The sequence below is a fragment of the Kineococcus halophytocola genome (assembly GCF_041276425.1).
Taxonomy (GTDB): domain Bacteria; phylum Actinomycetota; class Actinomycetes; order Actinomycetales; family Kineococcaceae; genus Kineococcus; species Kineococcus halophytocola.
Map to the genome: position 1 here is coordinate 1 of NZ_JBGFTU010000003.1, position 56255 is coordinate 56255.

Annotated in this window: 56 protein-coding genes (1 of these 56 running past the window's edge); 19 read left to right on the plus strand and 37 right to left on the minus strand. The window is 75.4% G+C overall.

Annotation, left to right across the window (positions count from 1 at the left end; genetic code table 11):
• Positions 1 to 23: 23 nt before the first annotated feature.
• Positions 24 to 1256: a tyrosine-type recombinase/integrase gene (locus tag AB2L27_RS02940; protein WP_370439979.1), complete on the minus strand. Its 1233-nt coding sequence runs from the start codon at positions 1254 to 1256 to the stop codon at positions 24 to 26.
• Between the two features lie 433 nt (positions 1257 to 1689).
• Here AB2L27_RS02940 and AB2L27_RS02945 point away from each other — a divergent pair, with 433 nt between their 5' ends.
• Both AB2L27_RS02945 and AB2L27_RS02950 read left to right on the plus strand, forming a co-directional pair.
• Entirely contained in the window at positions 1690 to 2196 is a 507-nt protein-coding gene (locus tag AB2L27_RS02945) for a DUF1648 domain-containing protein (protein WP_370439980.1), read from the plus strand.
• 147 nt (positions 2197 to 2343) lie between these two features.
• Entirely contained in the window at positions 2344 to 3165 is an 822-nt protein-coding gene (locus AB2L27_RS02950) for a DUF4328 domain-containing protein (RefSeq protein WP_370439981.1), read from the plus strand.
• 235 nt (positions 3166 to 3400) lie between these two features.
• Here AB2L27_RS02950 and AB2L27_RS02955 read toward each other — a convergent pair whose 3' ends face one another.
• Positions 3401 to 4030 (minus strand): hypothetical protein, encoded by a 630-nt coding sequence (locus AB2L27_RS02955; RefSeq protein ID WP_370439982.1) that lies wholly within the window; start codon positions 4028 to 4030, stop codon positions 3401 to 3403.
• Positions 4031 to 4128: 98 nt separating this feature from the next.
• Here AB2L27_RS02955 and AB2L27_RS02960 point away from each other — a divergent pair, with 98 nt between their 5' ends.
• Both AB2L27_RS02960 and AB2L27_RS02965 read left to right on the plus strand, forming a co-directional pair.
• A complete protein-coding gene (locus AB2L27_RS02960) occupies positions 4129 to 4599 on the plus strand; it encodes an ArsR/SmtB family transcription factor (protein WP_370439983.1) in 471 nt (156 codons plus the stop codon).
• Positions 4596 to 6572 (plus strand): heavy metal translocating P-type ATPase, encoded by a 1977-nt coding sequence (locus tag AB2L27_RS02965; protein ID WP_370439984.1) that lies wholly within the window; start codon positions 4596 to 4598, stop codon positions 6570 to 6572. Before AB2L27_RS02960 ends, AB2L27_RS02965 begins: the two co-directional genes overlap by 4 nt.
• On the opposite strand, the gene AB2L27_RS02970 is transcribed toward AB2L27_RS02965, so the two are convergent.
• Both AB2L27_RS02970 and AB2L27_RS02975 read right to left on the minus strand, forming a co-directional pair.
• Positions 6470 to 7012 (minus strand): TetR/AcrR family transcriptional regulator, encoded by a 543-nt coding sequence (locus tag AB2L27_RS02970; protein ID WP_370439985.1) that lies wholly within the window; start codon positions 7010 to 7012, stop codon positions 6470 to 6472. The two genes, AB2L27_RS02965 and AB2L27_RS02970, sit on opposite strands and share 103 nt — an antisense overlap.
• A 108-nt stretch (positions 7013 to 7120) precedes the next feature.
• Positions 7121 to 7243, minus strand: coding sequence for a hypothetical protein (locus AB2L27_RS02975; RefSeq protein WP_370439986.1), 123 nt, complete (start codon positions 7241 to 7243; stop codon positions 7121 to 7123).
• Here AB2L27_RS02975 and AB2L27_RS02980 point away from each other — a divergent pair.
• Positions 7242 to 8480 (plus strand): ABC transporter substrate-binding protein, encoded by a 1239-nt coding sequence (locus AB2L27_RS02980; RefSeq protein ID WP_370439987.1) that lies wholly within the window; start codon positions 7242 to 7244, stop codon positions 8478 to 8480. The two genes, AB2L27_RS02975 and AB2L27_RS02980, sit on opposite strands and share 2 nt — an antisense overlap.
• A 294-nt stretch (positions 8481 to 8774) precedes the next feature.
• Here AB2L27_RS02980 and AB2L27_RS02985 read toward each other — a convergent pair whose 3' ends face one another.
• A complete protein-coding gene (locus AB2L27_RS02985; RefSeq protein WP_370439988.1) occupies positions 8775 to 9338 on the minus strand; it encodes a dihydrofolate reductase family protein in 564 nt (187 codons plus the stop codon).
• Between the two features lie 138 nt (positions 9339 to 9476).
• On the opposite strand from AB2L27_RS02985, the gene AB2L27_RS02990 reads away from it, so the two are divergent.
• Positions 9477 to 9902: a hypothetical protein gene (locus AB2L27_RS02990; protein WP_370439989.1), complete on the plus strand. Its 426-nt coding sequence runs from the start codon at positions 9477 to 9479 to the stop codon at positions 9900 to 9902.
• 9 nt (positions 9903 to 9911) lie between these two features.
• The gene (locus AB2L27_RS02995; RefSeq protein WP_370439990.1) at positions 9912 to 10385 is read left to right on the plus strand and encodes a hypothetical protein; all 474 of its coding nucleotides are present in this window, start codon (positions 9912 to 9914) and stop codon (positions 10383 to 10385) included.
• 30 nt (positions 10386 to 10415) lie between these two features.
• Here the strand turns inward: AB2L27_RS02995 and AB2L27_RS03000 are convergent, their stop codons facing one another.
• Complete coding sequence (locus tag AB2L27_RS03000) at positions 10416 to 10967, minus strand: NAD(P)H-dependent oxidoreductase (RefSeq protein ID WP_370439991.1); 552 nt, start codon at positions 10965 to 10967, stop codon at positions 10416 to 10418.
• Between the two features lie 120 nt (positions 10968 to 11087).
• Between AB2L27_RS03000 and AB2L27_RS03005 the strand changes: the two genes are divergently transcribed.
• Positions 11088 to 11699 (plus strand): TetR/AcrR family transcriptional regulator, encoded by a 612-nt coding sequence (locus AB2L27_RS03005; RefSeq protein ID WP_370440184.1) that lies wholly within the window; start codon positions 11088 to 11090, stop codon positions 11697 to 11699.
• Positions 11700 to 11724: 25 nt separating this feature from the next.
• On the opposite strand, the gene AB2L27_RS03010 is transcribed toward AB2L27_RS03005, so the two are convergent.
• From AB2L27_RS03010 to acnA, 6 genes are all read right to left on the minus strand, one after another.
• Positions 11725 to 12261, minus strand: coding sequence for a GNAT family N-acetyltransferase (locus AB2L27_RS03010; RefSeq protein ID WP_370439992.1), 537 nt, complete (start codon positions 12259 to 12261; stop codon positions 11725 to 11727).
• Positions 12258 to 12641 carry an ATP-binding protein gene (locus AB2L27_RS03015; protein ID WP_370439993.1) on the minus strand — a complete coding sequence of 128 codons (384 nt, stop codon included), beginning with the start codon at positions 12639 to 12641 and terminating at the stop codon, positions 12258 to 12260. Before AB2L27_RS03015 ends, AB2L27_RS03010 begins: the two co-directional genes overlap by 4 nt.
• Positions 12642 to 12695: 54 nt before the next feature.
• Complete coding sequence (locus AB2L27_RS03020) at positions 12696 to 13553, minus strand: HDOD domain-containing protein (protein WP_370439994.1); 858 nt, start codon at positions 13551 to 13553, stop codon at positions 12696 to 12698.
• Complete coding sequence (locus AB2L27_RS03025) at positions 13550 to 15760, minus strand: putative bifunctional diguanylate cyclase/phosphodiesterase (protein WP_370439995.1); 2211 nt, start codon at positions 15758 to 15760, stop codon at positions 13550 to 13552. Before AB2L27_RS03025 ends, AB2L27_RS03020 begins: the two co-directional genes overlap by 4 nt.
• A 181-nt stretch (positions 15761 to 15941) precedes the next feature.
• A complete protein-coding gene (locus AB2L27_RS03030; protein ID WP_370439996.1) occupies positions 15942 to 17432 on the minus strand; it encodes a hypothetical protein in 1491 nt (496 codons plus the stop codon).
• A 90-nt stretch (positions 17433 to 17522) separates the two neighbouring features.
• Positions 17523 to 20312, minus strand: a complete 2790-nt coding sequence (gene acnA, locus AB2L27_RS03035) for an aconitate hydratase AcnA (RefSeq protein WP_370439997.1) — start codon at positions 20310 to 20312, stop codon at positions 17523 to 17525.
• A 316-nt stretch (positions 20313 to 20628) separates the two neighbouring features.
• On the opposite strand from acnA, the gene AB2L27_RS03040 reads away from it, so the two are divergent.
• Positions 20629 to 20811 (plus strand): hypothetical protein, encoded by a 183-nt coding sequence (locus tag AB2L27_RS03040; RefSeq protein ID WP_370439998.1) that lies wholly within the window; start codon positions 20629 to 20631, stop codon positions 20809 to 20811.
• Between the two features lie 16 nt (positions 20812 to 20827).
• Here the strand turns inward: AB2L27_RS03040 and AB2L27_RS03045 are convergent, their stop codons facing one another.
• On the minus strand, positions 20828 to 22219 hold the full coding sequence (locus AB2L27_RS03045) for a class I SAM-dependent RNA methyltransferase (RefSeq protein ID WP_370439999.1): 1392 nt from the start codon (positions 22217 to 22219) through the stop codon (positions 20828 to 20830).
• Positions 22216 to 24279 carry an APC family permease gene (locus AB2L27_RS03050; protein ID WP_370440000.1) on the minus strand — a complete coding sequence of 688 codons (2064 nt, stop codon included), beginning with the start codon at positions 24277 to 24279 and terminating at the stop codon, positions 22216 to 22218. Before AB2L27_RS03050 ends, AB2L27_RS03045 begins: the two co-directional genes overlap by 4 nt.
• A gap of 39 nt (positions 24280 to 24318) precedes the next feature.
• On the opposite strand from AB2L27_RS03050, the gene AB2L27_RS03055 reads away from it, so the two are divergent.
• Both AB2L27_RS03055 and AB2L27_RS03060 read left to right on the plus strand, forming a co-directional pair.
• A complete protein-coding gene (locus tag AB2L27_RS03055) occupies positions 24319 to 24984 on the plus strand; it encodes a potassium channel family protein (protein WP_370440001.1) in 666 nt (221 codons plus the stop codon).
• Positions 24984 to 25643 carry a potassium channel family protein gene (locus AB2L27_RS03060; RefSeq protein WP_370440002.1) on the plus strand — a complete coding sequence of 220 codons (660 nt, stop codon included), beginning with the start codon at positions 24984 to 24986 and terminating at the stop codon, positions 25641 to 25643. The genes AB2L27_RS03055 and AB2L27_RS03060 overlap by 1 nt, the downstream gene beginning before the upstream one ends.
• 52 nt (positions 25644 to 25695) lie before the next feature.
• On the opposite strand, the gene AB2L27_RS03065 is transcribed toward AB2L27_RS03060, so the two are convergent.
• Entirely contained in the window at positions 25696 to 26520 is an 825-nt protein-coding gene (locus AB2L27_RS03065) for an alpha/beta fold hydrolase (protein WP_370440003.1), read from the minus strand.
• 95 nt (positions 26521 to 26615) lie between these two features.
• Entirely contained in the window at positions 26616 to 27158 is a 543-nt protein-coding gene (locus tag AB2L27_RS03070) for a phenolic acid decarboxylase (protein ID WP_370440004.1), read from the minus strand.
• Positions 27159 to 27215: 57 nt separating this feature from the next.
• Between AB2L27_RS03070 and AB2L27_RS03075 the strand changes: the two genes are divergently transcribed.
• Both AB2L27_RS03075 and trmB read left to right on the plus strand, forming a co-directional pair.
• Complete coding sequence (locus AB2L27_RS03075) at positions 27216 to 27665, plus strand: MarR family winged helix-turn-helix transcriptional regulator (protein WP_370440005.1); 450 nt, start codon at positions 27216 to 27218, stop codon at positions 27663 to 27665.
• Positions 27666 to 27696: 31 nt separating this feature from the next.
• The gene (trmB, locus tag AB2L27_RS03080; protein WP_370440006.1) at positions 27697 to 28383 is read left to right on the plus strand and encodes a tRNA (guanosine(46)-N7)-methyltransferase TrmB; all 687 of its coding nucleotides are present in this window, start codon (positions 27697 to 27699) and stop codon (positions 28381 to 28383) included.
• A gap of 6 nt (positions 28384 to 28389) precedes the next feature.
• Here trmB and AB2L27_RS03085 read toward each other — a convergent pair whose 3' ends face one another.
• From AB2L27_RS03085 to dut, 5 genes are all read right to left on the minus strand, one after another.
• Positions 28390 to 28542 carry a hypothetical protein gene (locus AB2L27_RS03085; RefSeq protein WP_370440007.1) on the minus strand — a complete coding sequence of 51 codons (153 nt, stop codon included), beginning with the start codon at positions 28540 to 28542 and terminating at the stop codon, positions 28390 to 28392.
• A gap of 33 nt (positions 28543 to 28575) precedes the next feature.
• The gene (locus AB2L27_RS03090) at positions 28576 to 29241 is read right to left on the minus strand and encodes a DUF3159 domain-containing protein (RefSeq protein ID WP_370440008.1); all 666 of its coding nucleotides are present in this window, start codon (positions 29239 to 29241) and stop codon (positions 28576 to 28578) included.
• On the minus strand, positions 29241 to 29669 hold the full coding sequence (locus tag AB2L27_RS03095; RefSeq protein ID WP_370440009.1) for an OB-fold nucleic acid binding domain-containing protein: 429 nt from the start codon (positions 29667 to 29669) through the stop codon (positions 29241 to 29243). The genes AB2L27_RS03090 and AB2L27_RS03095 overlap by 1 nt, the downstream gene beginning before the upstream one ends.
• Positions 29670 to 29762: 93 nt before the next feature.
• Positions 29763 to 30602, minus strand: coding sequence for a DUF3710 domain-containing protein (locus AB2L27_RS03100; RefSeq protein ID WP_370440010.1), 840 nt, complete (start codon positions 30600 to 30602; stop codon positions 29763 to 29765).
• Positions 30599 to 31084 carry a dUTP diphosphatase gene (dut, locus tag AB2L27_RS03105; RefSeq protein ID WP_370440185.1) on the minus strand — a complete coding sequence of 162 codons (486 nt, stop codon included), beginning with the start codon at positions 31082 to 31084 and terminating at the stop codon, positions 30599 to 30601. Before dut ends, AB2L27_RS03100 begins: the two co-directional genes overlap by 4 nt.
• Positions 31085 to 31201: 117 nt before the next feature.
• On the opposite strand from dut, the gene AB2L27_RS03110 reads away from it, so the two are divergent.
• Positions 31202 to 31705 carry a DUF3093 domain-containing protein gene (locus AB2L27_RS03110; protein WP_370440011.1) on the plus strand — a complete coding sequence of 168 codons (504 nt, stop codon included), beginning with the start codon at positions 31202 to 31204 and terminating at the stop codon, positions 31703 to 31705.
• Here AB2L27_RS03110 and AB2L27_RS03115 read toward each other — a convergent pair.
• Entirely contained in the window at positions 31680 to 31979 is a 300-nt protein-coding gene (locus tag AB2L27_RS03115; RefSeq protein WP_106206830.1) for a DUF4193 domain-containing protein, read from the minus strand. The genes AB2L27_RS03110 and AB2L27_RS03115 overlap by 26 nt on opposite strands.
• 511 nt (positions 31980 to 32490) lie before the next feature.
• Between AB2L27_RS03115 and AB2L27_RS03120 the strand changes: the two genes are divergently transcribed.
• Positions 32491 to 32811, plus strand: coding sequence for a hypothetical protein (locus AB2L27_RS03120; protein ID WP_370440012.1), 321 nt, complete (start codon positions 32491 to 32493; stop codon positions 32809 to 32811).
• Positions 32812 to 32836: 25 nt separating this feature from the next.
• On the opposite strand, the gene AB2L27_RS03125 is transcribed toward AB2L27_RS03120, so the two are convergent.
• Both AB2L27_RS03125 and AB2L27_RS03130 read right to left on the minus strand, forming a co-directional pair.
• Positions 32837 to 33718: an inositol monophosphatase family protein gene (locus AB2L27_RS03125; RefSeq protein WP_370440186.1), complete on the minus strand. Its 882-nt coding sequence runs from the start codon at positions 33716 to 33718 to the stop codon at positions 32837 to 32839.
• 13 nt (positions 33719 to 33731) lie between these two features.
• Positions 33732 to 34850: a ferrochelatase gene (locus AB2L27_RS03130; RefSeq protein WP_370440013.1), complete on the minus strand. Its 1119-nt coding sequence runs from the start codon at positions 34848 to 34850 to the stop codon at positions 33732 to 33734.
• 141 nt (positions 34851 to 34991) lie between these two features.
• On the opposite strand from AB2L27_RS03130, the gene sepH reads away from it, so the two are divergent.
• The gene (gene sepH / locus AB2L27_RS03135) at positions 34992 to 36266 is read left to right on the plus strand and encodes a septation protein SepH (RefSeq protein ID WP_370440014.1); all 1275 of its coding nucleotides are present in this window, start codon (positions 34992 to 34994) and stop codon (positions 36264 to 36266) included.
• Positions 36267 to 36274: 8 nt separating this feature from the next.
• Here sepH and AB2L27_RS03140 read toward each other — a convergent pair whose 3' ends face one another.
• From AB2L27_RS03140 to AB2L27_RS03155, 4 genes are read right to left on the minus strand one after another with little or no spacing between them, the layout of a single operon-like run.
• Entirely contained in the window at positions 36275 to 37210 is a 936-nt protein-coding gene (locus AB2L27_RS03140; protein ID WP_370440015.1) for an alpha/beta hydrolase fold domain-containing protein, read from the minus strand.
• A 20-nt stretch (positions 37211 to 37230) separates the two neighbouring features.
• Positions 37231 to 38379 (minus strand): alkaline phosphatase family protein, encoded by a 1149-nt coding sequence (locus tag AB2L27_RS03145; RefSeq protein ID WP_370440016.1) that lies wholly within the window; start codon positions 38377 to 38379, stop codon positions 37231 to 37233.
• Positions 38380 to 38385: 6 nt separating this feature from the next.
• Positions 38386 to 38982 carry a DUF5998 family protein gene (locus AB2L27_RS03150; RefSeq protein ID WP_370440017.1) on the minus strand — a complete coding sequence of 199 codons (597 nt, stop codon included), beginning with the start codon at positions 38980 to 38982 and terminating at the stop codon, positions 38386 to 38388.
• Between the two features lie 34 nt (positions 38983 to 39016).
• Positions 39017 to 41758, minus strand: a complete 2742-nt coding sequence (locus AB2L27_RS03155; protein WP_370440018.1) for a bifunctional acetate--CoA ligase family protein/GNAT family N-acetyltransferase — start codon at positions 41756 to 41758, stop codon at positions 39017 to 39019.
• Between the two features lie 26 nt (positions 41759 to 41784).
• On the opposite strand from AB2L27_RS03155, the gene AB2L27_RS03160 reads away from it, so the two are divergent.
• Genes AB2L27_RS03160 through AB2L27_RS03170 form a run of 3 tightly spaced genes read left to right on the plus strand, consistent with a single transcriptional unit; the run spans position 41785 to position 46316 of the window.
• Positions 41785 to 42402 carry a nitroreductase family protein gene (locus tag AB2L27_RS03160; RefSeq protein ID WP_370440019.1) on the plus strand — a complete coding sequence of 206 codons (618 nt, stop codon included), beginning with the start codon at positions 41785 to 41787 and terminating at the stop codon, positions 42400 to 42402.
• A gap of 27 nt (positions 42403 to 42429) precedes the next feature.
• Entirely contained in the window at positions 42430 to 44913 is a 2484-nt protein-coding gene (locus tag AB2L27_RS03165; protein ID WP_370440020.1) for a DNA gyrase/topoisomerase IV subunit A, read from the plus strand.
• Between the two features lie 53 nt (positions 44914 to 44966).
• Positions 44967 to 46316, plus strand: coding sequence for a M20 family metallopeptidase (locus AB2L27_RS03170; RefSeq protein WP_370440021.1), 1350 nt, complete (start codon positions 44967 to 44969; stop codon positions 46314 to 46316).
• A 28-nt stretch (positions 46317 to 46344) separates the two neighbouring features.
• On the opposite strand, the gene AB2L27_RS03175 is transcribed toward AB2L27_RS03170, so the two are convergent.
• The 9 genes from AB2L27_RS03175 to AB2L27_RS03215 all read right to left on the minus strand — a co-directional run.
• Positions 46345 to 47697 carry an ATP-binding protein gene (locus AB2L27_RS03175; protein ID WP_370440022.1) on the minus strand — a complete coding sequence of 451 codons (1353 nt, stop codon included), beginning with the start codon at positions 47695 to 47697 and terminating at the stop codon, positions 46345 to 46347.
• Between the two features lie 68 nt (positions 47698 to 47765).
• Entirely contained in the window at positions 47766 to 49319 is a 1554-nt protein-coding gene (locus AB2L27_RS03180) for a carboxylesterase/lipase family protein (RefSeq protein ID WP_370440023.1), read from the minus strand.
• An 89-nt stretch (positions 49320 to 49408) separates the two neighbouring features.
• Positions 49409 to 51085 carry a putative PEP-binding protein gene (locus AB2L27_RS03185; protein WP_370440024.1) on the minus strand — a complete coding sequence of 559 codons (1677 nt, stop codon included), beginning with the start codon at positions 51083 to 51085 and terminating at the stop codon, positions 49409 to 49411.
• The gene (locus tag AB2L27_RS03190; protein WP_370440025.1) at positions 51078 to 51344 is read right to left on the minus strand and encodes an HPr family phosphocarrier protein; all 267 of its coding nucleotides are present in this window, start codon (positions 51342 to 51344) and stop codon (positions 51078 to 51080) included. The genes AB2L27_RS03185 and AB2L27_RS03190 overlap by 8 nt, the downstream gene beginning before the upstream one ends.
• Positions 51345 to 51355: 11 nt before the next feature.
• A complete protein-coding gene (locus AB2L27_RS03195) occupies positions 51356 to 52861 on the minus strand; it encodes a PTS fructose transporter subunit IIC (protein WP_370440026.1) in 1506 nt (501 codons plus the stop codon).
• Positions 52858 to 53316, minus strand: a complete 459-nt coding sequence (locus AB2L27_RS03200) for a PTS sugar transporter subunit IIA (protein ID WP_370440027.1) — start codon at positions 53314 to 53316, stop codon at positions 52858 to 52860. Before AB2L27_RS03200 ends, AB2L27_RS03195 begins: the two co-directional genes overlap by 4 nt.
• Positions 53313 to 54272, minus strand: coding sequence for a 1-phosphofructokinase family hexose kinase (locus AB2L27_RS03205; RefSeq protein ID WP_370440028.1), 960 nt, complete (start codon positions 54270 to 54272; stop codon positions 53313 to 53315). Before AB2L27_RS03205 ends, AB2L27_RS03200 begins: the two co-directional genes overlap by 4 nt.
• Complete coding sequence (locus AB2L27_RS03210; protein WP_370440029.1) at positions 54269 to 55042, minus strand: DeoR/GlpR family DNA-binding transcription regulator; 774 nt, start codon at positions 55040 to 55042, stop codon at positions 54269 to 54271. The genes AB2L27_RS03205 and AB2L27_RS03210 overlap by 4 nt, the downstream gene beginning before the upstream one ends.
• Before the next feature lie 209 nt (positions 55043 to 55251).
• Positions 55252 to 56255 carry the 3' portion of a DNA gyrase/topoisomerase IV subunit B gene (locus AB2L27_RS03215; protein ID WP_370440030.1) on the minus strand. The gene runs 1105 nt beyond the window's last position, so only the last 1004 of its 2109 coding nucleotides appear in the window; its start codon lies off the right edge, out of view — the gene reads right to left on this strand; the stop codon is at positions 55252 to 55254.

Genomic DNA, 56255 nt, shown 5'->3' on the forward strand with positions numbered 1-56255 from the left:
GCTGAGGAACCGGTCGGGTTGCTTCATCGCCGACCCCGCAGTCCCAGAACCGGCGCGACGACCGGTGCGACGGCCGGTGCGACGGCCGGTGCGACGGCCGGTGCGACGGCCGGTGCGACGGCCGGTGCGACGGCCGGTGTAGTGACTGGTGAGGTGGGTGCAGCAGCGCGGTGATCGGCGCGGTGGCCGGCGGCGGGATGGTCGGTCAAGGTCTGAGCGTCGATCGCTTCGGCGGCGCGGCGGTACTGCCCGGCCAGCCACTCATCGCCCAGGTGCAAGTAGATGCGGGTGGATTCGATGGAGGCGTGCCCGGCCTGGGCCTGGATCGCCTCCAGCGCCATGCCCGCCTCCCGCAGCCGGGTCAGGCAGGTGTGGCGCAGCTGGTGGCAGGTGAGGTGCCCCAGCCCAGCGCGTCGGCGGGCTCCGGCCAGGACCTCATCCAGGCCAGAAGCCGACAGTGGCTGCCCGCGTCGGGGACCTTTCAGGACGCAGAAGACGTGCCCGTGTCCGAGCTGGTCGGCCTCGGCGGGACGCTCGAGGGTGAGGTAGTCACCCAGGGCGGTGAAGAACCGTTTCGAGATGGGGACCTGGCGCTGGTGCCCGCCCTTGCCTTCGGCGATGAACACCCGCCGCGCCCCGACGTGCAGGTCCTCCAGGCGCAGGCGCAGGACCTCGCAACGGCGCAAGCCCCCCAGCAGCATCGCGGCGACCATGGCCCGGTCGCGGTGGGTGCGCAGCGCAGCGGTCAAGGCGTCGGCTTCGGCAGGGTTGAGGATGACCGGCAAGGTCCGCGGGGAGCGGATCAACGGGGTTCTGGATCCGCCGTTCTTGCGGGGTCGGTCGTGTTCGCGGCGGGTCGGCAGGCCCAGGGGGACGGGGTTGGCGGTGATGTCACCGCGGGCCAGCAGGAAGGTGTAGAAGCCGTTGATGCTGGACAGGCGGCGGCGCACGGTCCGGGCACTGACCGCTCTTGCTGCGGCATCGGTGACGGCGACCACGGGACCGGCCACGTCTGCTGATCCTGTCCGCTGGGTGGTGATGAACCCGAGCACGTCAGCGGCGGTGACTTCCGCCGGCACCTTCGCGATCACGGTGAAGAAGACCTTCAGGTCGTAGCCGGCGGCCAGGACGGTGTTGGGCCGGCAGCGGGCGGTGAGGAAGTCCAGGTAGGCGTCCAGCCACGGCTCCCCCAGGCGCACCGAGGGCAGGCCGGAGGGCGTCAACCCCTGGGTCAGTCGAAGATCCAGAACGGTCATGGGGTGCCTCCACGCTGAGGACGTCGAGCCCATCTGGGCTCAGATCGGAGGTTAGCCCCCGATCACCCGCATATCATCGCGTTGTGCGCGCAGTCGTGGGCGTCGACGCCTGCTCTACCCCACGACTGTCACCGATGTCTTGACACATCGAGTGTCACCGATGTCCGGATACATCACAGGTGCGGGCGGGTGCGTCCCGTCCTGGACGCGGTGGGGCGTCCGGCGGTCCTGGTGGTGACGCCTCCCCGCCCGGACCCGCGACGTAGCGGGCGTGGACCTCGCGGGCGTGGACCTCGCGGGCGTGGCGAACGGCGCGAGGCCGGTCCCACGGCCGTTCCCCTCCTCGTCCCCACCCCCAGGTCGACGTCACGGGCACCGCGCCGACGGCCGGACGGTCGAGCACCGCCGCAGCACACGTCGCTAGCGTCGCCCCGTGCGCCGCTCCACTCCCGCCGTGCTGGTCTTCGTCATCACCACCGCGCTGGCCCTGCTCGCCGTCGCGGTCTCCGTGGTGCTGCTGCCCGCACGGGTCCCCACCCACTTCGGTGCCGACGGCGCAGCCGACGACTGGGGCACCCGCACCGGCGCCGTCGCCTTCCAGGCGGTGATCACCGCAGGCACGGGCGCGCTGTTCGCCGCACTGGCCCGGTGGGTGCCGACGCTGCCCTGGGAGTGGATCAACCTTCCCGGCAAGCAGCGCTGGGCCGATCGGGGACTGCAGGGGGAAGTCCGTCGCCGCCTGCGCACCGACCTGCTGTGGATGGGCAGCCCGATGGCCCTGCTCAACCTCGCGCTCACCTCCTCCGTCGTCGATGCCGCCCGCAGCGGGACCGACAGCCTGCCGTGGTGGTTCTTCCTCGCCTTCGGGGGCTGGCTGGTGGCGATGACGGCCTACGTGGTCTTCACGTGCACGGTGCGCTACCGCCTGCCGGAGAGGTGACGCGACCACCCCGGCCCACCACGGGGTCACCCGGCCCTGCGCGCGGCCGGGGCGCACTTGCCTCTCGACGTCCCACCCGGCCGGTCCCCCCGGCTCCCCTCCCCGCCACGTTCGCCTAGCGTGGTGGTCCCCGATCGAGGAGCAACGGTGACGGATCCATCGCAGGACGACCGCTGGGACGCTGCCGGCGGTGGGCAGCAGCCCCATGCCGGGGACGCACGGCCCCCCTCGGGGCCGCCGTCCTTCGACAAGGGACCGAGCGGGCCCGCCCCGTTCCCACCCTCCCCCCACCCCGATCCGCACCCGTCGCAGAGCCGGTACCCCCCGCAGGGCCAGTACCCGCCCCAGGGCCGGTACCCGCCGTACCCCGACCGGTACTCCTCCGCCGGGCTGCGCCCCGTCGGCGCTCTGAGCACCGCCGCCGTCGTGCTCGCGGCCGTGGTCACCGGAGGTGAGCTGCTCAGCGGGCTGACGGGGTTCGGCTACTCCCCCGACGCGCTGTGGACGGCCTACGACACCGTCACCGTGGTGACGGGCCTGGCCTGGTTGGCGTCGTTCATCGTCACCGGCATCTGGCTGACCCGCGTGCGGCGGAACGCCGAGCTGCTGGCCCCGGCGTTCCACCACCAGCGGGCCTGGGGCTGGGCGTGGGCGGGCTGGGTCGTGCCCGTCGTCTCGCTGTGGTTCCCCTTCCAGGTGGTGCGCGATGCCGTGACGGCCTCGGCGAGCACCGCCAACCCGGCCGCTCCGCACTCGCCACGTCCTGCGTTCGGGCTGTGGTGGGGTACGTGGCTGGCGGGCATGGTCCTCACCAACGCCGCCGGGCAGCAGCCCATCGTGAACGCGGCGGCTGGTGGGGTGACTATTGGGGGGTTGCACCTGCTCGGTGCGGTCTGCCTGGTGGTGTCGCTCACGGCGTGGATCAGGATCGTCCGGACGGCGCGGTCCCTCCAGCAGGCCGCCGGCTGATCCTCACCGCGCCGCGGTCGCCCCGGACGACCGGTGCGCAGCGGTGACGGACGTCGCGCGGCACCCCCGCGGACCGGGCGTGCTGCTGGAGATGCGCACCGCCGCCGAGGCGGCGGTGCTGGCTGGTGGAGGTGCGCGCTGACGTGCCCGCGGTCGTGGTGCACCTGTCCGACGGCACCGGCGAGGACCTGAGCACCGTGGATCGAGGACGTCCCCGACGAGACGCCCGCCGTCCTCATCCCCCGGCTGGCCCGCCGTCCCGGGAGAGGCGGCCCCGGGAGAGCAGGTCCGAGGCCACCTGCGTGAAGTACACGCCGTACGCACCGGTGGTCAGCGCCGCACCGCAGGCCACCAGACCCCACACGGTGTCGCGGTCGGTGCCGGTGAGCAGCAGCGCCAGCAGCCCCGCCAGCCCGACCGCGCTCAACGCGGTGGCGAGCCAGGTGTCGACGCGCCGGCGGAAGATCCGCGCCATCGGGTAGAAGTGCAGCCCGACGACGAGCGCGATGGCTGGCAGCACGAGGTCGGGGCGCCCGACGGCACCCAGCACGTTGGCCGCGGCCACGACGAGCACGGCCTCGGCGGTGAACACCCACCCGAACGCCGTCCCGCTGCGCCTGCGCCACCGCTCCTCCTCCGGGGTCGCCACGGTGCTCGCGCGGCCGCGGGTGCGGGCCAGGCGCACCGCGGTGAGCACGAACCACGCACTGACCAGCACCCCCACCGCGGTGATGACCGCACCCGGGCCACCCGGCCAGGTTCCCAGCGTGTTGGCGCTCCACGCGGTGGTGAAGACGGCCATGAGCACCAGTCCGACGACCACGCCGTTCAGCAGACCCCGGGGCACGGGGCGTTCCTCGAGCACCCGTGGAGGCTAGCCGCCGGGACCGCGCCGGAACGGCGGAACGGGACGTCGGCGTGACGGACTTGACCGGAGCGCCACCGGGGCCTAAGTATCTGCGCATGAACGCAGGTTTGGGGAAGTGCTCCCTGGGAGTGGCCAGCCAGTACGTGGACCTGGCCGCCGAGGTGTTCTCGCTGCTGTCGGACCCGACGCGCATCCGCATCGTCCTGGCCCTGCGCGCCGGGGAGACGTCGGTGAACGAGCTGGCCGACCTGGTCGGCAAGTCGCCGACGGCGGTCTCCCAGCACCTCGCCAAGCTGCGCTGGGGCCGCGTGGTCACGACCCGGCAGGACGGCAACCGCGTCTTCTACCGGCTGGCGGACGAACACGCACGCACCCTGGTGGCCGAGGCCGTCTCTCACGCCGAGCACGCCCTGGAACCGCGCACCGCCCACCAGCGCGCCGGCGTGGCCCCCGGCGCCGGCGCCCGGGTGAACGGGCAGGAACCCCCCGGGCCGGGATCCGACCAAGGACCCGACCCGCGCGGGACCGGCCCCGGCACGGGCCCCGCCACCGGAGCGCACCGGTGAGCACCCCGCCCGCGAGCACCCTGACCCCCCGCCCGGACCTGGACCGGGCCGGGCGCGGACCCGGACGGGTGCTGCCGCGTCCCCCCTCGCTGTGGCGCACGGGCGTGCGACTGGCCGAGGTCCGCTGGGCCGGCCTCGCGCTGGCCCTGTTCCTGGTCGGCGGGGCCCTGCAGCTGTCCGGCGCGCCGACCTGGGCGTCCTGGACCGCCTACCTCGCCTGCTACGTCGCCGGCGGCTGGGAGCCGGGGTGGGCCGGGCTGCAGGCCCTGCGGGAGAGGACGTTCGACGTCGACCTGCTCATGGTCCTGGCCGCGATCGCGGCGGCGGGCATCGGGCAGGTCCTCGACGGCGCCCTCCTCATCGTCATCTTCGCCACCTCAGGCGCCGTCGAAGCGGTCATCACGCAGCGCACCGCGGACTCGGTCAGCTCCCTGCTGGACCTGGCCCCCGAACGCGCCACCCGCCTGCACCCGGCCGACGGGTCGGAGCAGGAGGTCGACGTCGCCGACCTCGCCGTCGGCGACCTCGTCCTGGTGCGCCCGGGTGAGCGCATCGGCGCCGACGGCGCCGTCGTCGAGGGGACCTCCGAGGTCGACCAGCAGGCCGTCACCGGCGAGTCGGTCCCCGTGCCGCGCGGGCCGGGCGAGGCGGTGCTCTCCGGCACCGTCAACGGCACCGGTGCGCTGCGGGTGCGGGTCGAACGGGAGGCCACCGAGTCCGTCATCGCCCGCGTCGTGGCGATGGTCGAGCAGGCCAGCGCCACCAAGGCCCGCACGCAGCTGTTCATCGAACGCGTCGAGCAGCGCTACTCCCTCGGCGTCGTCGTCGCGACGCTGCTCGTCCTCGCCGTCCCGATGGCCCTGCTGGGGACGGCCTTCGAGGACGCGCTGCTGCGGGCGATCACCTTCATGATCGTCGCCTCGCCGTGCGCGGTGGTGCTGGCCACCATGCCCCCGCTGCTGTCGGCGATGGCCAACGCCGGGCGCCACGGGGTGCTGGTGAAGTCGGCCACCGTCATGGAGGCGGTGGGGCGCACCAGCCTCGTCGCCTTCGACAAGACCGGCACCCTCACCGAGGGCTCCCCGGAGGTCACCCGGGTCGTCACCGCGGGACGGTTGAGCCGGGAGCAGGTGCTGCGCGCCGCCGCAGCCGCCGAGCAGGCCAGCGAGCACCCCCTGGGCCGGGCGGTCGTGCGGGCCACCCGCGAGCGCGGCCTCGACGTCCCCCTCGCCCAGCACTTCCGGTCCCTCCCGGGCCGGGGGGTCCTCGCCGCGGTCGACGGGCACGCCGTGCGCGTCGAGCGCGCCGCGCGCCGCCCCCGCGGCGACGACGAGACGGCGGGGGGCGAAACGGCGGGGAGCGAGGTCGGGACCGTGGTGGCCGTGCACCTCGACGACGCCCTCGTGGGCACGATCACCCTGGTGGACCGGCTGCGCCCGGCCTCCCCGGCGGCGGTCGCCGCGGCCGCGGCCCTCACCGACGCCCCCGTGCACCTGCTCACCGGCGACGACGAGGCCGCAGCGCACCACGTCGCGGCCCGGACCGGGATCACCGCCGTCCACGCCCGGCTGCTGCCGCAGGACAAGACCCGCGTGGTCACCGAGCTGCAGGACGCCGGTGAACGGGTCCTGCTCGTCGGCGACGGGGTGAACGACGCCCCCGCCCTGGCGACGGCCGCGACGGGGATCGCCATGGGCCGTCACGGCTCGGACCTGGCCCTGGACACCGCCGACGCGGTCGTCGTCCGCGACGAGATCGACGCCGTCCCCCGGCTGGTGGCCCTGTCCCGGCGCGCCCGGCGGACCGTGGTCGCCAACCTCGCCATCGCCGCCACCTTCATCGTGGTGCTGGTCGCGTGGGACCTGACCGGTCACCTGCCGCTGCCCCTGGCCGTGGCCGGGCACGAGGGGTCCACCGTCGTCGTCGCCCTCAACGGCCTGCGGCTCCTGCGGGCGAGTGCCTGGGAGCGGTGACCCGGCACCCGTGACCTGGTGCGACTCGACGCCGCGCTGAAGCGGCGCTCCAGGACGGCCTGGACCAGCGCCGCCCTGTTCGGGACGTAGTGGATCGGAGCGCCGTCGGTGACCCCGGCCGCCCGGGCGATGCCGTCCGGGGAGGACCTGGTGAAACCGGCGGTCGCGAACTCGTGCCGGGCGGCGTCCAGCAACGCCTCCCTGCTGGTGCGGTCCTCGCTGGTCAGCCCGCTCCCGGGGCCCGCGCCGTCGTCGCTCACCGGTCCCGCCCGTGGTCCACGTGCCCACCCGTCGGGGGAACCCGCCCGGGCCCGGAGAGCACGGAGGGTTCGGGCCAGTTCGGCGGAGGACGTCACGCCGGAGAACACACCGGCCGGGCGGGTGGACGTGTTCCGTCCCGCCCCACCCCACCCTGCCCCGCCCCCTCGCGAACAGAACATGCTGCGCGGCACGTTCCGTCGCGGACACGGGAGTCCGACACGGGAGTCCGACACGGCCGCCGCACCTCCGTCCGCCGTCCGGACAGGAGACGAGACGTGCACCGACTCTCACGCCGCGGGTTCGTGGCCGGGGCCACCGGCCTGGTGGTCTCGGGCACCGGCGGAGAACACCCCGCCGCCGACCACGGCGACGTCGTGGGAGTGCGACGAGACCGCCACGGTCCTGCGCATGTCCCTGCGCGAGGACATCACGTTCACCGACGGCACCCCCGTCGACGGCGAGGGCGTGCGGGTCGACGTCGAGCACCTGCGCTCCGGTTCGGGGCAGGACCAGTTCATGGTCGCCGCCGCGCAGAGCGTCGACGTCGTCGACCCCGTGACGGTCGAGTTCCGCCTCGCCGAACCGGTGCCGGCGTTCATCACCTACCTCGGTCTCGTCGGCGGGGCGATGGCCTCACCGACCGCGATCGCGGCGGGAACCCTGGAGCAGGACCCGGTGGGTTCGGGGCCCTACGTCCCGTCCCCGGCCTGCAACCGGCCCGGCGGGACGTGCGTCCACACCCGCAACCCCGGCTGCTTCGCGCCCGAGGAGTTCCCCGACGACACGGTTCGGGTCCTGACGACGACGGACGTCACCCCCCCGGCTGAACGCGTTGAGGAGCCGGCAGATCAACGCCGCCTTCATCCGCCAGCAGAACGCCGACGAGATGGTCGCCAGCGGCCTGGACGTGCTGCAGCGGGCCGTCGACCGGCAGGGTTTCGTCATCGCCGGCCGGGACGGACGCTCCTCCCGGCCCTCGGTGACGTCCGGGTCCGCCAGGCCCTCAACACGGCTGTGGACACCGAGGGCCTGCTGCGCGCCGTGCTCGTCGGGGGCGGGGAGCTGACCAACCAGGTCTTCAACTCCGACAGCCCGGCGTTCGCCCCCGGGCTCGAGGGCACCTACCGGTACGACCCCGAGCGGGCCCGCCGGCTGCTGGCGGAGGCCGGGTGCACCGACGGGTTCGACCTCACCCTGCCCGACGTCCCCCACGACTCCCAGATCAACCCCACCATCGCCCAGCAGCTCGGCGACGTCGGCGTCCGCGTGCAGTGGGAACCGGTGGCGCAGGACCAGACCGTCCCGCCGCACCTCTCCGGCCGGTTCCCCGTGTTCTGGTTCACCCCGGCCTCGGCGTCGGCTGGCAGGACGACGAGCTCGACGCGCTCGTCGAGGCGGCCCGGTACGCACCCGCGCAGGACGCCGACGCGGCCTTCGCGCGGGTGGGGCGCTGGCTGGTCGAGAACGCCTGGCTCGCCCCCTGGTACAACCCCGGGAACCAGTTCGCGGTCGACGCGAACACCCGCTGCGACATGCAGGCCCAGAACGCCGTCCCGTTCCTGCGCAGCGTCCGACCGGCCGAGCCGTCGTGACCGGCCCCGATCCCGCGGCCCCCGTTCCCACCCGAAGGAAGAGGTGACCCCGTGACGTCTTTCCTGTTCCGCCGCAACGGCTCAGGAGCACTGCTGGTCGCCGTCTCCTCGCTCCTGGCCTTCCTGCTGGTCCAGACCGACGCGACCACCGTGGCCGCACGATCTCTGGGCGAGAACGCGACCACGGACCCGCCCACGACCTCGCGCACGGCCCCGAGCCGGACGGGCGGCGGTCGTCGCTGTGCGCGGGCCCCGTCCGCCCCGAGGGGCCCGTCGTGCACCTGCAGGCGTGGCGCCTGGGCTTCGAACCCAGCGAGGAGGTCACGGTCGTCCTCGACGCCGACCGGGGTCAGGCGCTGCGCACCGCGTAGTGCAGACCCACGACGCCCTGGGCGAACCGGCGCTGCCCGGTCAGCTCCAGGTCGACCCGGACCCCGGGAGGGAACACCGGCAGGCCTCCCCCGACGACGACGGGGCAGACCAGGAGCACGCAGGCGTCGACGAGGCCGTGCCGGAACGCCTCGGCGGCCAGCCGCGCGCCGCCGACGCTCAGGTCCGCCCCGGCGGCGTCCTTCCAGCGCCGGACCTCGGCGGGGTCGAACCCGCGCCGCAGGGTGGTCCGCGCCGTCGTGACCTCCTCGAGGGTGGTGGAGAACACGACCTTGTCGGTGTCGCGCCAGGTGCGGGCGTACTGCCGCACGACGTCGGGCTCGTCCACCAGCCAGTCGTCGTCCTCCCAGACGCGCATGGTCTCGTACATCCGCCGCCCGTACAGGGCCGTGCCCACGCCCCGCTCGTGCTCGTTCCAGAACGCGTGGACCTCCTCGTCCGGCACGGACCAGTCGAAGGCGCCGTCCGCGTCCTCCAGGTACCCGTCGAGGGAGGTGTTCGCCGCGTAGACCAGCTCGCCCATCTGCTCCTCCACCGTCCGGGGACCCCGACTCTGCACCTCCGGGGGACGGCGCGGCAAGGAGCACGCCCACCCGGCCCCGGGGTGACGTCGCCCGGGCGGCGCATCCAGCGGTGGGCGGAACGTCCCGACCACTCCTGCATGTCCACCTCCGCCGCCCCCGGGGCCCGCGTCGTGGGGTTCACGCGCGAAGCGGGCTGGTGCCAGGCCCCCGGCTGCGCGCACCCCGTCCCCGAGGGTGCGGCGCTGCTGGCGCTGCCCGACGGGCGGTTCACGCACTACGGGCGCAGCTGCGTGCGCCGCGTCCTGGGACTGGCCCTGACCGTGGAGGACCTGCTGGCCGTCGAGGCGCGCCGGCACGCCGCGTTCGTCGTGGCCCTGGCGCACGTGCACGCCGCCTTCGTCGCCGAGGACCCCGGCCTGTGCGCCGAGCTCCTGGCCGGCACCGGGGCGCTGCGACCGGCGACCGTGGCCGAGCGGGTCGTGCTGGAGTCGGCCCGGGCCCGGCTGGAACTCGTCCTGGCCGCCGCGGCGTCCGGCCCGGACGCCGCGGTGGCCGGCGCGTAGGCTGCGGACGTGGTCGTGCCGGTCAGCCATCCCCTGCAGCGGTACAGCGTCAGCGGGTACCAGGAGACCGACCTGCCCACCGGTGCGGTCGCCTGGTCGGCGAACCTCCTGCGTCACGGCCAGGGTTTCGGCCTCGTCACCGACCACGGCGACGGCCGGCCCTGCGAGTGGGCGTTCACCGACGAGGGGTACGGCCGGGAGTTCCTCGCCGCGGCGGCGGGGTTGCACCCCGGGGCCGGGGACCCCGGCGGGGTCCTGGTCGACCAGCTCCTGACGATCCGGCAGCTGAACGCCCTGGACCAGGTCGCCTACTGCCTCGAGGGGGACGCGTTCGAGGAACGTGGCGAGCACCGCCTGGCCGACCCCGGGCGCACGTTCCTGCAGGTGCGGCGCGACCTGGCCGAGCAGCACCCCGGGCAGAACCCCCGCATCTGGGACAAGAACGCCTCGGCGATGGTGCCGGTGACGTCCCCGCCCGGGTGAGGGCCCGTGCTCCCGGGGTGCGCCCGCGGGTCAGGCCGCGCGGGTGGCGGCGACCAGGCCCTCGAGGACGGCGGTGAGCTTCTCCACGACCTCGGCGTCGTCCTTGGGGTGGAGCTCGGCGAAGCGGACGACCGAGCCGGGGATGGCGAAGGTGACGTCGGACAGGACGTTCGCGCCGGCGATGCCGAGGGCCTTGCGGGCGTCGTCCTGGGCCCAGACCCCGCCGTACTGGCCGAAGGCGGAGCCGACGACCACGAGCGGGGTGCCGTTCAGCGAGCCGGCGCCGTAGGGGCGCGAGGCCCAGTCGATGGCGTTCTTCAGCACGGCCGGGACGGTGCCGTTGTGCTCGGGGGTGACCACGAGCACCGCGTCGGCCGCGGTGAGCGCCGCGCGGAGGTCGGTGACGGCCTGCGGGACCGAGCCCTCGACGTCGACGTCCTCGTTGTAGAAGGGCAGGTCGGCCAGGCCCTCGTGGATGGTCAGCGTGACCCCCTCGGGGGCCAGGGCGACGGCGGTCTCGGCGATCTGCCGGTTCGTGGAGGCGGCGCGCAGGCTGCCGACCAGCACCAGGACGTCGGTCACGGGGGTTCTCCTCGTCGGGCGGGGCACGCACCCGGTCGGGTGCTGGAAACGGACTGTAGTCCGTATCTGCTCCCGGCTTCAAGCACCCCGCGCGTCACCTAGGCTGCGCGGGTGGTGCGGATGCTGGCCCGGCTGGGCGACGACGGGGCCCTGCCCGGCCGCGCCGACGCCTCCCGCAACCGCGAGCTGCTGCTGTGCACGGCCCGGGACCTGCTGCGCGAGGTCGGGCCCGAGGAGCTGAGCATGGACGCCCTGGCCGAGGCCGCCGGCCTGGGCAAGGGCACGGTCTTCCGCCGCTTCGGTTCGCGCGCAGGGCTCTTCGCCGCCCTGCTGGACGAGGACGAACGCGCGTTCCAGGCCGCCTGCCTGGCCGGCCCCCCACCCCTGGGGCCCGGCGCCGACCCCCTGGAACGGCTCGTCGCCTTCGGCCGCGAGCGCCTGCGCTTCGCCGACCACCGCGCCGCGCTGCTGCGCGAGGCCCGGGCCCGGCCCTCCACCGCCGGGTCCCCCGGGGACTTCAGCCGGCTGCACCTGCGCGTCCTGCTGGAGGCCGCCGGGGCGCGGGGGGACACCGAGGTCCTCGCCTACCAGTTGCAGGCGGCCCTGGAGGCGCCGCTGCGCCACCACGTCGAGGCGGGACCGGCCGGTCCGGCCGCCGCTCACGCCCCGCCGCTGGAACGGCTCACCGCCGGGTGGGCCGACCTCGTCCGCCGGGTCGTCCCCGGCCGCTGACCGGACTGGCGGGGACCGGCGCGGGCTAGTGGGGTGCGGTGCGCTGGTAGAGGACGTGGTCCTGCCAGCGCCCGGCGATCTTCAGGTACCGGCGCGCCACCCCGATGCGCTCGAACCCGTTGCGCTGCAGCACCGCCTGCGAGGCGGAGTTCGACAGCAGGGTCCCGGCCTGCAGCCGGTGCAGGCCCAGCCCGCCCGGGGCCGGGGCGAAGGCGAGGTCCAGGAGGGCGGCGACGGCGTGGGTGGCGACCCCGCGGCCGTTGACAGCCTCGGCGACGAAGTACCCGACGTCGGCGGACTGGAACGGGCCCCGGACGACGCCCGAGACCGTCAGCCGCCCCACGAGTTCGCCGTCGTGCTCGATGACGTACGGCACCGCCCGGCCGGCCTCGTGCTCGGCCAGCGCCGCGGCCAGCACGTCCTCCTGGCCCGGAGTGGTGAAGTACGTCTCGTCCCGTTCGGGTTCGTAGGGGGCCAGGAACGGCCAGTTCTCCCGCAGCAGCGCCGCGACCGCGGCCGCGTCGCCGGTCCGGGCCAGGCGCAGCGTCGTCCCGGCGCTCACGAGATCACGAACCAGACGGTCTTGCCGTTCTCGTCGTGCTCCACGCCCCAGCGGTCGGAGACGATGTCGACCAGGGCCACCCCCCGGCCGCCCTCGGCCTCCGGGGCCGCGTCCCGGCGCACGGGCGGGTGCGGGTTGCCGTCGGAGACGGCCACGTGCAGCGCCGGCCCGTCGCCCTCGCAGGACACGCGCACCCGCACCGGCGGGCCGCCGTGGCGCACGGCGTTCGTCACCAGCTCCGAGACCAGCAGCTGGGCCTCGTCCAGGACACGGGCGTGGTGGGCGGCGCAGAACGCCTCGGACAGGAACGCCCGCGCCCGCCGCGCCGAGTGCTCCTCGTCGGGCAGCACGATCTCCGCCGCCGGGGTCGCCTCGCACACGGTTCCATCCAACACCATCGCCCCCCACCCCGCTCCGGGCGCACGGGTGGGGCCTCAGGACGTCAGCAGCTGCACCAGTTCCGCGGCCGTGCGCGCCACCCCGGCCCGCAAGGCGTCCAGCTCGGCGTCGCGCACGTGCCCGGCCGAGAGCTGCTCGGCCACCCGGGGCGTGCGCCCGGGGTCGGTGGTGCGCTCGGACAGTTCCAGGCCCAGCCGCACGCACGTGGCCAGCGGGGTCGCCCAGCCGGGGCGGTCCACCTGCGACAGCGCGTGCGCCAGGTCCTCCGGGAACGCCCAGGCCGCCAGCGCCTCGGCCGAGACCCGGGTGTGGGTGGCGCCGTAGCGGCGCTCCTCGGCCGCCAGCAGGTCCTCGCGGTCGGCGGCCCCGGCCATCATCGACGGGTACTCCACCGGGTCGCAGCGCACCAGCAGCGCCTGCCCCAGCCGGGCCAGCAGACCCACCGAGAACGCCTCCGGGGCCCCGCACCCCAGGCGGGGGGCGAACTCGGCGGCGGCCACCGCCGTCAGCACGCTGCGGTCCCAGAACCCGGCCAGGGCCTCGGGGACGTCGTCCAGACCGGCCAGGGCCGAGACCGCCAGGCTGCGGACGGTGGAGAACCCCACGACGGTCACGGCGAAGGCGGGCTGGGAGACCTTGCCCGAGAGCCCGAAGTAGGCGGAGTTGGCCAGCCGCAGCACCTTGGCCAGCAGCGCCGGGTCGTAGCCCAGGGTCCGGCCCAGCGACCGCGCGTCGGAGCGGTGGTCGTCGGCCTCGGCCACGACGCGGGCCGCCACCGGCCGGTGCGCGGGCAGGTCGTCGAGGGCGGCGGAGATCCGGCCGAGCACCTCCACGGCCCCGGGCGGGGTCGTGGACGTGGCGGGCACGGTGGACGTGGCGGGCGTGGTGCTCACGCGGGCACCCCCTTCAGGGCCGTGGCGGCGGCGCCGGGCACCAGCCGCCCGCCGTCGCGCAGCACGTCGGTCAGGGCCTGGCGCGTCAGCGGCCGGGAGTACAGGAACCCCTGGACCGCCTCGCACCCCAGACCGGTGATGACCTCGTCCTGCTCGAACGTCTCCACGCCCTCGGCGACGACCCCCAGGCCCAGCGTGCGGGCCAGGGAGACGACGGCGGCGGCCACCGCCCGGGCCGGGCCGGTCGTGGCGCGCAGGTCCCGCACGAAGGACCGGTCGACCTTGAGGTGGTCCACCGGCAGGTCCTTGAGGTAGGCCAGGGAGGAGTAGCCCGTCCCGAAGTCGTCGATCGCCACGCTCACCCCGTCGGCCCGCAACTCCTCCAGCACCTGCCGGCACGCGCGCAGGTCGCTGGCCAGGGCGGTCTCGGTGACCTCCAGGCACAGGTCGCTCAGCGCCAGACCCGCCTCGGCCACGGTGCGGCGCACCCCGGCGGCGAAACCCTCGGCGGCCAGGCTGACGGCCGAGACGTTGACCGCGACGTGCTCGGGGCTCACGGCGACCTCCCCGGCGGCCTGCGCGGCCCGCCAGCCGGCCAGGTCGCGGCAGGCGACCCGCAGGACGTGGGCGTCCAGGGCCGGCACGAGGTTGGCGCGCTCGGCCAGTTCGATGAAGACGTCCGGGCGCACCGGCCCCAGCTCCGGGTGCGTCCACCGGCACAGGGCCTCGACGCTGCGCAGGTGCGCGGGCCGGCCCGGGCGCACGACGGGCTGGTAGTGCACGTCCACCCCACCGCGGGCCAGGGCCTCGCGCAGGTCGGCCACCAGGCGCAGGGCCCGGCGCGCCCGCGTGCGGACCTCCTCGTCGAGCAGCGTCCACCGGCCGCCCCCGGCGGCCTTGGCCTCGTGGACGGCGATGCCGGCGTCGCGCACGACCTCCTCGGCGCTGCAGGTCAGGCCCTGCAGCAGCACGACGCCGATGCTGGCCACGAGCCGCAGCCGCAGGCCGTTGACCTCCACGGGGACGAGCACGGCCTCCAGGACGCGCTCGGCGGTGGCCCGCACCGCGTCCAGGTCGGCGAGGTCGGCGCAGACGAGGACGAACTCGTCCCCGCCGGGGCGGGCCACCAGGTCCCCTGTGCGCACCGTGCGCGCCAGGCGCCGGGCCACCTCCACGAGCACCGCGTCCCCGGCCTCCGGGCCCAGGCCGTCGTTGACGGTCTTGAAGTCGTCCAGGTCCACCATGAGGACGCCGACGGCCTCGCCCTGACCGGGCGCCCGGCCCGGCAGGGCGAGCAGGTCCGAGAGCCGTTCCAGCAGCGCCAGCCGGTTCGGCAGCCCCGTCAGCAGGTCGTGCTGGGCCTGGTAGGCCAGCCGGTGCTCGCGGGCCAGGCGGTCGGTGACGTCCTCCACGGTGCCGATGAACCCCGCGCCGTACCCGGGGGTCCGGCTCGGGGCCAGGCGCACGCTCACCCACCGGACCTGACCGGCGGCCGTGCGCAGCCGGGTGTCGAGCGTGACCGGCTCCCCGGCCAGGACGGCCGCGACGGCCTCGACGACCCCGCTGCGCTCGTCGTCGACGACGTGGGTCAGCCACGCGGTGCCGCACAGCTCCTCGGCCGGCAGGCCGATCAGCTCGGCGAAGGCGTCGTTGACGCGCGAGAGGCGGGCCCCGACGTCGGAGACGATCGTGGGCACCGGGGAACTGCGCGCCAGCGTGGCGAACCGCTCCTCGGCCGCCCGCAGCGCGGCGTGCGCACGCTCGTCCTGCGGCAGGGCCACGGTCAGGACCCAGAAGTGCTCCCCCGCCCCGGCGCGGGCCGCCGCGCCCAGGCCGGAGCCGGGACGTTCGGGGACGGGCCAGGCCACGACCTCGGTGCGGCGCAGCTCGCCCCCGGCGGTGACGGCCTCCACGCCGTAACGGGTCCGGCGCTCGCGCGAGAGGCGCTCGGCCTCGGGCCCGGCGCGCAGCAGCCGGGTGACCGCGACGTCGACGAGGTGGTCGGCGTCGACGCCGAACAGGTCCGCGGCGGCGGTGTTGGCCCAGCGGACGCGGGCGACCTCGCGGGCCGCGGGGGCGTGCGGGCGGGAGACGACCAGGACCGGGTCCTGCGCGGCGGCGGCGTGGTGCAGCAGCGCGGCACCGACCCCGTCGACGGAGTCCGGGCTCCCCCCGGGGTGGTGGCTGCGCCACGCCTCGTTCAGCACTGGTCCCGTCCCCGGTGGTTCCAGGCGGTCCCCTCCGTGGGACCGCGTCGCAGTGTCCATCGGCACGTTGCGCCACGAACTGACCCTCTCGAGGTGCACGGACGCAACGGTCGGGGGGACACCGTGCGGGCAGCGGCTGCGCTGCGTGACGTCACCACCCGCCCGCAGCGGCGGGCGGGCCTCAGCCCTGCGCGCGGAACAGCACCAGGACGTCCTGCGTGCGCCAGGTCCCGGCCGTCGTCGTCCACCGCGCCACCCCCGCCGGGGGTGGGACGGCGGCGCTGCGCCAGCGCAGGGCCCAGGGTTGCGGCTGCACCGGTCCGGGGTCGCGGCGGGCGTAGTTCCAGCGCAGGAGCTGCTGCAGGACGGGGCCCGCCTCCTCGAGGCGCGCCTGCAGGAGGGGGTGCAGGACGGCGGGGTCGGAGAACTGGTCGACGATCTCGCAGTCGCAGGCGTACGCCAGCAACCCGATCTCCCCCGGGGCCGTGACGCGCTGGTCTCCGACGATCCGGCCGACGTCGGTACCGATCGCCCGGTACTGCGCGGGGGTGGCGAAGTTGCCGAACACCGGCGGGTACGCCCACGGCAGGGGCAGGGCGGCCGCCGGCACGGACGCGGCCAGCCCGCCCACGGCGGCCAGGGCTGTGAGGACGGGCAGGACCCGCCGGGCCCGGTCGTGCAGCAGCACCCCCAGCCCGACCACGGCGACGAAGGACAGCGTCGCGGCGGGCGGCACGTAGTACCACTGGTAGGGCGGGACGCCCAGGACGCTGTAGACGCCGAAGTAGGCGACCCCGCCGATCCCCAGGCCGACGAGCCCGCGCCGCACGGCGTCGCGGGTCCGCACCAGCCCCACGAGCAGGAGGACCAGCACGACGAGCCCGAGCGCGGCCCCGGTGACACCGGCCCCGACGGCGACGGGGGTGTTCGGCCAGTAGTGGGTCCACAACCCCTGCAGGTACGTGCGGTCGGGCCCGAAGTCCCGCTGGTTCGTCTTGATGACGAACGTGTCGGGGATGGCCGACCCCAGGAACCACCAGCTCACGGCGAACCACGGCAGCGAGACGGCGCAGCAGGTGAGGACGGCGACGTGCAGCCGGCGCAGCACCGGACCGCAGACGAGGGCCAGCAGGACGACGAACACCACCGTGTCCAGCCGGGCCAGCAGGGCCAGGCCCGCCACGACGCCGTACAGGGCCGGCCGGCCGGCGACCCCCGCGGCCAGCAGGGCGAGGACGGCGGTGAACACCAGCACGACCTCGAGCCCGACCGCCGAGACCAGCAGCGGGTTGGCCAGCACGACGACGACGGCCGCGCCGGCCCACCAGGCGGAGATCCCGGCGCGCCGCGTGACGACCCCGGCGCAGCCGGCGGCGACCGCGGCCAGGACGGTGGTGACGAGGCCGAGGGCCAGTTCCCCGTCCGCGCCGGCGAACGGCCCGACGAGCAGGAAACCCAGGGCCAGCAACCCCACGTTGAGCGGTGAGGTCGCGGCGTTGGAGGTGATCCCCGGCGTCATGCCCCAGTGGACGTGCTCGGCGAGGTTCCGCGCGTAGGCCAGGGTGATGTACGTGTCGTCGATGAGGCCGCGCGAGGTGGTCCACGACAGCAGGGCACCGACGAGGGCGCCGAACAGCGGCAGGACCACCCGGGAGGTGGTACGAGGGGGCACGGCTGCATCCCACCACACCCACCACGACCCGGGGACGACGACGGCCGCCCCCCTGGCGGGGGACGGCCGTCGTCGGTGTGCCCGAACGGGTCAGACGCTGGTCAGCGACCGCAGCACGTACTGCAGGATCCCGCCGTTGCGGTAGTAGTCCGCCTCACCGGGGGTGTCGATGCGCACGAGCGCGTCGAACTCCACGGTGGCGCCGTCGGGCTTCGTCGCGGTCACCTTCACCGTGCGGGGCGTGCGGCCCTCGTTGAGCTCGGTGATGCCGGCGATGTCGAACGTCTCGGTGCCGTCCAGGCCCAGGGAGGCCGCCGACTCCCCCTGGGGGAACTGCAGCGGGACGACGCCCATCCCGATGAGGTTGGAGCGGTGGATGCGCTCGAAGCTCTCGGTGATGACGGCCTTGACGCCCAGCAGCGCGGTGCCCTTGGCCGCCCAGTCGCGCGAGGAGCCCGAGCCGTACTCCTTGCCGCCCAGGACGACCAGCGGGGTGCCCTGCGCGGCGTAGTTCTGGGCGGCGTCGTAGATCGACGTCTGCTCCCCGCCGGCGGTGAAGTCGCGGGTGAAACCGCCCGAGACGCCGTCCAGCAGCTGGTTCTTCAGGCGGATGTTCGCGAACGTGCCGCGGATCATCACCTCGTGGTTCCCGCGCCGGGAGCCGTAGGAGTTGAAGTCCGCGCGCTCCACGCCGTGCTCGGACAGGTACACCCCCGCCGGGCTGTCGGGCTTGATGGACCCGGCCGGGGAGATGTGGTCGGTCGTCACCGAGTCGCCCAGCAGCGCCAGGACGCGGGCCCCGGAGATGTCGGTGACCGGGGAGGGCTCGGCCTGCATGCCCTCGAAGTACGGGGGCTTGCGGACGTAGGTCGACTCGGAGTCCCAGGCGAAGGTGTCGCCCTCGGGCGTGGGCAGCCCCTGCCAGCGCTCGTCACCGGCGAAGACGTCGGCGTAGTCCTTGACGAACATGTCCTTGCTGATGGCCTCGCCGATGACCCGCTCCACCTCGGCCGCGTCGGGCCAGATGTCGCGCAGGAACACGTCCTGGCCGGACTCGTCCTGCCCGATCGGGTCGTTCTCCACGTCCCAGTCCATCGTGCCGGCCAGGGCGTAGGCGATGACCAGCGGCGGGGAGGCCAGGTAGTTCATCTTGATGTCGGGGTTGATCCGGCCCTCGAAGTTCCGGTTCCCCGACAGCACGGCGGTGACGGCGAGGTCGTTCTGCTGGACGGCCGCCGACACCTCCTCCGGCAGCGGGCCGGAGTTACCGATGCAGGTGACGCACCCGTACCCGACGAGGTGGAACCCGAGCTTCTCCAGGTACGGGGTCAGCCCGGCCTTGTCGTAGTAGTCGGTGACAACCTTCGACCCCGGCGCCAGGGAGGTCTTGACCCACGGCTTGCGGGTCAGGCCCCTCTCGACCGCGTTCTTGGCCAGCAGCGCCGCGGCGACCATGACCGAGGGGTTGGAGGTGTTGGTGCAGCTGGTGATCGAGGCGATGGCGACGGCGCCGTGGTCGATCTGCGTCTGCGTCCCGTCGGCCATCGTGAGCGCCACCGGGTTGGAGGGGCGGCCCTCGGCCAGACCCGGCGCGTGGGGTTCCTGACCGGCGTTGCTGCCGGTGGCGGTGGGAGCGTCGGAGGCCGGGAACGTCTCGGCCAGGGCCTCGTCCTGGGCCGACGTCGGGGTGACGTAGTCGCCGAGGGCGGCGCGGAACGCGGCCTTGGCCTCGGCCAGCACGATGCGGTCCTGCGGGCGCTTGGGACCGGCGATGCTCGGCACCACCGTGGACAGGTCCAGCTCGAGGTACTCGGAGTACTTCGCCTCGACCGCCGGGTCGTGCCACAGGCCCTGTTCCTTGGTGTAGGCCTCGACGAGGGCGACCTGCTCCTCGCTGCGGCCGGTCAGGCGCAGGTAGTCCAGGGTCACGTCGTCGATCGGGAAGATCGCCGCGGTGGAACCGAACTCCGGGCTCATGTTCCCGATGGTGGCGCGGTTGGCCAGCGGCACCGAGGCGACGCCCTCGCCGTAGAACTCCACGAACTTGCCCACGACACCGTGCTGGCGCAGCATCTCGGTGATCGTCAGGACGACGTCGGTCGCGGTCGCGCCGGCCGGGATCTCCCCGGACAGCTTGAACCCGACGACGCGCGGGATGAGCATCGAGACGGGCTGGCCGAGCATGGCCGCCTCGGCCTCGATGCCGCCGACGCCCCAGCCGAGGACGCCCAGGCCGTTGACCATCGTGGTGTGCGAGTCGGTGCCGACGAGGGTGTCGGGGTAGGCCTGCAGCTCCGAGCCCACCTGGCGGGGGAACACCACGCGCGCGAGGTGCTCGATGTTCACCTGGTGCACGATCCCGGTGCCCGGCGGGACGACCTTGAAGTCGTCGAAGGCCGTCTGGCCCCAGCGCAGGAACTGGTAGCGCTCGCGGTTGCGGCCGTACTCGATCTCGACGTTCTGCTCGAACGCGTCGGGGCGGCCGAACACGTCGGCGATGACGGAGTGGTCGATGACCAGCTCGGCCGGGGCCAGCGGGTTGACCTTGGTCGGGTCCCCGCCGAGGTCGCCGACGGCCTCGCGCATGGTGGCCAGGTCGACGATGCAGGGCACGCCGGTGAAGTCCTGCATGATGACGCGCGCGGGGGTGAACTGGATCTCGGTGTCCGGCTCGGCGTCGGGGTCCCAGCCGCTCAGGGCGCGGATGTGGTCGGCCGTGATGTTGGCGCCGTCCTCGGTGCGCAGCAGGTTCTCCAGGAGGACCTTCAGGCTGAACGGCAGCGCCGCCGCCCCCTCGACCTGGTCGAGGCGGAAGATCGTGTAGTCCGTCCCGGACACTGTTAGGGTAGCCTTGGCTTCGAAGCTGTTGTGGCTGCTCACCGGGAGCTCCTCACTCGTCGTCCGACGTCGTCGCGTCGCACCGCGCCGCCGTCCTTGCCGTGCTCGATGGTCCCACCGTCAGCGGGGGGACCGACCTGCGGGGTGTCGCTGCGCGAGGCCGTCCACCACGTCCGGACCCCCTCGCGACCATTTATCTCGACGTCAAGATACCACTGCGGGGCCGGGCCCGGCAGCCCGACGCACCGCGACGGACCACCCGGACGGGCCCACCCGGATGCAGCACGGTCGGCTTGAGCCCGGTGACGGTCGGTCAGCACAGTGGGGACACGCACCCGTCCCCCGCCCGGAGGTCCCGATGCCCCTGCTGTCCCGCCGCCCCCCGCGCCACGTCCCCCGCCACTCCACCCGCGAGCCCTTCCGCCCCTGGGACGCCGCCGCGGCCGCCGCCGGCCCCGGCGGGCAGGCCCCCACCGACGTCCTGGAGAGCGTGCTGGAGGCCCTGGACGGTCTCGACGCGCGCGAGCGCGAGACCGTCTGACCCTCGCCGCCGACTCTCAGCGCACGAAGCGCGCCACGCACTCCACGTGGTGGGTCATGGGGAACAGGTCGAAGGCGCGCAGCCCCTCCAGCCGGTACCCGTGCCCGGCCAGGAACGCCGTGTCGCGCGCCAGCGCCGCCGGGTCGCACGCGACGTAGGCCACGGCCCGCGGCGCCAGGGCCGCGATCTGCTCGACGACGGCACGGCCGGCGCCCGAGCGCGGGGGGTCCAGGACGACGAGGTCGGTGCGGCGCGCGGTGAGCTCCTCGTCGTCGAGCGCCTCCTGCACCGCCCCGGCCCACAGCTCCACCTGCGGGTGCTCGTGCAGCGAGCGCCGGGCGTCGCGCACGGCGCGCTCCTCCCCCTCCACGGCCAGCACGGACCCCTCGGGTCCGACCGCCTCGGCCAGCAGCGCGGTGAACAGGCCCACCCCGGAGTACAGGTCCAGGGCGTGCTCGCCCGCGCGCGGCTCCAGGGCCGCCAGGACCGCCTCGCCCAGCAGCCGCGGGGCGGCGGGGTGGACCTGCCAGAACCCGGCCCCGCCGACGCGGAAGGCGTGCTCGCGCTCGGCGTCCCCGGTGCGCACGGTGACGCGCTCGCCGACCCAGGTGCGGCCCGAGACGCGGTGCAGCCCCTCGGGGGTGCGCACGGCGACGGAGGCGCCCGGCAGCTTGGGCAGGTGGGCGTGGGTGCCGGGCAGCGGGTCGACCACGGCCAGGGGCGCCGCGCCGTCGGACCCGGCGGCGACCTCGACGGTGGCCACGTTGCCGAAGCGCGCGCCCAGGACGCCGGAGCCGACGACCGCGCGCGTGCTGATCGGGCAGTCCGCCAGGGGCACGACCTGGTGGGAGCGGTGGGCGCGCAGCCCCGCCCGGCCCTCGGCGTCGACGGCGAACTGGGTGCGGGTGCGCCAACGCAACCCCTCACCCTCCCCGCCGGCGACACCGGCGTCACCGGCGACACCGGCGAGGGGGGCCTGCTCGACCTCCACCGCGACGTCGAGCCCGGCGAGCCGGTGGAACTGCTCGGTGACCACGGCCGCCTTGAGCGCGCGCTGGCGGGCGGGGGTGACGTGCTGGAAGTCGCACCCCCCGCACAGGCCGGGCCCGGCGACGGGGCACGGCGGTTCGACGCGGTCGGGGTCGGCGGTCAGGACGCGCACGGCGTCCGCGCGCCAGAACGAGGCGCCGTCGGCCCCCTCGGTGACGCGGGCCAGCACCCGCTCACCGGGCAGGGCGTGCCGGACGAAGACGACGCGGCCCTCGTGCCGGGCGACGCAGTGGCCGCCGTGGGCGACCGGCCCGACCTCCAGCTCGATCTCGGTGCCGCGAGCGTCGGGACCGGCCGGGGCCGGGCGCCGCGACGTGCGGCCTCGACCGCGGGTGGGGCGGGGGGCGGGGCTGCTCACGGGGTCTCCTCGGTGCTGCGGGTGGGAGCGGGGTCGCGGTCCACGGGGCCGGGCCCGAAGGTGCCGCGGCGGACGGTGCCGGGGGCCTGCCGTTCCAGCCGGTCCTCCAGGCCCGCCGAGCTGGACAGCTGCCACGGGACGCTGGCGACCATGACGCCCGGCAGGTAGCGCAGCCGCGCGCGCAGGCGCAGCGCGGACTGGTTGTGCAGGAGGGTCTCCCACCAGTGCCCCACGACGTACTCGGGCACGTACACGATGACGAGGTCGCGCGGGTGGCGCGCCCGCAGCGCCTTGACGTGCTCCAGGACCGGGCGGGTGATCTCGCGGTACGGGGAGTCGAGCACGGTCAGCGGCACGGGGACGCCCAGGGCCTCCCAGCGCCGTCGCAGCGCGGCGGTCTCCTCCGGTTCGACCGCGACCGTGACGGCCTGCAGGTCGGTCGGCTTGGCCGCGCGGGCGAAGGCCAGGGCCCGCAGCGTGGGCCGGTGGATCTTGGAGACGAGGACGACCCCCCGGACCCCGGTGGGCAGCGCCTTGGCCTTGGCGTCGGGCGCGACCTCCAGCTCGCGGCTGACGTTGGTGTAGTGGCGCCGGATGAGCTTCATGTTCACGAAGACGACGACCATCGCGAGGATGGCGATCCACGCGCCCTGGGTGAACTTCGTCAGCAGGACGATGACCAGCACCGTCGCCGTGAGGGCGAGGCCGATGCAGTTGATGACGCGGGAGCGGCGCATCTGCGCGCGCCGGGCGGCGTCGGTCTCGGTGCGCAGGTGCCGGTTCCAGTGCCGGATCATCCCCGTCTGGCTCATCGTGAACGAGACGAAGACGCCGACGATGTAGAGCTGGATGAGCCGGGTCACCTCGGCGTCGAAGGCCAGGATGAGCACGATCGCGGCCACGGCCAGGGCGATGATCCCGTTGGAGAACGCCAGCCGGTCCCCGCGGGTGTGCAGCTGCTTGGGCAGGAAGCCGTCGCGGGCCAGGATCGAGCCGAGCACGGGGAAGCCGTTGAACGCCGTGTTGGCCGCCAGCACGAGGATGACGCCGGTGGCGGCGGTCACGACGTAGAAGGCCACCGGGAAGTGGTCGAAGATCGTCGCGGCGAGCTGCCCGATGACCGGGTCCTGGACGTAGCCCTCCCCCACCGGCACCCCGTCGCGCAGGAGCTGCTGCCCGGGGTCCTCGGCGAAGCGGATCCCCGTCAGGTTGGCCAGCGCGACGATGCTGACGAGCATCGTGACGCTCGTCAGGCCCAGCAGCAGCAGGGTGGTGGCCGCGTTCCGGCTCTTGGGCCTGCGGAAGGCCGGCACGCCGTTGCTGATGGCCTCCACGCCCGTCAGGGCCGCGGCGCCGGAGGAGAAGGCCCGCAGGATGAGGTAGGCCCCGGCCAGGCTCGTCAGCCCGCCGGAGATGTCGTGCTCGGCCGTGAGCTCGAACGCGGCGCTGGGGGCCTGCGGCAGGTCCCCGAACAGCAGGCGGCCGAAGCCCCAGGCGGCCATCCCGAGGATGGAGGCCATGAAGATGTAGGTGGGGACGGCGAAGGCCGCCCCGCTCTCGCGGATCCCGCGCAGGTTGACCGACATGAGCAGCAGGACCAGCACGACCGCGAAGAGGGCCTCGTGCCCGCGCAGGGCGGGGATGGCCGCAGCCGCGTACTGGGCCCCGGAGGAGATCGAGACCGCCACCGTCAGGACGTAGTCGACCAGCAGCGCGCTGCCGACGGTGAGGCCGGCGTTGGGCCCCAGGTTGACCGTGGCGACCTCGTAGTCCCCGCCCCCCGAGGGGTAGGCGTGCACGTTCTGCCGGTAGGAGGCGACGACGACGAACATCACCAGGACGACGGCGGCGGTGATCCACGGCGAGAACGAGTACGCCGCGATGCCCGCGATCGAGAGCGTCAGGAAGATCTCGTCGGGCGCGTAGGCGACCGAGCTGAGCGCGTCGGAGGCGAAGACGGGCAGGGCGATGCGCTTGGGCAGCAGCGTCTCGGACAGCCGTTCGCTGCGGAACGGGCGTCCGACCAGGACGCGCTTGACCGCATCGGTCACAGAGGGCACGTCTGCCGATGGTAGGTGCTAGACGGTAGCGTTCGGGACGTGCACTTCGTGATCATGGGCTGCGGCCGGGTCGGCTCGAGCCTCGCGCTGACCGTCGAGCAGCGCGGGCACAGCGTGGCGGTGGTCGACCAGGACGCCGACGCCTTCCGGCGCCTGGGGCCGGGCTTCGCGGGCCGGCGCGTCACCGGCGTCGGCTTCGACCACGACACCCTCGTGGAGGCCGGCATCCACGAGGCCGGCGCGTTCGCCGCCGTCTCCTCCGGGGACAACTCCAACATCCTCGCCGCCCGCGTGGCGCGGGAGAAGTTCGAGGTGGAGAACGTCGTGGCCCGCATCTACGACCCCGGGCGTGCGGAGGTCTACGAGCGCCTGGGCATCCCCACGATCGCCACCGTCCGCTGGACCTCGGACCAGGTGCTGCGCCGCCTGGTGCCCGAGGGGGCCCTGTCCGAGTTCCGCGACGCCTCCGGGCGGGTCGTGCTCGTCGAGCTGCCCGTGCACGAGGCCTGGGTCGGACGGCCCCTGTCGGCCCTGGAGGCCGCCGCGGGCGTGCGCGTGGCGTACCTGACGCGGCTGGGCCAGGGCGTCGTGCCCGTCAAGGGCATGGCCTACCAGGAGGACGACGTCGTGCACGTCGTCGTCGCCGACGAGCGCACCACGTCCGCCGCGGCCGTGCTGGCCGCCGCACCGGAGGAGAGGGCCTGATGCGCGTCGTCATCGCCGGGGCCGGCATCGTCGGGCGGTCCATCGCCCGCGAGCTGCTGGGCAACGGCCACCGCGTCCTGCTCGTCGACCGCAGCCCCGCGGCGATGAAGATCACCAGCGTCCCGGACGCGCAGTGGCTGCTGGCCGACGCCTGCGAGATCTCCAGCCTGGAGGAGGCCGAGCTGGCCGACTGCGACGTCGTGGTGGCCGCCACCGGCGACGACAAGGCCAACCTCGTCGTCTCGCTGCTGGCCAAGACCGAGTACGGCGTGCCGCGCACCGTGGCCCGCGTGAACAACCCCAAGAACGAGTGGCTGTTCGACGAGGCCTGGGGGGTCGACGTCGCGGTCTCGACCCCGCGGCTCATGACCGCCCTGGTCGAGGAGGCCGTCAGCGTCGGCGAGCTCGTCCGGTTGTTCACGTTCCAGCAGGGACGGGCCTCCATGGTCGAGTACACCCTGGAGGACAGCAGCCCCGTCCTGGGCCGCACCGTCGAGCAGGTCCGGCTGCCGCAGGACACGGTGCTCGTGGCCATCGTCCGGGCCGAGCGACCGCTGCCGCCCAGTCCCGACGACGTCCTGGAACCGGGGGACCACCTGCTGTTCCTGTCCGTCCCGGACGCCGAGGCCGAGCTGCGCACGATCCTCGCGGCCGGCTGAGGCCGTCCCCTCGGCGGCCCCTCCCCCGCCCGCGGCGCCGGGGCCGGGCCCGTCAGGGCTGCAGGAAGGCGGTGATCCCCGGCACGAACCGGGGGTCCTCGAACGCCGTCGTGTGCTCGCCCGCGACGAGGAGGAGGTGGGCACCGGGGACGGCGTCGACCAGCACCTGCGGGCGCACGGCCAGCGGGTCCTCCCGCCCGGCCACGACGAGGGTGGGCACCGGGATCGAGGCCAGGTCGAGGGGTGAGGCGTGCACGGCGTCGGCCTGCGCGGCCAGGGCCAGCAGGTCGTTGCCGGTGGCGGCCGCGGACTCGCGGAAGCTCCGCAGCAACCCCTCGCCGAGGTCACCCGGGTCCGGCGCGCGCAGGGCCCGGGCCAGCTCGGAGGCGGGCAGGGCGCGGGTGTCGACCCCGCCCAGTTCCACCACCCCCGCCCCGACGCCCCCGACGACGAGGCGGTGCAGCCGGTCGCCGTGGCGGGAGGCGAAGACCAGGGACACGACCGCGCCCATCGAGTACCCGGCGAGGTCGACCCGGTCCAGGCCGAGGGCGTCCAGGACCTCCAGGACGTCCTGGGCCATGCGCGCCTCGCCGTAGGACGCGCTGTCGTGCGGGGCGTCGGACGCGCCGTGGCCACGCGCGTCCACGGCCAGCACGCGCCGGCCCCGGGCGAGCAGCGCCTGCGGCAGCCCCGAGTGCGGCCACTCCAGGGAGGCGCTGGAGCTGAACCCGTGGTGCAGGAGCACCGGGTGCGCCGACGCGCCGCCGTCCCACTCGTACACGCTCAGCGTCAGCCCGTCCGACGTCGGCAGGCGGTGGGTGCGGTCCGGGGCCCGCAGGTCCGGGACGTCGGTCTGCGCGGGGGCGGGAGTGCTCACGGTTCCTCCGGGTCTGGACGGCGGGGCCACGGTAGGGCACCGGCCAGGACCCGGCCAGAGCCCGACCGCAGCCCGGGCGGATCAGGTCGTGCGGGTCAGTTCGTGCGGTGCAGGAACTGCGGGTCGAGGTCGCCGGGGGCGACGGAGACGACCGACTCGTCGTCGGTGCCGACGTGCTCGAACAGGGTGATGCGCGCGAACTCGGGGACCACGTGGATCGGGTACGTCGGGCCCTCGTCGCGGAACGCGCGCATCCGGTCGAGGTGGTCGTTCTGGAACAGGACCGTCTTGGAGCCGTCCTCCTGCACCCAGCGGGGGAAGAAGATGGTGCCGTGCAGGCGGCGGCGCTGCGGCATGACGTCCACCACGACGCAGGTGCCGGTCGGTTCGGTCCAGGTGACCTTGTACCCGTCCTCGTCGAGCTGGACGAGGTCGACCTCCTGGTCCTTGACCCAGCGGCCGCCGACCATCCCGGAGTGGATGCGGTAGTCGATGGTCGTGGCGTTCTTGACGTACATCTCGTACTGCCAGCCGTTGGCGTAGGTGTAGACGAAGCGGTGGCCCACGAGGCCGGACAGGTCCTGCGGCGGGGCGGGGTGCTCGACGGTGGTCGTGACGTGCGGGTCGGAGGTCGTCATGCCGTTCATTTTGCTGGCAAAACCCGCGGCGGCAACCCGGCGGGGCACGATGGGCCCGTGACCTCCCCCACGTCCACGGCCCCGCTCGCCCGCCGCCTCGGCCCGCTGCTGGGACCGCTCCGACGGGCGGTGCTGCGCCGCAGCCGCGACCTGGCCGGGCTGCCGGACCTGCCCGAGGCCCAGGTGGAGCTGCTGCGCGCCCTCGCCGAGACCGGCCCGCACAGCCCCAGCGGCCTGGCCGACCGGTTGCGGCTGGCCCGGCCCACCGTCAGCAACCTGCTGCGCGCCATGACGGCGACCGGGCTCGTCGTGCGCACCCCGGGCGCCGGGCGCGCCGTCGCGGTCACCCCCACCGACCACGCCCGGACGCTGCTGCGGCGCTACGACGCGGCCAGCTCCCGGACGCTGGAACGCGCCCTGGCCCGCCTGGACCCCGCCGACCGCGCCGCCCTCGTCACCGCCCTCCCCGCCCTGGAGCGCCTGCTGGCCGCGCTCGGGGACGACTGACCGCGCCCCGGCGGTGACCGAGAATGGGACGGTGAACGCCTCTCCCGTCCCCGCCGGCACGCCCGTGCAGTCCTACAAGCTGCGGCGGGGGCGGATGGGCGCCGAGCGGCAGGAGGCGCTGGCCACGCACCTGCCGCGCTACGCCGTGCCCGCCGGGCCGGGACGGCTGGACCTGCGGCACCTGTTCGGGAACGACCACCCCGTCGTCCTGGAGATCGGCTCCGGGATGGGCGACGCGACGCTCGCGATGGCCCGGGCCGACCCGGGCACGAACGTCGTCGCCGCCGAGGTCCACACGCCGGGCATCGGCGCGCTGCTGCAGGGGCTCGTGGAGCACGGGGTGGAGAACGTGCGGCTGCTGGAGGGCGACGGCCGGGAACTGCTGGCCGCGCGCGTCGAACCCGGCGCCCTGGCGGGGGTGCGCGTGTACTTCCCCGACCCCTGGCCCAAGGCGCGCCACCACAAGCGGCGGCTGCTGCAGCCGGACTTCGTGGCGCTCGTGGCCGACCGGCTCGCCCCGGGCGGGACGCTGCACTGCGCCACCGACTGGGAGCCCTACGCCGAGCAGGTGGTCGAGGTCGTCGGGGCCGACCCGCGCCTGGAGCTGTCCCCCGACCGGTCCCGGCCCGCCTGGCGGCCCCTCACCCGCTTCGAGCGGCGCGGCCTCGCGCTCGGGCACGTCGTGACGGACGTGCTGGCGACCCGCCGGGCCGGCTGAGACCCCTCAGTCGGCCTTGACGAGCCGGCGGCGCTTGACGGTCCAGCCCTCGGGCATGGTGCCCTCCTTGAGCATCCGCAGGGGGCAGCGCCGGCACTTGTCCTTGGACTCGCAGCACGTGGACTTCGGCCAGAGGTCCTTCTGCTTCTTCTTCCCCACGCGCCGACGGTAACAGGGCCGGGTAGGTGAGCCTCACCGCACCTGGAGCGGGGTGCGTCCCTTCAGGAGCATGGCGCCCGCGACCGCGAGGCCCAGCAGCAGCAGCGGCCACCCCAGCGCGAGCTTGGCGACGGCCAGGCCGGTGGTGTTGTCGGTGAGGTAGAGCGGGAGCTGGACGGCCACGCGCAGCACGTACCCGGCCAGCAGCAGCGCCGTCAGCTTCTGGCACAGCGCGACGATCCCGCGGTCGCGGCGCCACGCGGTCGGTTCCTCGGTGACGGCCCCGACGAGGAACCCCACGACGGGCCAGCGGGTGATCATCGACACCGCGAAGGCCACCGCGAGGGCGAGGTTGAGCAGGATGCCCGGCAGGAAGACGTCCTGGGCGCGGCCGGTGCGGGAGGCCACGAACGCCGCGACGGCGGTGACGAGGATGCTGCCGAGGGCGAACTGGACCGTCTCGCGGCGGGCGATGCGCACGACGAGGGCCACGAGCATGACCGCCAGGGACGCCCCGACCGAGGTCCACAGGTCGTTCGTCGTCAGCCAGGCGACGAGGAACGCCAGCGGCGCGACGGCGGAGTCCAGCAGCCCGCGCCAGCCCCCCAGCGCCGTCGACAGGCGCAGCCGGACGAGCTCCTCGACCGTCTGCGGCCCCTGCGGCGCCGAGGGGAGCGACGGGCCCGAGGGGACCGCCACTAGCCCCTCTCCGCCTTCTGCACCTTCTCGGCCGTCTCGGTGCACACCAGCTCGTAGACGGGGTTGAAGATCACCCGCTGGCCGTCGTCGCAGGCGACCAGGCCCTTGGCCTTGACCCGCCGGCCCGGTTCCACCCCGGCGATGTGCCGGCGTCCCAGCCAGACCAGCTGCACCGAGCCGGACCCGTCGAACAGCTCGGCCTCCAGGGCCGGCACCCCTCCGCGGGGGCGCTGCGTCACCGACCGCAGGGTCCCGCACACGCAGGCCCGCGTCCGGTCCGGGACCTGCCCGCAGGGCGTCCCGCCGTGACGGACCGCGTCCTGCTGCGCCTCCTCGGCGGCGAGGTCGGAGTTCGACGCGGTGAACCGCGCGAGAGCACGGCGCCACAGCGGCGCCCCCAGCACTGACGACTTCGACACGGCACTCACAGTAGGCCCTCCCGATGCCCTGCAGGTCTCAACGTCACCCGCCGGACCCGTCTTCCCCGGTCCCGTCCCCGGACCGGTCTCAGCGGACCGGTGTCAGCGGACCTCGGTGATCTCGGGTCCGCGCTCGTACGGCTTGAGGTCGTCGCGCCCGGCGGCCTGCTGCGTGGCCGGCTCGGCCGGCTCGGCCGGGGCGGGCTGCTCGGGCAGGGCCAGGGCGATCAGCTCGCGGGGGGCCATGGCCTCCTCCCCGCGGACGACGACGGCCTCGCGCACGACGCCCTCCAGCTCGGTGGCCGCGGCCCGGTCGTGGGCGGCCGGACCGCTGAAGACCGCGCGCAGGAACCACCGGGGCCCGTCGACCCCGGCGAAGCGCGCCGGCTGGTGGGCCGTGCGGCCGTCCTCGGTGCGCACCGGCAGCCGGCACAGCAGCTCCCGGCCCAGCGGCCCGTCCTGCTCCTCGGCCGCCCCGCCCTGCCCCTGGACCGCCTCGGCGATCTCGGCGCGGATCTCGTCCCACACCCCGCTCGTGCGGGGGGCGGCGAACGCCTGCAGCTGCACGGTGGACCCGTTGAGGCCGACGGTCACGGCGATGACCCGGCCCGAGCCCTCCTCGACCTCGAAGCGCAGTTCCATGCCCTCCCGGCCCACCAGCTGCAGACCCCCCAGGGTCAGGCGGGGGGCCTCCTCGACCTCCGAGACGTCGAACGGGCCGCCGGAACGGTCGAAGGCCTCGGGCGCGGGGTCGGCCGGCGCCGGCGCACCGGCCTCGGCGGCGGCGCGGGCCTCGGGGTCGTCCACGACGCCGGAGGCGGCGGTGGCGGGCTCGGCCCCCACCTCCGCGGCCGTGACCGAGGTGGAGTCCCGGGTCGCGTCGGCGGTGGCGGGGTCGTTCGGGGTGGTCTCGGCGACCTTGCGGCGGCGGAACAGGCTCACGGTCGCTCCTCGGGGGTGGGGGTGGTGGGGTCGGTGGCGGCGGTCGCCACCAGGGCCTGGCTGCCGCCCGTCGACCCGTGGCCGCCGGCGCCGCGCACGGACGCCGGCAGCTCCGGGACGGGCACGAAGCGGACGTGCTCGACGCGCTGGACGACGACCTGGGCCACGCGGTCGCCGGCGCGCAGCTCGACGGCCTCGCGCAGGTCGGTGTTGTGCAGGGTGACGCGCACCTCGCCGCGGTACCCGGCGTCGACGGTGCCCGGGGAGTTCAGGACCGTCAGGCCCCGCCGGGCGGCCAGGCCCGAGCGGGGGACGACGAACGCGACGTGACCGTCGGGCAGGGCCAGCGAGACGCCCGTGGGGACCGTGACCCGCTCGCCCGGCCCGACGACGACGTCGATGCGCGTGGTCAGGTCGGCCCCGGCGTCGCCGGGGTGGGCGTACGTCGGCAGGGCCTCGGGCACGGACAGGACGGTCGGCACCGGGACGGACCCCGGGACGTCCTCGGCCTGCGGGAACGCGTCGGTCACGGGGCTCGACCCTACCCGTCGCACCCCGTCCGGTCCCGCCCCCGGTCCGCCGCGTGCGACCCTGGGCCGGTGTCGAGCCCGGCCCACCCCTCCCAGCCCCAGCACCCGACCGAGGCCGGTCCCCCGTGGGACGGCACGGAGACGTGGTGGCCGGCCCCCACGACGTGGCTGTCGTGGCTGCCCGCCGTCGTGGGCGGTGCCCTCGTCGCGCTGCCGATCTGGGGCCTGCGCGGCGCCCTGGCCGGCGCGGTCGCCGGGGCCCTGCTCGCCGTGGGGGTGCTGCTGAGCCTGTCCTGGACGACCCGCCTGACCGAGGAGGAGTTCCGGGTCGGGCGCGCCACGCTGCCGCTGTCGGTGGTCTCCGGCGTCGACGTCGTCGCGCGCCAGGACCGGCGGGCGGCGCTGGGACCCGGGCTCGACGCCCGGGCCCACCTGGCCATCCGGTCCTGGATCGGACCCGCCGTGCGGATCCACCTGGACGACCCGGCCGACCCCACCCCCTACTGGGTGGTCTCGACCCGCCGCCCGCAGCGCCTGGCCGCCGAGATCAGGCGGCGCAGTCGTTGCAGATGATCCGGCCGTCGCCGGAGTCGTGCAGCTGGCTGCGGTGCACCACGAGGAAGCAGCTCGTGCAGGTGAACTCGTCCTGCTGGCGCGGGAGGACCCGCACCGACAGCTCCTCGTTGGACAGGTCGGCACCGGGCAGCTCGAACCCCTCGGCCGCCTCCGTCTCGTCCTCGTCGACGGCGCCCGAGCTCTTGTCGGTGCGACGGGCCTTGAGCTCCTCGATGGAGTCCTCGTTCAGCTCGTCGTCGTTCTTGCGCGGTGCGTCGTAGTCGGTCGCCATGACCTCGCCTCACACTCCATGCCTTCTCGGCGTCCGTCGTCCTCGTCGTGCAGGACGTGCTGGTGTTCCTGCTCCTACCGCCGGTTCCCGCGCGTCGTGCCGGCACCGGGTGCCCGGTGCGGCGGGGACAACACCCCGACCGCCCGATCCATGCCCCGGGCCGGTCCTTCCCGCCCCCTGCGTCCACCCGCGCTGAGCGCGAGCGAGCACGCATCATGACCTACCTGCGGCGCGGACTCGAACGGGGGCACGTCGCCGGTCCCGGCCACGGGCTCGGGGGCACCCGCCACGGCACCCGCCACCCGGACGGAGCAACGCCCTCCACGTTCTCGGCACCTCAGGTGTCGCGTGCGTCACTTCCCTGCTCGGGCAACGCCTTTGAGCACCCCTGGGCCGGGCGGGGGACCGTCCACAGCCGGGACACCGGAGGAGTTGGACGAGCGGCCGCCGGGCCGTAGTGTGCTCGCGTCCCCGCCGATCCGGCCGTCCGCCCGCCCCGCAGGGAGGTGCCGTGCCCGTGCACGAGCCCAGCACGACCGCAGAGACCTCGCCCACGTTCGTGGCCGAGCTGTCCGACCGCGTCCAGCGCACCCGCGCCACCATCGACACCGCCGCCGCCGCCGGCGACGAGCACCTGGCCCAGGCCCTGCTCGACGACCTCGAGGCCCTCGTGGACCTCGCCGCCGCGCACGACGTGGCCCTGCCCGACACCGTCGCCTACCTGGCCGGGCAGTCCGGCCGCACCGTCGACGTCCGTGACGGCGCCCGTGACGACGTCGGTGGCGGGGTGCGCGAGGGCGTCGAGCCGCCCGTGGAGTGCGCCCCCGCCTGACCGCCCGCCCCCCGGCGGGACGGCCTCAGCCCAGGCCGAGGCCGTCCCGCAGGACGGGGTGCAACCCGGGACCGGCCGCCAGCAGGCCGTGCGAGCCCGCCGGGCCGCCGGCGAAGTCGGTGACGACGGCCCCGGCCTCGCGCGCGACCAGCCAGCCCCCCGCGAAGTCCCACGGGTTCAGGCCCAGCTCGTAGTAGGCGTCCACGCGGCCCGCGGCCACCGCGCACAGGTCCAGCGAGGCCGTGCCGATGCGGCGCAGGTCGCGCACCCGCGGCAGGAGCCGGGTCAGGACGGCGGCCTGCTCGGCGCGCCGGGCGGCGTCGTACCCGAACCCCGTGGCCACCAGCGCCTGCCCCAGCGCCGGGCCGGGCGCCACGTGCAGCGGGCGGGTCCCGCGCGCGTCGGTCAGCGTGGCCCCGCCCCCGGCCTGCGCCGACCAGGTCTCCGCCGCCGAGGGGTCCACGACGGCGGCGGCCAGCACCGTCCACGTCGCCGGGTCCGGCGCCGCGGCGGGGTCGTGGGCGACGACGGCGACGCTGACGGCGTAGGACCGCAGCCCGTAGAGGTAGTTCACCGTGCCGTCGATGGGGTCCAGCACCCACGTCAGCCCGCTGCTGCCCGCCGTCCAGCCCTCCTCCTCCCCCAGCACCCCGTCCTGCGGGCGCGCCGAGCGCAGCCGCTGGCGCAGGAGCTGCTCGGAGGCGGTGTCCATCGCGGTCACCACGTCGGTCGGGCCCGACTTCGTCGCCGCCACCTCCACGCGGTCGGGGCGGCCGGCGCAGATCAGCTCCCCGGCCGCCGTGGCGATCTCGACGGCCAGCCGGCGCAGCTCGGTGGGCGTGGGCCCGGCGGACGTGGGCCCGGCGGACGTGGGCCCGGCGGACGTGGGCCCGGGGACCGCGTCCAGGTGCTCCACGGCGTCAGGACCCGGCCGGGACGGGGGCCTGCCAGTCCTCGCCCGTCGCCGCCGGCCGGGGCGCGCGCAGGTTGCGGCAGCAGTCGACGGGGCAGACGGTGTGCGAGGGCCCGAGACCGCCCGCCACGGGCAGCTCGGGGTCCTCGCCCCGGGCCTGCGCGGCCCGCTCCTGCACGAGGTCGACCAGGCCGGCCACGAACTGCGCGGTGGCCCCGACGGTGGCCGCGCGGGCGAACGGCAGGCCGATCTCCCCGGCCGTCTCCGCCGCCTCGGTGTCCAGGTCGAACTTGACCTCCATGTGGTCGCTGACGAAGCCGACGGGGGCCACGACGACCCCGGGGACGCCGTCGGCGTGCAGCGCGCGCAGGTGGTCGTTGACGTCCGGTTCGAGCCAGGGCTGGGTGGGCGGGCCGCTGCGGGAGCAGTACGCCAGGTCCCAGGACAGCTCGCGGCCGACGCGCTCGGAGGCCCGGCGCGCCACCTCGGCGGCCACGTCGAGGTGCTGGCGGACGTAGGCGCCACCACCGGCCGCGGGCGGGCCCGACACGTCGTTCATCGCGTCCGGGATGCTGTGCGTGACGAAGACCACACGTGCGCCCTCGGGCAGCTGCGCCACCGCCTCGGCCACGGCCGCGGCGTTGACGTCGGCGAACGCGGGGTGGTTGAAGTAGTGCCGGATCTTGTCGACCTCCAGGCCGCGCCCCTCCTCGGCCAGCGTCCCCAGCGCCTCGGCCAGGTCCTCGCGGTACTGGCGGCAGCTGGAGTACGACGAGTACGCGCTGGTGAAGACGGTGAGCACGCGGCGGACCCCGCCCTCGTGCGCCTCGCGCAGGACGTCGGTGACGTACGGCTCCCAGTTCCGGTTGCCCCACAACAGGGGCAGGTCCGCCAGGCCGCGCGCGTCGAGCTCGCCGCGCAGGGCCGCCAGCAGTTCCTTGTTCTGGTCGTTGATGGGGCTCTTGCCGCCGAAGTGCAGGTAGTGCTCGGCCACGTCCTCCAGGCGCTCGCGGGGGATGCCCCGGCCACGCGTCACGTTCTCCAGGAACGGCATCACGTCGTCGGGACCCTCGGGGCCACCGAAGGACAGCAGCAGCACGGCGTCGTAGGGCTTCGCGTCGCTCACCGCGCCATCATCCACTCCCCGGCACCCTCCCCGCCCCCCGGCCCGCACCCGCCGCGCGCACGTCTGCACGGGGTGCTGCCGGAAGTGGCAGAGTGCATCCGCGATGATGGCCCGCACCACGCTTCCTGGAGGGCGCCCCACATGCAGGACCTGAGGCTCGTCGGCGTCCACGACGACGGAGAGCACGTCGTGCTCGTCGGCACCGACGGCAGCCGCTACCGGCTGCGGGTCGACGAGGCGCTGCGCGCCGCCGTGCGCCGCGACCGGGCCCGGCTGGGCCAGCTGCAGATCCAGATGGAGGCGCAGATGCGCCCCCGCGACATCCAGGCCCGCATCCGCGCGGGGGAGACGGCCGAGGAGGTCGCCGCCGCCGGCGGGCTGACCCTGGAGCACGTCCGCCGCTACGAGGGCCCGGTCCTGGCCGAGCGCGCCCACGTCAGCGGCCTGGCCCGGCGCACGCCGTACGGCCGCTCCCCCGTCGCCGGCACGCTGGACGAGGTCGTGGTGGCCCGCCTCTCGGCGCGCGCGGTGGACCCCGAGGGTGCCCGCTGGGACGCCTGGCGGAGCGAGGACGACGGCTGGATCGTGCAGTGCGAGTTCGTCGCCGGCGGTCGCGGCCGGGTGGCCCGCTGGGGTTTCGACCCCGCCGCTCGGGTGCTGTCCGCCCACGACGACGAGGCCCGGTGGCTCTCGGAGGAGGAACCGGCCGAGCCCGGGCCGCTGCCGGGCCGGCGGCTGGTCTCGGTGGCCGGGGAGGGTGTCCGCTCCGCCTCCGAGCGCGTCTACGACGTCGAGGCCGACGGCGGCGTGCGGGCCAACCAGCAGTCCCCGACCGACGACATCCTCCAGGCGCTGGAGTCGGCCCGCGGCCGCCGGCCCGGGCAGCAGGACCCCTCCCCCGCCCCGGCGGAGCCGGTGGACCCGCCCGCGCCGCGCACGGACGCCCTGACGGCCGACCCGCCCCCGGCCCACCCCGCGGAGTCCTCCCCCGAGGACGTCGTCGACCGCACGGTGCTGCCCGCCCCGGCCGCGGGTGAGGCGGCGGGCGAGGCGACGGACGAGGCCGCGGACGAGGCGACGGACCAGAGCACGGGTGAGGCCGGGGACGACCCCGGGACGGACTCCCCGCTGGACGAGGACGACGAGCGGGGCACCGGACCGGACGGCGCCGCCGACGCGGGGGCCCAGGCCTCCCCGGAGGTGGCCGAGGACCCGGCCGAGCCGAACGACCCGGCGGAGCCGGTGGACCCGCCCGCGCCGGCCGGGGAGGCGCCTCCCGCGGCCCAGGACCCCCAGCCCGATCCCCCCGCGACCTCCCGCCGGCGCAACCGGTCCGCGCGGCGCGGGTCGGCGGCGGCCAAGCGCCCCAGCGTCCCGAGCTGGGACGACATCATGTTCGGGACGAAGAAGGACTGAGCCCGGGCTCAGGGCGGGCCGTCCCCGTCCTGGGCCAGGTGGGTGCGCAGGAACCCGTCGACGAGGTCCAGGACGGTCCCGGACCAGAACGGCGGACCGCCGTGGTCGGCCCCCTCCAGCCGCACGAGGTCCACGCGGTGGCCGGCGCGCTGGAGCGCCTCGGTGAGCAGCACGGACTGGCCGAAGGGCACGAGCCGGTCCCGGCTGCCGTGCACGAGGAGGAACGGGGGCAGCACCGCCCCGGGGCGGACGTGCGTCGCGGCCAGGGTGGGGGCGACGAGGTCGGGGCGCTCGCCCACCCGGTGACCGCCGATGAGCCGCCCCTCCGGGGAGTCCGGGCCGTCGTGGTCGATGGCGGAGGGTTCGGCGCTCATCGCCGCGATGTCGGTGGGGCCGTAGTAGTCCACGACGGCGCGCACGCCCAGCGGGCCGTGCCCGTCCTCCTCGGGGTGGGCGAACGCGGGGTCGCCGTCGGTGAGCGCGGCGAGCACGACGGTGTGCCCGCCGGAGGAGTCGCCCCACAGCGCCGTCCGTCGCGGGTCGAGGCCGAACTCCCCGGCGTGCCGGTGCAGGAACCGCACGGCCGCCCGCAGGTCCAGGACCTGCGCCGGGAACGGCGCCACCGTGGAGGGGCGGTACGCCACCGTCGCGACGGCGTAGCCGCGGGCGGCGAAGGCCGCGAGCGCCGGCAGGTTCAGGCCGAGCTCCTGCTCGAACCACGCCGAGCCCTGCACGTGCACGAGCAGCGGCAGGCCGGTCCGCTCGCCCGCGGGGACGAGCAGGTGCAGGACGAGGGACCGGCCGTCGCGGTGGGCGTACTCGATCCCCAGCCGTGCGGTGCCGTGGACGGGGTCGTGCTCGGCGGGCAGGGTCCGCATCCCCGGGGCGGTGCGCCCGGAGTCGGGGAACGGGGGCAGCGGGGGGTGGTGCAGGGGCGTGGGCACGGGACGGGTCACGGTCCTCCTCAGCAGGGCACGACGAACAGCGGCACGAGACGTTCGGCGTCCGACAGCGCGCCGTGCTGGCCGACCAGGCGCAGGGTCTCGGGCCGCATGGTCCGCGAGTTCACGACGGCGAGGTCGTCGCGCATGACGGCCAGGACGTCGCCGATGCGGGCGGCGACGCGGTCCTCGACGGTCCCGAACCAGCCCGCGGCGACGGCCTCGGAGCGCAGCAGCACCTCGGCGCCGCCCCCCAGGCGCTCCCGCCAGGTCTGCGCGACCTGCTGGGCCGCACCGGGTTCGGTGTAGAGCTGAACGGTGCGCGGTTCCCCGCCGAGGTGGCGCACCCCGGTGAGCAGGTCCGGTTCGCGGGCCACGTCCAGGCGCTGCGCCTCGGGCACGTCGACCATCCCGTGGTCGGCGGTGACCACGAGGAGGGTCCCGCGCGGCAGCCGGCGGGCCAGGGTCCCCAGGGCCTCGTCGACCCGTTCGAGCTCGGCGGTCCACTCCCCCGAGTCCACCCCGGCGCCGTGCCCGGTGTGGTCCAGGCGCCCCCAGTACAGGTAGGTGAGCTGCCGGTCGCTGGAGCGGACGGCGGTGACGGCGGCGTCCACGCGCGCCTGCAGCCGTTCGGGGGTGCCCACGAACCGCCCGCCGCGCAGGGCGGCCTCGGTCAGCCCGGACCCGTCGAAGTGCGGCGGGGCCACGCGCGCGACGTCGACGCCGGCCGCGGCGACGCGCTGGAACAGCGTCGTGTGCGGCTGCCAGCGCCGGGGGTCGACGGCGGCGTCCCACTGCAGCTCGTTGAGGAGGCGGTCGCGGTCGGGGTCGAGCACCTCGTAGCCGACGAGCCCGTGCCCGCCGGGGGGCAGGCCGGTGCCGAGCAGGCCCATGCTCGTCGCGGTCGTGGTGGGGAACCCGGCGGTCAGGACGCGGTGCAGCCCGTCGGTGCGCCAGCGCCGCATCGTGCCGGTGTGCCCGGAGCGGGCCGCGAGCAGCAGCTCGCCCATGCCGTCGACGAGGACGAGGCAGACCCGGTCGACCGCGGGCAGGGCGATCCCCGGGGAGGCCTCGGCGAGGTCGCCGACGCCGAGGGCGCGCCCGAGCGCGGGCAGCAGGTCGGCGAGGGTGTCGTGGCCGTAGGCGGGGACGGGCAGCGCGGGGGCGGGCACGCGCGGTCAGCGACCGGCCACGGCCGACAGGGCCCGGGCGAAGTCGAGGGCGGCGGTGACCGCGTCGGCGCCCTCGGCGGCGCTGGCGATCCGGACCGTGAGGTCGTCCCCGGTCAGGGAGCCGGTGTAGCCGTGGTCGGCCTCGCACCCGGGGTCGGCGCAGGACGCCGGTTCCAGGTCCAGGCGCTGCAGCGCCCCCCAGCCGAGGGTGACGCTCACCTCGGCGGGGGTGCTCCCGGGGCGGTGCTGGGCGGGGCGGGCGACGACCTGGGAGACGACGACGGAGTGCACCCGGGCCAGGGCCACCGACTCGGTGGAGCAGACGGCGTAGGACTCCCCGGAGGTCTCGTCGGGGCCGTGGTCGTCGGCGTGGGCGATGACGAGCCGGCCGGGGGTGGTGACCAGGACGGTGACGTGCCGGCGCACCTCGTCGGCGTCGAAGGTCGTCTCCGGGTGCACCAGGTGGGCGTGGACGGGGTCACCGGCCAGGGCGGTGCGCAGGCAGTCGGCGACGACCTCGGGGTAGTACCCGGCCCGGGCGAGGTCCTGCAGCAGGGCGACCGGGAGGTCGGAGCCGGCACGGGTGTCGGTGCGGTCGCGCATCGGGTCATCATCCCGCACGCCGGGCACCCCCCGCTCAGGTGGGCAGGGTGCGGCGGTCGGGGTCGGCGCGTCCCTGCGGCGGGGCGACGCGGACGACGGCGTCCAGGCAGGTCAGGCCCTGCTCGGCGACGAGGACCGGGCTCAGGCGCAGCTCGGCGAGCTCGGGCAGGGCGTCGGCCAGGACGGCCACGCGGGCCACGACGTCCTCCAGCGCGGGCACGTCCAGGCGCGGGGACCCGCGGTGCCCGAACAGCTTGGGGGCGGCCTTGACCGAGCGCACGAGGTCGGCGACGTCGACGTCGGTCAGCGGCGGGATGCGGTAGGCGACGTCGTCCATGAGGTCCAGCGGGTCGCCCTCGACGCCGAAGGAGAGCACGGGCCCGAACAGGGGGTCCTCGGTGCTGCGCACCAGGCACGGCACGCCCAGCGGGGCCATGGGCTGCACGGCCAGGGCGGTGACGGCGGCGCCGAAGACCTCCTGCATCTGCGCGACCGCCTCGCGCAGCGCCTCGGCGGTGGACAGCCCCAGCCGGACCCCGCGCAGGTCCTGGCGGCCGGCGAGGTCCTCCCCGACCGTCTTCAGCGCCACCGGCCAGCCGAAGCCCTCGGCGGCGCGCACGGCCTCCTCGGCGGCGTGCTCGCCGGCGGGGAACTCCGCGCGCGGCAGCAGGGGCACGCCGAGGGCCGCGAGCAGCTCGGTGCGCGTCTCGCGGTCGAGCACGGCCCCGTCGGGGTGCTCGGCCAGGACCCGTTCGAGCAGGGCGCGGGCCCGGGGCAGGTCCAGGCCCTCGGGGGCCACGGGGTGTCCGCGGTCCTTGCGCCGCCACTGCGCGTACCGGACCACCGAGGCCAGGGCGCGCACGGCGTCCTCGGGGGTGGGGAAGCTGGGGACCGAGGGGCAGTCCTCCCCCCGGTCCTCCCCCCGGTCCTCCCCCGGGTCCTCCCCCCGGTCCTGCGCGGCGCCACCGGCCCCGACGCGGGCCGCCGAGACCGAGCGGGTGCCCAGGAAGCAGGTGACGCACGTCTTGCCGCCCTCGGCGGCCGTGCGGGCCACGGCGGTGGCCACGGCCGCGTCGACCGTGGCCGTCGGGGGGACCCAGCTGGCCACGACGGCGTCGACCTGCGAATCGGCGAACGCCTCGCGCAGCGCGGCCGTGAACTCCTCCACGGGGGCCTCGGGGTGCACCGACGCCGGCCCGTGGACGACCTGCAGCCCCCAGCTGACGCACGCGTCGGCCGCCAGCGTCCCCAGGGCGTCGGAGTTGCCGACGATGGCGATGCGGGCGCCCTCGGGCAGCGGCTGCTCGACGGTGACCTGGGCGACGTCGAAGAGCTGGTGGACGTTCTCCACCCGGATGACCCCGGCCTGGCGCAGCATGCTGTCGACGACCTCGAACGGCACGTGCGAGCGCCGGACGGTGTGCCCCGGCGGCACCCCGAACCCCGACGCGCCGGACTTCACGACGATGACGGGTTTGCGCCGGGCCAGGCGGCGGGCGACGCGGCTGAACTTGCGGGGGTTGCCCACGCTCTCCAGGTACAGCCCGACGGCGGCGGTGGCCTCGTCGTCGTGCCAGAACTGCATGAGGTCGTTGCCCGAGACGTCGGCCCGGTTGCCGGCGGAGACGAACGTGGAGATGCCCAGCCCGCGCCGGTGCGCGGAGCTGAGGACGGTGACGGCCAGCGCGCCGGACTGGCTGAACAGGCCGAACCGTCCCGGCGGGGGCGCCTCCTGGGCCAGGGAGGCGTTGAGCCGGACGTCGGCGGCGGTGTTGACGACGCCGAAGGAGTTCGGGCCGATGACGCGCATGCCGTTGGCGCGGGCGATGCGCACGAGGTCGCGCTGGAGCTCCACGCCCTGCGGGCCGGTCTCGGCGAACCCGCTGGAGACCACGACCAGTCCCCGCACACCGGCTGCGGCGCAGTCGGTCACGGCCTCCAGGACGGTCGCGGGGGAAACGGCGACGACGGCGAGGTCGACGGGTTCGCCGATCTCGGCGACGGTGGCCCGCAGCGGCACGCCGAGGAGTTCCTCCCCGGCGCCGGCGGCGTTGACGGCGTGCACGGTGCCGGCGAAGTCCCCGGCGAGCAGGTCGGCCAGCAACCGGTGCCCGACGGTCCCGGGGGTTCGCCGGGCCCCCACGACGACGACCGAGCGGGGGGTCAGCAGGGCGGTGAGGCTGCGGGCCTCGGCGCGCTGCTCGCGCGCCTGCATGACGTCGACGGAGCGGGCGGTGGGGTCGATGTCGAAGGAGACGTCCAAGACGCCGTCGGAGAACCCCTGCCGGACCTCGAACCCGGCCTCGCGGAAGACGCCGATCATCTTGGCGTTGGTCGGCAGCACGTCGGCGGTGAAGCGGCGGATGCCGCGCTCGCGGGCGGCGGCGGCGAGGTGCTCCAGCAGCACCGACCCCAGGCCCCGGCCCTGGTGGGCGTCGGAGATGTTGAAGGCGACCTCGGCCGCGCGGGGGCGGCCGGGGCGCACGGGGGCGGCGTCGAAGCGGGCGATGCCGACGATGTCGGGCCCCACGGTGGCCACGAGCGCGACGCGGTCGACGTGGTCGACCTGGGTGAAGCGGGCCAGGTCGCGCCGGGACAGGTGCGGCATGGGCGCGAAGAAGCGGAAGTAGCGCGACTCGTCGGACTGCCGGTCGTGGAAGGCGGCGACGGCGTCGGCGTCCTCGGGCCGGATGGGCCGGACGTGGGCGGTCCCCCCGTCCCGCAGGGCCACGTCGGCCTCCCACCGGGTCGGGTAGCCCACGGGCGGCAGCGGCATGGTCCCGATCCTACGAGGATGGGGCCGTGGAGTTCTCCGAGGTCCTCACCCGGCGGCGCATGGTCCGCCGCTACGACGGCCGGCCCGTGGCCGGCGAGGTGCTCACCCGGGTCCTGGCCGCGGCGCTGCGGGCCCCCAGCGCGGGCAACAGCCAGGGCCGGGACCTGCTGGTGCTGCGCTCGGCGGCCGACCGGGAGCTGTTCTGGGCCACGACGGCGCCGGCGGGCGGCGGGGCGGCGGACGCCTGGCTGACGGGGATGAGGACCGCACCCGTGGTGGTGCTGCTGCTGGCCGACCCCGGCGCCTACGCCCGCCGCTACGCCGCCCCGGACAAGCCGGGCCCGGACCGCGACGCCGCCACCTGGGAGGTCCCCTGGCCCGACGTGGACACGGGCATGGCCGGGCTGCTGGTGCTGCTCGCGGCCGTCGACGCCGGGCTCGGGGCGTGCCTGTTCGGCGTCCCGGCGGCCGCGCGCGCCGGGGTCCACGCCGTCTTCGCGGTCCCGGCCGACCGGCGGCTGGTGGCGGCCGTGACGCTGGGGCACCCGGCCCCCGGGGAGGCCTCGCGCCCCTCGCGGCGGCACCGGCGCACGGTCGCCGACACCGTGCACGAGGGGCGGTTCGGCGTGCCCTGGAACCGCTGAGGGCCCGCGGGGCGGCAGAATGCGCCCATGCCCCGCAGATCCGGACCTCCGCCGACCGACGTCCCCGAACGGATCGTCGACATCGACGTCGAGCAGGAGATGCAGGGCGCGTTCCTGGAGTACGCGTACTCGGTCATCTACTCCCGGGCCCTGCCCGACGCCCGCGACGGCCTGAAGCCGGTGCAGCGCCGCATCCTCTACATGATGCAGGACATGGGGCTGGTCCCGGCCCGGGCGCACGTGAAGTCCGCCCGCGTCGTCGGGGAGGTGATGGGCAAGCTCCACCCGCACGGCGACGTCGCGATCTACGACGCCCTGGTCCGGCAGGCCCAGGCGTTCACGATGCGCCTGCCGCTGGTCGACGGGCACGGCAACTTCGGCTCCCTGGACGCCGGCCCGGCCGCCCAGCGCTACACCGAGGCCCGGATGGCGCCCGCCGCGCTGCTCATGACGACGGGCCTGGACGAGGACGTCGTCGACTTCGTCCCGAACTACGACGACCGGCTCGTCGAACCCGGTGTCCTGCCCTCGGCGTTCCCGAACCTGCTCGTCAACGGGGCCAGCGGCATCGCCGTGGGGATGGCGACGAACATGCCCCCGCACAACCTCGTGGAGGTCGTCGGCGCGGCCCGCCACCTCATCAGGCACCCCGAGGCCGACCTGCCCGCGCTCATGCGGTTCGTGCCCGGCCCGGACTTCCCCACCGGCGGTCGCGTCGTGGGCCTGGAGGGCATCCGCGACGCCTACGCCACCGGTCGGGGGACGTTCCGCACCCGGGCCAGCGTGAAGGTCGAGAAGATCGGCCGGCGCCAGGGGCTCGTGGTCACCGAACTGCCCTACGGCGTCGGGCCCGAGCGGCTCGTGGAGAAGATCGCCGACAACGTCAAGAACAAGCGCCTGCAGGGCATCGCCGACGTCACCGACCTGTCCGACCGCCGCAACGGGATGCGCCTGGTCATCGAGGTCAAGAACGGGTTCAACCCCGACGCCGTCCTGGAGCAGCTCTACCGCCTGACGCCGATGGAGGAGACCTTCGGCATCAACAACGTGGCCCTGGTCGAGGGTCAGCCGCGGACGCTGGGGCTGAAGGAACTCCTCGAGGTGTTCGTCGCCCACCGCGTCGACGTGGTGCGCCGGCGCACGCAGTTCCGCCTGGGCAAGGCCCAGGACCGGCTGCACCTGGTCGACGGGCTGCTGCTGGCGATCCTCGACATCGACGAGGTCATCGCGATCGTGCGCTCCTCCGACGACGCGGGCTCCGCCCTGACCCGGCTGGTGGAGCGGTTCTCCCTCTCGGAGACACAGGGCCGGTACATCCTCGACATGCAGCTGCGGCGCCTGACCCGGTTCTCCCGCCTGGAACTCGAACGCGAGCAGGCCGACCTGCAGGCCACGATCGCCGCGCTGCAGGCGATCCTCGACGACGAGCAGCGGTTGCGGGGCCTGGTCAGCGACGAGCTCGGCCAGGTCGCCGCCGACCACGGGACCCCGCGCCGCACGGTGCTGCTGACGTCGTCGGGACCGGCGAGCGGTGCGGCCGCGGCGACGCAGCTGGAGATCGAGGACGACCCGTGCTGGGTCCTGCTGAGCTCGGCCGGGCTGCTGGCCCGCACGAGTTCGGCCGAACCCCTGGGCACCGAGGGCCGGCGGTCCCGGCACGACCTCGTCGTGGCGGCGGCCCCGGCCACGGCCCGCGGCGACGTCGGCGTCCTGACCTCCACCGGGCGCCTGGTGAAGGTCTCGGTGCTGGAACTGCCGACGCTGCCGCCGGTGGCGGGCCGGACGAACCTGTCCGGCGGCACCAGCGTCAAGGAGTTCGTGACGCTGGGCAAGGGTGAACGGGCGCTGACGATCGTGCCGCTGCCGGTGGCCGGCGTGGAGGACCCCGACGACCCGGGGTTCGCGCTGGCCACGGCGTCGGGCATCGTCAAGCGGGTCGTGCCCGAACCCCTGGGCAACCGTCCCGAGGTCGACGTCATCGCCCTGAAGGACCTCACCGCGCGGCAGAAGGACGAGGTCGTGGCGGCCACCGCCCTGACCACGGGGCAGGAGGACCTGGTGTTCGTCACCACCGACGCCCAGCTCCTGCGGTTCTCCGCCGCGCTGGTGCGCCCGCAGGGCCGGGGGGCCGGCGGGGTGGCGGGCGTGAAGCTCTCGGCCGGGGCGCGGGTGCTGTCGATGACCGCCGTGGCCCCGGACGCGCCCGGCGCGGTCGTGGTCACGGTCGCCGGGGACGCCGCCGGCGGGGTCTCGCAGGTGGGGTCGGCCAAGGTCACCCCGCTGTCGGAGTACCCCTCCAAGGGCCGCGCCACGGGCGGGGTCCGCTGCCACCGGTTCGCCCGCGGTGAGGACACGCTGCTGCTGGCGTGGGCCGGCCGGGGACCGGCCGAGGCCGCGACGTCGACGGGCAGCGCCGTGGCGTTGCCGGACGTCCCGGGCCGGCGCGACGGATCGGGCACCGCGCTGGACAAGCCCGTCGCGGCCGTGGCCGGTCCGCCCGTCACGAGCTGAGACCGGGGTACCCGGTCGACAGCCGGGGGCGGGAGGCGGTAGGTCTGCTGGGCATGGCTGACCCGACCCCCGCCCCGGACCCCGCGCGCCCGACGAGCCCCGACGGCACGTACCTGGCGGGGGTCCGGGCCGCGATCGACCGGGCGGCCGCGAGCGCCGAACCCCTGCGCAGCGGGCACACCGGGGCGGCCGAGGAGGTCCTGGCCGCCACCGAGGCCGCCGTCGAGGGGGCCGGGCCGGACCTGCTGGCGCTCAGCCACGCGCTGCACGCGCACCCGGAGGAGGCCTTCGCCGAGCACGACTCGGTGCGGGCGGTGGCCGACCTGCTGGCCCGCCACGACGTGCCGGCGCAGGTGGGCGTGCACGGCCTGGACACGGCGCTGCGCGCCAGCGTGAGCGCCGGGCAGGGCCCGACGGTGGCCGTCCTGGCCGAGTACGACGCCCTGCCCGGCATCGGTCACGGCTGCGGGCACAACGTCATCTGCGCCGGCGCGGTCGGGGCGTTCCTCGGGCTCGTGCACGCCCTGCGCTCGGGGGCGGTGGGCGGGACGGCGGTGCTGCTGGGCACCCCGGCCGAGGAGGGCGGGGGCGGCAAGGAGCTCATGGCCCGCGACGGGGCGTTCGAGGGCGTGGACGCCGTCGTCATGCTGCACCCGTTCTCCTACGACGTGGCGATCCAGCCGTTCCTGGGCCGGCGCCAGGTGCGCGCGACGTACCGCGGGGTCGCCGCCCACGCCTCGGCCCAGCCGTTCATGGGCCGCAACGCCCTGGACGCCGTCGTCGCCGGGTACACCGGGATCGCCATGCTGCGCCAGCACATCACGCCCTCCGACCGCGTCCACGGCATCGTCCTCGACGGCGGGCAGCGGCCCAACGTCGTGCCCGCCACGGCGAGCGCGGAGTACTACGTCCGCTCGGGCGAACCGGCGACGCTGGCCGACCTGTGCTCGCGGGTGGAGCTCGTCCTGCGGGCCGCGGCGGCCATGACCGGCACCGGGGTGGAGCTGGAGTGGGACCGGCAGCCGGCCTACCTGCCGATCCGGGCCAACCGGGAACTGGCGGCGCGCTGGACGGGGCACCAGCAGCGGCGCGGGCGGACGTCCCTGCCGCCGGGCGTGGTGCCCGAGACGCTGTCGGGGTCCACCGACCTGGGGAACGTCAGCGTCCGCGTCCCGGCCATCCACCCGATGCTCGCCGTGTCCTCCCCCGGCACCTCCCTGCACACGGCGGAGTTCGCGGCGGCGGCCGGGTCGCAGACCGGTGACCGGGGGGTGCTCGACGGGGCGGTCGGGCTGGCCCTCACGGCCCTGGACGTCCTCGCCGACCCCGCGTTGCTGGCCGCGGTGCGGGCGGAGTTCCAGGAGGCCGGCGGGGTGATGGACGTCGAGGAGTTCCTGCGGTGATCCCGGTGGCGGGCGGCCCCCGGGCCGCTCAGAGGTAGTTCCCCGTCAGGGGCGCCGGCTGCCACCGGCCCTCGCGCACGACCTGCAGGACCGCGTCGGTGCTCAGCTCGTCCCCGTGGCCCAGGACGGTGCGGCGCACGATCTCGCGCAGGTCCGCACCGGTGACCCCCGGCGGCAGGTGCGCGGCGACCGCGGCGCAGTCCACCGCGCCGCCGGCGAACGGTCCCAGCAGCCGCTGCAGGATCGCCTCGCACGCCTCGCGGTCGGGGGCGGTGAGGTGGACGACGGCGTCGAAGCGGGCCGAGCGGGTGGCGGCGGCGTCCAGGGCCGAGGGGTCGTTGGTGCTGGCCAGGGTCAGGACGTCGCGGTACTCCTCGGTGCCGTCCAGGACGGCGAGGAAGTCGGCCAGCGCCGTCCCCCGCGCCCCCGCCTTGCGGTCGCCGAGGTAGAGGTCGACGTCCTCCAGGACCACGACGCACGGGCCGAGGTCGGTCGTCTCCCGGTACACCTGCCGCAGGACGCTGGAGGCCGCGGCGGCGTCGACGATGATGACGGTGAACTCCCCCGCCAGTTCCCGGGCCACGACCCGGCTCAGGGCGCTCTTGCCGACCCCGGGCGGGCCGGCGAGCAGCACGCCGCGGTTGGTGCCCAGGCCCATGCTGCGCAACAGGTCCGCCCGCGAGGTCAGCGCGGCGACGTTCGCGTCGATCTCGGTCCACACGGGCGCCGGCAGCACGAGGTCGCCGCGCCCGCCCGGGCCCAGCGCCGTGGGTTTCAGCTTCAGCGGCAGGTGCGCGTCGGCGTGCAGGACCCGGCCGCGGTAGAACCCCTTGTCCCGCCGGGCGGTGGCCAGCAGCGCGTCGGCCACGGTCCGCGCGGCGGCGTGGTCACCGGGCCGGGACAGCACCCGCAGCGAGGCGGGCTGGGGTTCGTACTCGTGCTCGGCCAGCTGCACGACCACGTCGGCGTCGGTGGCCGTGCCGGCGGGGAAGAACGCCGCGGCCGACGTGGGCACCGAGACGTGCTCGTCGAGCAGGTCGATGCGCTGCCACGTGGGGGGTTCGTCGTCCTCCACGGGCCCGAGCACGGCGCCGTGCAGCTCGACGAGGTCGGCCAGGGCCGCGCCCACGGACACCGCGCGGGTGTTCGTCAGGTCCACGCGCTCGGACACCAGCGCGGTGTGCGGCACCCGCAGGTGGGTCTCGACGAAACCGTTCGCCGTGGTCGGGGACCGGTCGCCACCGGCGAGCACCTCCCCCAGGACGGTCAGGGCGCGGCGCACGTCGGCGGGTTCGGTGGCCAGGCGCCGGGCCAGGGCGGGGGCGAGGGCGTCGGGGACCGGGTCGTGGACCGGAACGGGGGTCGGATCGTCGTCGGGCACCGGACGACGCTACGTCCGCACGCCCCGCGGGGCCAGGGGCGGCCCGCGCCCCCCGGGGTCGGACCGGGTCAGACCGGGGTGACCTCGCCGTCGTAGGGGCGGAACTCCACCCCGGCGAACAAGTCCTCCCGCGGGTCCCGGTCGTGGTCCAGGACGTCCTTGGAACCCCACACCTGGACGGGGGTGCCCGCGGGGGAGATCTCCGGCCAGCCGGGGTCGCCCGTCGCGGCGAAACCCGTCCACGCCTGGACCACGCGGCGCGACAGGGCGGCGGCGGCCGGGGTGGGGAACACCCCCGGCACCCGGGAGCCGAGGCGCGGGAGGCGACGGGCCAGCGGCAGGACGGGCACGGCGTGCAGGAACGGTTCCATGGCCTGCGGGTTCCCGAACGCGAACGGCACGTCGAGGCCGTGGGTCGCGCCGAACCGGCCGCCGAGGAACGGCGAGCGCCAGGCGAACCGGGCCAGGTGGGTCCGGCCGCCGGCGGCGGTGTGGGCGCGGGCGAACCGGCGGGAGGGTTCGGCGAACAGCGCGTCGGAGAGCAGGGCGTCGCCCACGGCGCCGGGACCGGCCTGGGGCAGCAGGGCGCGGTAGCCCGCGACGGCCGAGGGTGGCAACCCGACAGCCGCGGCGAACGCGCCCACCTGCTCGAAGGTCGTGGCGACGGGGGCGAACCCGCTGCGGGAGAACAACGTCCACTCGTCCGCGACGGTCTGCACGAGCAGGTCGACGGCCGGGTCACCACCGGCCTGCTCCCCCTGCATGAACGGCCCCGTCACCACGTCGCCGTCGACGACGGGGTGGTACAGCAGCGGGACGGATCCGCGCACCCCCGCCTCGGGGTCGGCGGCCAGGTCCTGGGCGACGGACTCGGACGCGGCGAGCAGGCGGACCGGGGGCAACCCGGCGAAACCCTCGCGGGTGGCCGGGACGCGGGCCGCGCGCGCGACCAGCTCGGCCACCCGCCCGGCCTGGGCGAGGGTGTAGGTCTCCCCCGTGATGCTGGCCGCGATCGCGCGCCGGAACAGGCCCCGGGCCTGGCGCGCGCACAGCAGGGCGGCGACGGAGGCGGCCCCGGCGGACTGGCCGGCGATCGTCACCCGGTCCGGGTCGCCCCCGAAGGCGCGCACGTTCTCGGCCACCCACCGCAGCGCCGCGACCTGGTCGAGCAGACCCCGATTGTGCGGGGCGCCGGGCACGGCGCCGAACCCCTCGAAACCCAGCCGGTAGTTCATGGCGACGACGACGAAACCGCGGCGCACCCAGGCCCCGGGGTGGTAGCCGGGAGCCGACCCGGAACCGGCGACCCAGCCACCGCCGTGGATCCAGACGATGACCGGCAGGTCGCGCGGGAGGTCGGCGGGCACGTGGACGTCGACCGTCAGGTGGTCGGCCCCCGCGGCCGGGGACCAGCCGTACCCCGAACGCGGGTCCTGCGGGGCGACGGGCGAGGGTTCGCGCGCCTCGCGGACGCCCTCCCAGGGTTCCACCGGCGCCGGGGCGGCGAACCGCCGCAGCCCGACCGGGGGTGCGGCGTAGGGGACGCCGCGGAAACTCACGACACCGCGCTCGGCGGCCCGGCCGCGCACGCCGCCCGCCGTCGTCACGACGACCCTGGGCACGTCCGACACCTCCACCGCTGCACGCCTGGTCCTGTGGATCCCTCGGCGAGGCCGGGGGGACGTCCCGCCGAGGGATCCTGCGCCCGAGGCTACAGCGCGAGGACGTCCGCGTCGGCCGAACGCGCCGCCGCCGCGCGGGCGGTCTGCGGGGAACCGGCCTCCAGCGCCGCCCCGGCCATCGCCACGCAGGTGCCCAGGTCCGTGCGGGACAGGGCGAAGCGGACGGCGGGCACGGCGGCCGGGGCCATCGACAGGCTGCGCACGCCCAGGCCCACGAGCACGAGGGCGAGCAGCGGGTCCCGGGCGGCCTCCCCGCACACCCCCACGGGGACGTCGACGAGGCCGGTCGCGCGGACCAGGTCCAGCACCGCCGGCTGCCAGGGGTCGAGCAGGTCGGCCAGGTCGCCCTCGAGGCGGTCGGCGGCCATCGCGTACTGCGTCAGGTCGTTGGTGCCCAGACTGACGAAGTCGAGCCCGGCGGCCACGAGCTGCCTGGCCCGCAGCGCGGCGGCGGGGACCTCCACCATCGCCCCGACCGTGCGCAGACCCGCCGCGCGGGCCTGGGCGGCGAACCGCCCGGCCTCGTCCGGGGTGGAGACCATGGGGGCCATCACCCACGGCTGCGTGCCGGTCCGCTCGGCCGCCGCGGCCAGGGCCGCGAGCTGGGTCGCCAGCAGGTCCGGGTGGCGGCGCGAGGTGCGCAGACCGCGGACCCCGAGCGCGGGGTTCTCCTCGGCGGCGACCTCGACGAACGCGAGCGGTTTGTCCGCTCCGGCGTCCAGGGTCCGCACGACGACCTTGCGGTCGCCGAACGCGGAGAACACCCGTGCGTAGGCGTCGGTCTGCTCCTGCAGCGTCGGGGCGCTCGCGCGGTCCAGGAACAGCACCTCGGTCCGGAACAGGCCCACGCCCTCGACGTCGTGGGCCGCAGCCCGTTCGGCGTCCTCCAGCGTCCCGACGTTGGCCAGGAGCTGCACGGCCGTGCCGTCGGCGGTGCGGCCCGGGCCACCGGCCGAGGCGGCCAGCGCGGTCCGGGCGGCGCGGCGGGCCCGGACCTGCTCGCGCAGGGCGACCGGCGGGTCCGGCGTCACCGTGCCGGCGCGGGCGTCGAGCGCGACGTCCGTGCCCGCGGGCAGGTCCAGCGCCCCGGCCACGCGCACGAGGCACGGGATGTCGAACTGCGCGGCGATGATGGCGGTGTGGCTGGTCGGCCCGCCCAGTTCGGTGACGATGCCGACGACGAGCGAGAGGTCCAAGGCCGCGGTGTCGGCCGGGGCCAGGTCGCGGGCCACGACGACCGAGGGTCCCCGGAGCTGCGGGACACCGGGTTCGGGCAGCCCCAGCACGCGGGCCACGACGCGGTCGCGCACGTCGCGCAGGTCGGTGACCCGTTCGGCCAGGTAGGGGCCGCTGGCGGCGAGCACGGCGCAGAACTGCTCGACGGCCTCGTCGACGGCGGTGGCCGGACCGGACCCGGCCGCCAGGCGCTGGTCGACGACGGCGAGCAGGCCCGGGTCGGCGGCCATGAGCGCCGTGGCCTGCAGGACCTCCGCCGTGGTGCCGCCGGAGGTCTCCGCACGCCGGCGCAGTTCCGCGGCGACGGCCTCGAACGCCTCCCGGACGCGGGGTCCGGCGGCGGGGTCGGCGGGTTCGCCGGCCGGCGGGCGGGCGGGCGGGGCGAGGACGACGACCGTGCCCACCGCGGCCCCCGTCCCCACGCCCACGCCCCGCAGCGCGGTGGTCACCTCGGGCACGAGCTCAGGCATCGTGGTCGGTCTCGACCAGCTCGACGAGGGAGTCCAGCGCCGCCTCGGCGCCCTCCCCGTCGGCGGTGAGCGTGACGCGGTCGCCGTGCTGCGCGCCCAGGCCCATGACCATGAGGATGCTGCGCGCGTCGACCGGGTCGCCGTCGCCGACGGCGATGGTCACCGGCAGCCCGGTGGCCGCGGCGGCCTGGACGAACAGCGAGGCGGGGCGGGCGTGCAGCCCCACGCGGGAGGCGACGGTGGCGGTGCGGATGCTCATCTCGGGTCTCCTCAGACGGTCGCGGGCTGGGCGGTGTCGGGCTGGGCGGGGGCGGTCTGCGCCTGGGGGGCCGTGCGGTGCAGGCCCTTGAGGACGACGACGGCCAGGGCGGTCACGACCGTGCCCAGCAGGATCGCCACCACGTACAGCAGCGGCTGCCCGACCAGGCCCAGCACGACGAGGCCGCCGTGGGGGGCGCGCAGGGTGTTGCCGAAGGCCATCGTCAGCCCGCCGGTGAGACCGGACCCGATCATCGCGGCGGGGATGATGCGCAGCGGGGCGGCGGCCGCGAACGGGATCGCGCCCTCGGTGATGAAGAACGCCCCGAGCAGGACCGCGGCCTTGCCGTTCTGCCGCTCGGCCTCGGTGAACAGGTTCCGGCGGACGAACGTCGCCAGGGCGATGCCCAGCGGCGGCGTCATCCCCGCGGCCATGACGGCGGCCATGACCTTGAGCTCGACGGGGTTGCCGGAGGATGTGGCGACGGTGGCCAGGCCCGTGGTGGCGAACGTGTACGCGACCTTGTTGATCGGGCCGCCGAGGTCGGCGGCCATCATGACGCCCAGGATGACGCCGAGCAGGACGATCCCGCTGCCGGACAGCGAGTTCAGGCCGGCGGTGAGTTCGTCCATGAGCCAGGCGATCGGCCGGCCCAGGACGACGAGCATGGCCCCGGCGGTGACGAACGTGGCCAGGAGCGGGATGACGACGACGGGCATGATGCCGCGCACGGCGTTGGGCACCTTGAGCCGGGCCAGGCCCAGGGCGACGAAACCCCCGAGGAACCCGGCGACGAGGCCGCCGAGGAAACCGCTGCCGACGGTGACGGCGATGGTGCCGCCGACGAAACCGGGGGCGATGCCCGGACGGTCGGCGATGCCGAAGGCGATGAACCCGGCCAGGACGGGGACGAGGAACCCGAAGGCCGCGGCGCCGAGGACGAACAGCAGCCCGGCCCAGGCGTCGGCGGACAACGGGTCGAACCCGGCGATGAGGTCGGCGGCGGTGACGTCGGAGATCGTGTACCCGCCGATGAGGAAGGCCAGGGCGATCATGATGCCGCCGGCGGCGACGAACGGGATCATGTAGCTGACCCCGGTCATGAGCCACTGCCGCACGCGGGTGCCGACCCCGGCGTTCGAGGTGACCTTGGTGGCCAGGGCCGGGCCGCCGGCCGGGGCGGCCGGGTCCGGGGTGGAGCCCTTCGGCGCGGCCTCGACGGCCGCGACCGCGGCGGCCAGGACGCCGGGGGCGTCGGCGACGGCCTTCTTGACCCCGACGTCGACGAACGGCAGCCCGGTGAACCGGTCCTTGTCGCGGACCTCGAGGTCGGCGGCGTAGATGACGCCGTCGGCCGCGGCGATGACGGCCGGGTCGAACGGGGCGGACCCGGCCGAGCCCTGCGTCTCGACCTGCACGTCGTGCCCGGCGGCCTTGCCGGCCTGCTCCAGGGCCTCGGCGGCCATGTACGTGTGGGCGATGCCCGTGGGGCAGCTGGTGATCGCGACGAACCTCATCGCCCGTACACCTCCGTCAGGACGGTCGAGGACACGGCGGCCGCGTCGGGCGCCTGCAGCAGGGACTCGCGGAAGGAGACGTGCACGAGCTTGCGGGCCAGGGCCGCGAGGATCTGCAAGTGGTCGGCCTCGCCCTCGGTGGGCGCGGCGATGAGGAACACGAGGTTGGCCGGGCCGTCCGGGGCGCCCCAGTCGATGCGCTCGCCGGAGACGACGCGGCCGATCGCCAGGCTCGGCACGGTCACGGCCGTGGACCGGGCGTGCGGCAGGCCGATGCCGCCGGGGATGCCGGTGGCCATCTGCTCCTCGCGGGCGGCGACGTCGGTGAGGAACTGCTGCAGGTCGGTGACGCGCCCGGCGTCGGCCAGCGTCTGCGCCAGCTGACGCGTCGCGTCGACGCGGTCGGTCGCCACCAGGTCGGTGAGGACGAGTTCGGGAGCGGTCAGGTCGGTCATCGCTGCAGGTCCTTCACGAGGGTGTCGGGATCGGGATCGGTCAGGGTCCGCACGGCGGTGGCCGCGCGGGAGGTCTCGTTCTCGCCGGGGACGGAACTGCCCGGGAGCAGGACGGCGGCCCGGCCCCAGGCCACGGCCGTCGCCAGGCGCTGGGCGGGGGTCCCGCTCGCGTGCAGGAAACCCGCGAGCGTGCAGTCGCCGGCCCCCACCGTGCTCAGCGGGACGAGGGGTTCTCCCCCGGCCCACACCACGCCGTCGTCGCCGACGAGCAGGGCGCCGGCGCCGCCGAGGCTGACGAGCACCTCGCCCACGCCGCGACCGCGCAGTTCGTCGGCGGCGCTCACGACGTCGCCGACGGTGTGCAGCCCGCGGCCCAGCAGGTCGGCCAGTTCGTCCTCGTTGGGTTTGAGCACGTCCGGGGCGGCCTCGACGGCGGCCGCGAGCGCGGCCCCGCTGGTGTCGACCGCGGAGCGGACCCCGGCGCGGCGGGCGGCGGCGACGAACCGCGCGTGCAGGTCCACGGGGGCACCGGGCGGGAGGGAACCGCTGCTGACGAACCAGTCCGGGTCGGTTCCCAGGACGTCGGAGACGGTGCGCTGCAACGCCTGCACGTCGTCGGCGGTGAGGTCCGGGCCGGGTTCGTTGAGCTTGGTCGTGGTGCCGTCGGCCTCCACGACGGTGGTGTTCGTGCGGATCGTCCCGGCGATCGGGACGGTCAGCGCGCGCACCCGCTGCGGGGCGAGCAGCGTTTCCAGGCGAGCGCCGTCGACGCCGCCGGAGGGCAGGACGGCGGTGGCGGTGTGCCCGTGCCGGGCCAGGGCGCGGGCGACGTTGACGCCCTTGCCACCGGCCTCGACCGAACCGGCCAGGGCCCGGTGCACCTCCCCGCGGGTGAGGACGGCGAGTTCGACGGTGTGGTCGATGCTCGGGTTCGGGGTGGCGGTCAGGACCTTCACGCGCGCACCACCCGGGGGCCGGCGGCTTCGACGTCCCCGAGGATGTCGGGGTCGGTCGCGGAATCGGTGATCACGGTGTCGAGCGCCTCCAGGTCTGCGACGTGGGCGAAGTCGTCCCGGCCGAACTTGGTGTGGTCGGCCAGCACCACGGTGCGCCGGGCCGAGGAGATGAGCCGGCGCTTGACCGCGGCCTCGGCCAGGTCCGGCGTCGTGAGCCCGTGCTCGACGGTGAGGGCGTTCGTCCCGAGGAAGCAGACGTCGGCGAACACCTCGGCCAGGGCGCGTTCGGCCCAGACCCCGACCGCGGCCAGCGTGCGGCCGCGGACGGTGCCCCCCACGAGGTGCAGCGTGAGGTTGGAGCGGTGCGCCACCTGCTGGGCGACGACCTGGGCGATGGGCAGGGCGTGGGTGACGACCACGAGCTCGCGGTCGGCGGGCAGGAGCTCGGCCAGGCGGGCCGTGGTGGTGCCGGCGTCCAGCAGCAGCGTGCCCCCGTCGGGCAGTTCGGCCAGGGCCGCGCGGGCGATGCGGTTCTTCTCCGCCGCGGCCACCTCCTGGCGTTCGGGGACGGCCAGCTCGGCGCCGAGTCGTTCGACGGGGATGGCCCCGCCGTGGACGCGGCGCAGGACGCCGCGGCGTTCCAGGACGGTGAGGTCGCGCCGGATGGTCTCCGGCGTCACGTCGAGCAGGTCGGCCAGCGCGGCCACCTCGACCCGGCCGGCGTCGCGCGCCGCGTCCAGGATCGCCTGGTGCCGCTCCGGTGCGTACATCTGCGTGCTCCTGCTGACGTCCTCGTCGGTGCTGACGTCCTCGTCGGGGTCGTGCTCTGCGGGTCGTGCGGCCCGTTCCGCCGGGCTGGCACAGTTCTACGCGCCAACCGGGCAGGAAGTCAACACTTCGGACCCAAACGGACATCAGAACGGGCGGGACGCAGAACGCCCCCGGTCCGCGGTGGACCGGGGGCGCTCGGGCGCAGGGGTCAGGCGTCGATGCGGTCCCGGTCCAGGTTCTCCGCACCGGCGATGATGAAGTCCTTGCGGGGGGCGACGTCGTTGCCCATGAGCAGCTCGAAGACCCGCTCGGCCACCGCCCCGTCGGAGACCGTGACCCGGCGCAGCGTGCGGTGGGCCCGTTCCATCGTGGTCTCGGCGAGCTGGTCCTCGTCCATCTCCCCCAGCCCCTTGTACCGCTGCGGCTCCTTGTAGGTGCGGCCCCGCTTGGCCAGGTCGGTGATCACGCGGCGCAGCTCGGCGTCGGAGTAGGTGTAGATCACCTCCCGCTCGCGCCGGCCGGACCCGTGCACCTCCAGGCGGTGCAGCGGGGGGACGGCGGCGAAGACGCGGCCGGCGTCGATGAGCGGGCGCATGTACCGGAAGAACAGGGTCAGCAGCAGCGTGCGGATGTGCGCGCCGTCGACGTCGGCGTCCGTCATCAGCACGATCTTGCCGTAGCGCACCGAGGACAGGTCGAAGCTGCGCCCGGACCCGCCCCCGACGACCTGGATGATCGAGGCGCACTCGGCGTTCTTCAGCATGTCCGTGACGGACGCCTTCTGGACGTTGAGGATCTTCCCGCGCAGCGGCAGCAGCGCCTGGTACTCCGAGTCCCGCGCCCCCATCGCCGTGCCCAGGGCCGAGTCCCCCTCGACGAGGAACAGCTCGGTGTTCTCCACGTCCCCGGAGCGGCAGTCCTTGAGCTTGGGCGGCAGCGAGGAGCTCTCCAGGGCGTTCTTGCGGCGCTGGGTCTCCTTGTGCAACCGCGCGGAGATGCGCGACTTCATCTCGGTGACGACCTTGTCGAGCACCGCCGTGGCCTGCGCCTTGTGCTCGCGCCTGCCGCTGGTCAGGACGGCCGCCAGCTCGCCCTCGACGACCTTGCGGACGATCCCGCGCACCGCCGCGGTCCCCAGGACCTCCTTGGTCTGCCCCTCGAACTGCGGCTCGGCCAGGCGGACGGTGACCACGGCCGTCAGACCGGCCAGGA

What these genes read in the sequence shown, in the direction of transcription:
- AB2L27_RS02970 (WP_370439985.1), bottom strand. Translation starts at nt 7,012, where the DNA reads ATGTTCTGTTCGCGAGGGGGCGGGGCAGGGTGGGGTGGGGCGGGACGG.
- AB2L27_RS03165 (WP_370440020.1), top strand. Translation starts at nt 42,430, where the DNA reads ATGCCCCGCAGATCCGGACCTCCGCCGACCGACGTCCCCGAACGGATC.
- AB2L27_RS03060 (WP_370440002.1), top strand. Translation starts at nt 24,984, where the DNA reads ATGCGCGTCGTCATCGCCGGGGCCGGCATCGTCGGGCGGTCCATCGCC.
- AB2L27_RS03210 (WP_370440029.1), bottom strand. Translation starts at nt 55,042, where the DNA reads ATGTACGCACCGGAGCGGCACCAGGCGATCCTGGACGCGGCGCGCGAC.
- AB2L27_RS03005 (WP_370440184.1), top strand. Translation starts at nt 11,088, where the DNA reads ATGCTGGCCCGGCTGGGCGACGACGGGGCCCTGCCCGGCCGCGCCGAC.
- AB2L27_RS02975 (WP_370439986.1), bottom strand. Translation starts at nt 7,243, where the DNA reads ATGCGCAGGACCGTGGCGGTCTCGTCGCACTCCCACGACGTCGCCGTG.
- AB2L27_RS03170 (WP_370440021.1), top strand. Translation starts at nt 44,967, where the DNA reads ATGGCTGACCCGACCCCCGCCCCGGACCCCGCGCGCCCGACGAGCCCC.
- AB2L27_RS02980 (WP_370439987.1), top strand. Translation starts at nt 7,242, where the DNA reads ATGTCCCTGCGCGAGGACATCACGTTCACCGACGGCACCCCCGTCGAC.
- AB2L27_RS03195 (WP_370440026.1), bottom strand. Translation starts at nt 52,861, where the DNA reads ATGAGGTTCGTCGCGATCACCAGCTGCCCCACGGGCATCGCCCACACG.
- AB2L27_RS03190 (WP_370440025.1), bottom strand. Translation starts at nt 51,344, where the DNA reads ATGAGCATCCGCACCGCCACCGTCGCCTCCCGCGTGGGGCTGCACGCC.
- AB2L27_RS03185 (WP_370440024.1), bottom strand. Translation starts at nt 51,085, where the DNA reads ATGCCTGAGCTCGTGCCCGAGGTGACCACCGCGCTGCGGGGCGTGGGC.
- AB2L27_RS02990 (WP_370439989.1), top strand. Translation starts at nt 9,477, where the DNA reads ATGTCCACCTCCGCCGCCCCCGGGGCCCGCGTCGTGGGGTTCACGCGC.
- AB2L27_RS03200 (WP_370440027.1), bottom strand. Translation starts at nt 53,316, where the DNA reads ATGACCGACCTGACCGCTCCCGAACTCGTCCTCACCGACCTGGTGGCG.
- AB2L27_RS03040 (WP_370439998.1), top strand. Translation starts at nt 20,629, where the DNA reads ATGCCCCTGCTGTCCCGCCGCCCCCCGCGCCACGTCCCCCGCCACTCC.
- AB2L27_RS02985 (WP_370439988.1), bottom strand. Translation starts at nt 9,338, where the DNA reads ATGGGCGAGCTGGTCTACGCGGCGAACACCTCCCTCGACGGGTACCTG.
- AB2L27_RS03115 (WP_106206830.1), bottom strand. Translation starts at nt 31,979, where the DNA reads ATGGCGACCGACTACGACGCACCGCGCAAGAACGACGACGAGCTGAAC.
- AB2L27_RS02960 (WP_370439983.1), top strand. Translation starts at nt 4,129, where the DNA reads ATGAACGCAGGTTTGGGGAAGTGCTCCCTGGGAGTGGCCAGCCAGTAC.
- AB2L27_RS03155 (WP_370440018.1), bottom strand. Translation starts at nt 41,758, where the DNA reads ATGCCGCTGCCGCCCGTGGGCTACCCGACCCGGTGGGAGGCCGACGTG.
- AB2L27_RS03070 (WP_370440004.1), bottom strand. Translation starts at nt 27,158, where the DNA reads ATGACGACCTCCGACCCGCACGTCACGACCACCGTCGAGCACCCCGCC.
- AB2L27_RS03150 (WP_370440017.1), bottom strand. Translation starts at nt 38,982, where the DNA reads ATGCGCGACCGCACCGACACCCGTGCCGGCTCCGACCTCCCGGTCGCC.
- AB2L27_RS02940 (WP_370439979.1), bottom strand. Translation starts at nt 1,256, where the DNA reads ATGACCGTTCTGGATCTTCGACTGACCCAGGGGTTGACGCCCTCCGGC.
- sepH (WP_370440014.1), top strand. Translation starts at nt 34,992, where the DNA reads ATGCAGGACCTGAGGCTCGTCGGCGTCCACGACGACGGAGAGCACGTC.